Source organism: Streptomyces sp. NPDC055815 (assembly GCF_053616475.1).
The window spans coordinates 1-56,244 of sequence record NZ_JBSHDU010000015.1 but is presented as its reverse complement, the minus strand read 5'-3'; the positions used below and the strand labels follow the sequence as shown (position 1 = coordinate 56,244).

50 protein-coding genes (1 of these 50 only partly in view) are annotated in these 56,244 nt (G+C 73.5%); 30 read left to right on the top strand and 20 right to left on the bottom strand.

Annotated elements, in window-relative coordinates; translation table 11 throughout:
• Positions 1–314 carry the 5' end (the start) of a PaaX family transcriptional regulator gene (locus ACWGN5_RS12875; RefSeq protein ID WP_453514057.1) on the bottom strand. It extends 616 nt beyond the left edge of the window, so the window shows 314 of its 930 coding nt (coding positions 1–314); its start codon is at positions 312–314; its stop codon lies off the left edge, out of view.
• A 157-nt stretch (positions 315–471) separates the two neighbouring features.
• Here ACWGN5_RS12875 and ACWGN5_RS12870 point away from each other — a divergent pair, with 157 nt between their 5' ends.
• The 4 genes from ACWGN5_RS12870 to ACWGN5_RS12855 are packed head-to-tail and all read left to right on the top strand — an operon-like array spanning position 472 to position 4,283.
• A complete protein-coding gene (locus tag ACWGN5_RS12870) occupies positions 472–1,383 on the top strand; it encodes an SDR family NAD(P)-dependent oxidoreductase (RefSeq protein ID WP_453514055.1) in 912 nt (303 codons plus the stop codon).
• Between the two features lie 14 nt (positions 1,384–1,397).
• Positions 1,398–2,267: an amidohydrolase family protein gene (locus ACWGN5_RS12865; protein WP_453514195.1), complete on the top strand. Its 870-nt coding sequence runs from the start codon at positions 1,398–1,400 to the stop codon at positions 2,265–2,267.
• An 11-nt stretch (positions 2,268–2,278) separates the two neighbouring features.
• A complete protein-coding gene (locus tag ACWGN5_RS12860) occupies positions 2,279–3,799 on the top strand; it encodes an acyl-CoA synthetase (RefSeq protein WP_453514053.1) in 1,521 nt (506 codons plus the stop codon).
• Between the two features lie 28 nt (positions 3,800–3,827).
• Positions 3,828–4,283 (top strand): MaoC family dehydratase, encoded by a 456-nt coding sequence (locus tag ACWGN5_RS12855; RefSeq protein WP_453514050.1) that lies wholly within the window; start codon positions 3,828–3,830, stop codon positions 4,281–4,283.
• A 67-nt stretch (positions 4,284–4,350) separates the two neighbouring features.
• On the opposite strand, the gene ACWGN5_RS12850 is transcribed toward ACWGN5_RS12855, so the two are convergent.
• The 7 genes from ACWGN5_RS12850 to ACWGN5_RS12820 form a co-directional block, all read right to left on the bottom strand.
• Positions 4,351–5,532 (bottom strand): 4-hydroxybenzoate 3-monooxygenase, encoded by a 1,182-nt coding sequence (locus ACWGN5_RS12850; RefSeq protein WP_453514047.1) that lies wholly within the window; start codon positions 5,530–5,532, stop codon positions 4,351–4,353.
• 68 nt (positions 5,533–5,600) lie between these two features.
• Positions 5,601–6,818 carry a bifunctional 3-oxoadipate enol-lactonase/4-carboxymuconolactone decarboxylase PcaDC gene (gene pcaDC, locus ACWGN5_RS12845; protein ID WP_453514044.1) on the bottom strand — a complete coding sequence of 406 codons (1,218 nt, stop codon included), beginning with the start codon at positions 6,816–6,818 and terminating at the stop codon, positions 5,601–5,603.
• Positions 6,815–8,206, bottom strand: a complete 1,392-nt coding sequence (gene pcaB / locus ACWGN5_RS12840; RefSeq protein ID WP_453514039.1) for a 3-carboxy-cis,cis-muconate cycloisomerase — start codon at positions 8,204–8,206, stop codon at positions 6,815–6,817. Before pcaB ends, pcaDC begins: the two co-directional genes overlap by 4 nt.
• Positions 8,193–8,759, bottom strand: a complete 567-nt coding sequence (gene pcaG / locus ACWGN5_RS12835) for a protocatechuate 3,4-dioxygenase subunit alpha (protein ID WP_453514036.1) — start codon at positions 8,757–8,759, stop codon at positions 8,193–8,195. Before pcaG ends, pcaB begins: the two co-directional genes overlap by 14 nt.
• Positions 8,756–9,508, bottom strand: coding sequence for a protocatechuate 3,4-dioxygenase subunit beta (gene pcaH, locus ACWGN5_RS12830; RefSeq protein ID WP_453514034.1), 753 nt, complete (start codon positions 9,506–9,508; stop codon positions 8,756–8,758). Before pcaH ends, pcaG begins: the two co-directional genes overlap by 4 nt.
• A complete protein-coding gene (locus ACWGN5_RS12825; protein WP_453514033.1) occupies positions 9,505–10,146 on the bottom strand; it encodes a CoA transferase subunit B in 642 nt (213 codons plus the stop codon). Before ACWGN5_RS12825 ends, pcaH begins: the two co-directional genes overlap by 4 nt.
• On the bottom strand, positions 10,143–10,901 hold the full coding sequence (locus ACWGN5_RS12820) for a CoA transferase subunit A (RefSeq protein WP_453514032.1): 759 nt from the start codon (positions 10,899–10,901) through the stop codon (positions 10,143–10,145). Before ACWGN5_RS12820 ends, ACWGN5_RS12825 begins: the two co-directional genes overlap by 4 nt.
• Positions 10,902–11,082: 181 nt before the next feature.
• Here ACWGN5_RS12820 and ACWGN5_RS12815 point away from each other — a divergent pair, with 181 nt between their 5' ends.
• Positions 11,083–12,873, top strand: coding sequence for an IclR family transcriptional regulator domain-containing protein (locus ACWGN5_RS12815; RefSeq protein ID WP_453514029.1), 1,791 nt, complete (start codon positions 11,083–11,085; stop codon positions 12,871–12,873).
• Between the two features lie 30 nt (positions 12,874–12,903).
• On the opposite strand, the gene ACWGN5_RS12810 is transcribed toward ACWGN5_RS12815, so the two are convergent.
• On the bottom strand, positions 12,904–14,163 hold the full coding sequence (locus ACWGN5_RS12810; RefSeq protein WP_453514027.1) for a pyroglutamyl peptidase: 1,260 nt from the start codon (positions 14,161–14,163) through the stop codon (positions 12,904–12,906).
• A gap of 142 nt (positions 14,164–14,305) precedes the next feature.
• Positions 14,306–15,010, bottom strand: a complete 705-nt coding sequence (locus ACWGN5_RS12805; protein WP_453514025.1) for a helix-turn-helix domain-containing protein — start codon at positions 15,008–15,010, stop codon at positions 14,306–14,308.
• A 92-nt stretch (positions 15,011–15,102) separates the two neighbouring features.
• On the opposite strand from ACWGN5_RS12805, the gene ACWGN5_RS12800 reads away from it, so the two are divergent.
• Positions 15,103–16,737 (top strand): amidohydrolase, encoded by a 1,635-nt coding sequence (locus ACWGN5_RS12800; protein WP_453514022.1) that lies wholly within the window; start codon positions 15,103–15,105, stop codon positions 16,735–16,737.
• 7 nt (positions 16,738–16,744) lie between these two features.
• Here ACWGN5_RS12800 and ACWGN5_RS12795 read toward each other — a convergent pair whose 3' ends face one another.
• Positions 16,745–17,794 (bottom strand): LacI family DNA-binding transcriptional regulator, encoded by a 1,050-nt coding sequence (locus tag ACWGN5_RS12795; RefSeq protein ID WP_453514020.1) that lies wholly within the window; start codon positions 17,792–17,794, stop codon positions 16,745–16,747.
• A gap of 145 nt (positions 17,795–17,939) precedes the next feature.
• Between ACWGN5_RS12795 and ACWGN5_RS12790 the strand changes: the two genes are divergently transcribed.
• Genes ACWGN5_RS12790 through ACWGN5_RS12770 form a run of 5 tightly spaced genes read left to right on the top strand, consistent with a single transcriptional unit; the run spans position 17,940 to position 23,179 of the window.
• A complete protein-coding gene (locus tag ACWGN5_RS12790; RefSeq protein ID WP_453514018.1) occupies positions 17,940–19,574 on the top strand; it encodes an ABC transporter substrate-binding protein in 1,635 nt (544 codons plus the stop codon).
• Positions 19,571–20,524, top strand: coding sequence for an ABC transporter permease (locus tag ACWGN5_RS12785; RefSeq protein ID WP_453514015.1), 954 nt, complete (start codon positions 19,571–19,573; stop codon positions 20,522–20,524). Before ACWGN5_RS12790 ends, ACWGN5_RS12785 begins: the two co-directional genes overlap by 4 nt.
• A complete protein-coding gene (locus ACWGN5_RS12780; protein WP_453514013.1) occupies positions 20,521–21,390 on the top strand; it encodes an ABC transporter permease in 870 nt (289 codons plus the stop codon). The genes ACWGN5_RS12785 and ACWGN5_RS12780 overlap by 4 nt, the downstream gene beginning before the upstream one ends.
• A gap of 5 nt (positions 21,391–21,395) precedes the next feature.
• Positions 21,396–22,379, top strand: a complete 984-nt coding sequence (locus ACWGN5_RS12775; RefSeq protein WP_453514010.1) for an ABC transporter ATP-binding protein — start codon at positions 21,396–21,398, stop codon at positions 22,377–22,379.
• Complete coding sequence (locus ACWGN5_RS12770; RefSeq protein ID WP_453514008.1) at positions 22,376–23,179, top strand: ABC transporter ATP-binding protein; 804 nt, start codon at positions 22,376–22,378, stop codon at positions 23,177–23,179. The genes ACWGN5_RS12775 and ACWGN5_RS12770 overlap by 4 nt, the downstream gene beginning before the upstream one ends.
• Before the next feature lie 49 nt (positions 23,180–23,228).
• Here the strand turns inward: ACWGN5_RS12770 and ACWGN5_RS12765 are convergent, their stop codons facing one another.
• The gene (locus ACWGN5_RS12765; protein WP_453514005.1) at positions 23,229–24,731 is read right to left on the bottom strand and encodes a dienelactone hydrolase family protein; all 1,503 of its coding nucleotides are present in this window, start codon (positions 24,729–24,731) and stop codon (positions 23,229–23,231) included.
• Between the two features lie 145 nt (positions 24,732–24,876).
• Here ACWGN5_RS12765 and ACWGN5_RS12760 point away from each other — a divergent pair, with 145 nt between their 5' ends.
• The 9 genes from ACWGN5_RS12760 to ACWGN5_RS12720 all read left to right on the top strand — a co-directional run bounded on the left by ACWGN5_RS12760 (position 24,877) and on the right by ACWGN5_RS12720 (position 34,781).
• Complete coding sequence (locus ACWGN5_RS12760; RefSeq protein ID WP_453514002.1) at positions 24,877–25,809, top strand: MerR family transcriptional regulator; 933 nt, start codon at positions 24,877–24,879, stop codon at positions 25,807–25,809.
• A gap of 167 nt (positions 25,810–25,976) precedes the next feature.
• The gene (locus ACWGN5_RS12755; RefSeq protein ID WP_453514000.1) at positions 25,977–26,744 is read left to right on the top strand and encodes a GntR family transcriptional regulator; all 768 of its coding nucleotides are present in this window, start codon (positions 25,977–25,979) and stop codon (positions 26,742–26,744) included.
• Positions 26,745–26,786: 42 nt separating this feature from the next.
• The gene (locus tag ACWGN5_RS12750) at positions 26,787–27,014 is read left to right on the top strand and encodes a 4Fe-4S dicluster domain-containing protein (protein ID WP_041132702.1); all 228 of its coding nucleotides are present in this window, start codon (positions 26,787–26,789) and stop codon (positions 27,012–27,014) included.
• Between the two features lie 14 nt (positions 27,015–27,028).
• Positions 27,029–28,372 carry an ABC transporter substrate-binding protein gene (locus ACWGN5_RS12745; RefSeq protein WP_453513997.1) on the top strand — a complete coding sequence of 448 codons (1,344 nt, stop codon included), beginning with the start codon at positions 27,029–27,031 and terminating at the stop codon, positions 28,370–28,372.
• Entirely contained in the window at positions 28,369–29,304 is a 936-nt protein-coding gene (locus ACWGN5_RS12740; protein WP_453513995.1) for an ABC transporter permease, read from the top strand. Before ACWGN5_RS12745 ends, ACWGN5_RS12740 begins: the two co-directional genes overlap by 4 nt.
• Complete coding sequence (locus ACWGN5_RS12735) at positions 29,301–30,059, top strand: ABC transporter ATP-binding protein (protein ID WP_453513992.1); 759 nt, start codon at positions 29,301–29,303, stop codon at positions 30,057–30,059. The genes ACWGN5_RS12740 and ACWGN5_RS12735 overlap by 4 nt, the downstream gene beginning before the upstream one ends.
• Positions 30,060–30,069: 10 nt before the next feature.
• A complete protein-coding gene (locus ACWGN5_RS12730) occupies positions 30,070–32,802 on the top strand; it encodes a fumarate reductase/succinate dehydrogenase flavoprotein subunit (protein WP_453513990.1) in 2,733 nt (910 codons plus the stop codon).
• A 73-nt stretch (positions 32,803–32,875) separates the two neighbouring features.
• Entirely contained in the window at positions 32,876–33,697 is an 822-nt protein-coding gene (locus tag ACWGN5_RS12725; protein ID WP_453513988.1) for a VOC family protein, read from the top strand.
• Between the two features lie 127 nt (positions 33,698–33,824).
• On the top strand, positions 33,825–34,781 hold the full coding sequence (locus ACWGN5_RS12720; RefSeq protein ID WP_453513986.1) for an SMP-30/gluconolactonase/LRE family protein: 957 nt from the start codon (positions 33,825–33,827) through the stop codon (positions 34,779–34,781).
• A 7-nt stretch (positions 34,782–34,788) separates the two neighbouring features.
• On the opposite strand, the gene ACWGN5_RS12715 is transcribed toward ACWGN5_RS12720, so the two are convergent.
• Both ACWGN5_RS12715 and ACWGN5_RS12710 read right to left on the bottom strand, forming a co-directional pair.
• The gene (locus ACWGN5_RS12715; protein ID WP_453513983.1) at positions 34,789–35,973 is read right to left on the bottom strand and encodes an amidohydrolase; all 1,185 of its coding nucleotides are present in this window, start codon (positions 35,971–35,973) and stop codon (positions 34,789–34,791) included.
• The gene (locus ACWGN5_RS12710) at positions 35,970–37,418 is read right to left on the bottom strand and encodes an MFS transporter (RefSeq protein WP_453513981.1); all 1,449 of its coding nucleotides are present in this window, start codon (positions 37,416–37,418) and stop codon (positions 35,970–35,972) included. The genes ACWGN5_RS12715 and ACWGN5_RS12710 overlap by 4 nt, the downstream gene beginning before the upstream one ends.
• Before the next feature lie 241 nt (positions 37,419–37,659).
• Here ACWGN5_RS12710 and ACWGN5_RS12705 point away from each other — a divergent pair, with 241 nt between their 5' ends.
• Complete coding sequence (locus tag ACWGN5_RS12705) at positions 37,660–38,736, top strand: Lrp/AsnC family transcriptional regulator (RefSeq protein ID WP_453513978.1); 1,077 nt, start codon at positions 37,660–37,662, stop codon at positions 38,734–38,736.
• A 125-nt stretch (positions 38,737–38,861) separates the two neighbouring features.
• On the opposite strand, the gene ACWGN5_RS12700 is transcribed toward ACWGN5_RS12705, so the two are convergent.
• Positions 38,862–40,331, bottom strand: a complete 1,470-nt coding sequence (locus tag ACWGN5_RS12700) for an MFS transporter (RefSeq protein ID WP_453513976.1) — start codon at positions 40,329–40,331, stop codon at positions 38,862–38,864.
• A 116-nt stretch (positions 40,332–40,447) separates the two neighbouring features.
• On the opposite strand from ACWGN5_RS12700, the gene ACWGN5_RS12695 reads away from it, so the two are divergent.
• Positions 40,448–40,903, top strand: coding sequence for a MarR family winged helix-turn-helix transcriptional regulator (locus tag ACWGN5_RS12695; protein ID WP_453513973.1), 456 nt, complete (start codon positions 40,448–40,450; stop codon positions 40,901–40,903).
• 140 nt (positions 40,904–41,043) lie between these two features.
• Here ACWGN5_RS12695 and ACWGN5_RS12690 read toward each other — a convergent pair whose 3' ends face one another.
• The 3 genes from ACWGN5_RS12690 to ACWGN5_RS12680 all read right to left on the bottom strand — a co-directional run bounded on the left by ACWGN5_RS12690 (position 41,044) and on the right by ACWGN5_RS12680 (position 43,475).
• Positions 41,044–42,387, bottom strand: coding sequence for an FAD-dependent oxidoreductase (locus tag ACWGN5_RS12690; protein WP_453513970.1), 1,344 nt, complete (start codon positions 42,385–42,387; stop codon positions 41,044–41,046).
• Entirely contained in the window at positions 42,384–42,956 is a 573-nt protein-coding gene (locus ACWGN5_RS12685) for a TetR/AcrR family transcriptional regulator (RefSeq protein WP_453513968.1), read from the bottom strand. Before ACWGN5_RS12685 ends, ACWGN5_RS12690 begins: the two co-directional genes overlap by 4 nt.
• A gap of 126 nt (positions 42,957–43,082) precedes the next feature.
• The gene (locus ACWGN5_RS12680; RefSeq protein WP_453513966.1) at positions 43,083–43,475 is read right to left on the bottom strand and encodes a YrdB family protein; all 393 of its coding nucleotides are present in this window, start codon (positions 43,473–43,475) and stop codon (positions 43,083–43,085) included.
• Between the two features lie 191 nt (positions 43,476–43,666).
• Between ACWGN5_RS12680 and ACWGN5_RS12675 the strand changes: the two genes are divergently transcribed.
• From ACWGN5_RS12675 to ACWGN5_RS12660, 4 genes are all read left to right on the top strand, one after another.
• Positions 43,667–46,645 carry a carbohydrate binding domain-containing protein gene (locus ACWGN5_RS12675; protein ID WP_453513964.1) on the top strand — a complete coding sequence of 993 codons (2,979 nt, stop codon included), beginning with the start codon at positions 43,667–43,669 and terminating at the stop codon, positions 46,643–46,645.
• A gap of 221 nt (positions 46,646–46,866) precedes the next feature.
• Positions 46,867–48,636, top strand: coding sequence for a S8 family serine peptidase (locus ACWGN5_RS12670; RefSeq protein ID WP_453513962.1), 1,770 nt, complete (start codon positions 46,867–46,869; stop codon positions 48,634–48,636).
• Positions 48,637–48,836: 200 nt separating this feature from the next.
• Positions 48,837–49,739, top strand: a complete 903-nt coding sequence (locus ACWGN5_RS12665) for an AurF N-oxygenase family protein (RefSeq protein ID WP_453513959.1) — start codon at positions 48,837–48,839, stop codon at positions 49,737–49,739.
• A gap of 33 nt (positions 49,740–49,772) precedes the next feature.
• Positions 49,773–51,434, top strand: a complete 1,662-nt coding sequence (locus tag ACWGN5_RS12660; RefSeq protein ID WP_453513956.1) for an FAD-dependent oxidoreductase — start codon at positions 49,773–49,775, stop codon at positions 51,432–51,434.
• Between the two features lie 60 nt (positions 51,435–51,494).
• On the opposite strand, the gene ACWGN5_RS12655 is transcribed toward ACWGN5_RS12660, so the two are convergent.
• Together ACWGN5_RS12655 and ACWGN5_RS12650 are read right to left on the bottom strand one after the other, a co-directional pair.
• The gene (locus ACWGN5_RS12655) at positions 51,495–52,073 is read right to left on the bottom strand and encodes a Type-2Aa cytolytic delta-endotoxin (protein ID WP_453513953.1); all 579 of its coding nucleotides are present in this window, start codon (positions 52,071–52,073) and stop codon (positions 51,495–51,497) included.
• 89 nt (positions 52,074–52,162) lie between these two features.
• The gene (locus ACWGN5_RS12650; RefSeq protein ID WP_453513950.1) at positions 52,163–52,978 is read right to left on the bottom strand and encodes a LysR substrate-binding domain-containing protein; all 816 of its coding nucleotides are present in this window, start codon (positions 52,976–52,978) and stop codon (positions 52,163–52,165) included.
• Between the two features lie 64 nt (positions 52,979–53,042).
• Between ACWGN5_RS12650 and ACWGN5_RS12645 the strand changes: the two genes are divergently transcribed.
• From ACWGN5_RS12645 to ACWGN5_RS12630, 4 genes are all read left to right on the top strand, one after another.
• Entirely contained in the window at positions 53,043–53,444 is a 402-nt protein-coding gene (locus ACWGN5_RS12645) for a DUF5997 family protein (protein ID WP_453513947.1), read from the top strand.
• Positions 53,445–53,529: 85 nt separating this feature from the next.
• Positions 53,530–54,480, top strand: coding sequence for a universal stress protein (locus tag ACWGN5_RS12640; RefSeq protein ID WP_453513945.1), 951 nt, complete (start codon positions 53,530–53,532; stop codon positions 54,478–54,480).
• A gap of 271 nt (positions 54,481–54,751) precedes the next feature.
• The gene (locus ACWGN5_RS12635) at positions 54,752–55,252 is read left to right on the top strand and encodes a nucleotide triphosphate diphosphatase NUDT15 (RefSeq protein WP_453513943.1); all 501 of its coding nucleotides are present in this window, start codon (positions 54,752–54,754) and stop codon (positions 55,250–55,252) included.
• Positions 55,253–55,349: 97 nt separating this feature from the next.
• Positions 55,350–56,150, top strand: a complete 801-nt coding sequence (locus ACWGN5_RS12630) for a VOC family protein (RefSeq protein ID WP_453513940.1) — start codon at positions 55,350–55,352, stop codon at positions 56,148–56,150.
• The last annotated feature ends 94 nt before the right edge of the window (positions 56,151–56,244 follow it).

Sequence of the window (56,244 nt, the reverse complement as noted above, 5' to 3'; positions counted from 1 at the left end):
CCGGTGCGGTGGACCCGCTCCTGGCCGTCGGCGAGGACCTCGGCGGCGCGGGGCGTGAGCGAGAAGTACATCCTGCGCCCGCGCCGGTGCCGTTCGAGCAGTCCGCGGGCGACCATGCGGGTCAGCGTGGAGCGGACCGCGTCCTCGCCGACGTCGACCCGCGCGAAGGCGTCGATCACGCTCGCCGAGGACAGGGCGGTTCCGGTGCCGAGGACGTGGATGCCGAAGAAGGTCAGCATCAGGGACTGCGGGCGGGGCGGAGAGCCGGGTTCGGCGGCGGGTCCGGTCTCTGCGGTCGGGGCGGGCTGTGTCACGGGGACAGCGTAGGGCGGCTTCCGGGAATCCACCCCCAACATTCGGCAATTCATTGACGGCCGACACCAGAGTGCCTAACTTGTTCGCTCGACGGTGCGTGACCGGTCGCGATCCCCCGCGCCCCGCACCGCACTTCACGGGAAAGGACCCCCGTTCATGACTCATGTGGATCTCTCCGGCAAGGTCGCCGTCGTCACCGGCAGCGGCCGCGGACTCGGCCTCGCCTACGCCCGCTCACTGGCCGCCGCCGGCGCCTCGGTGGTGGTCAACGACGTCGCCACCGAGGCCGCCGTCGAGGCCGTGCGCCTGATCACCGCCGACGGCGGACGGGCCGTCGCCGAGGTGGTGCCCGTCGGCTCCACGGAGGCCGCCGAGGCCCTCGTCGCCCGTGCCGTCGACACGTACGGCCGGCTCGACGTCATGGTCACCAACGCCGGCGTCCTGCGGGACCGGGTGCTGTGGAAGATGACGGACGAGGACTTCGACACCGTCGTCGAGGTGCATCTGCGCGGCACGTTCACCTGTGTCCGCGCCGCCGTCGAGCGGATGCGCGCCCAGGGCGAGGGCGGCCGGATCGTCGTCGCCGGCTCCCCCGCCGGACAGCGGGGCAACTTCGGGCAGACCAACTACGCCGCCGCCAAGGCCGGGATCGCCGCCATGGTCCGCACCTGGGGCATGGAGCTGGCGAAGGCCGGCATCACCGCGAACGCCGTCATCCCCGTCGCCGCGACCGCGATGACGAAGACCATCCCCGTCTTCGCCCCGCACGTCGAGGCCCTGGAGCGGGACGGCGTCGCGTTCCCCGACAGCCTGCGCAAGGGCGAGGGCTTCGGCACGCCCGAGGACGTCGCCGGTCTGGTGACCTTCCTCGCCTCGGACGCGGCCGCCGGGGTGACCGGACAGTGCGTCGGCATCGGCGGAGACAAGCTCTCCCTGTGGTCGCACCCGCAGGAGGTGTCGGTGGCGTACGCCGACGGGGGCTGGAGCGCCGAGGCGATCGCGGCCGCCTGGCCGGTGACCGTCGGCCGCACCCCCGAGACCTTCGGCATCCCGGCGCCGCAGCTGTGAGCGGCCATGGTCCCCTGGACGTGGACGCGCTCGTCGCCATCGACATGCACACCCACGCCGAGGTGTCGGAGAAGGGCGGGGCCTCGCTCTCCGCCGAGCTCGACGCCGCCGCGGGCGCGTACTTCAAGGCGGAGCACCGCCACCCCACCCTGCCGGAGATCGCCACGTACTACCGCGAGCGGCGGATGGCCTGCGTGGTGTTCACGGTGGACGCGGAGTCCGCGACCGGCACCCCGCCGGTGCCGAACGAGGAGATCGCCGAGGCGGCGCTGAAGAACCCGGACGTGATCATCCCGTTCGCCGGCGTCGACCCGTACAAGGGAAAGGCGGCGGTCCGTCAGATCCGGCGTCTCGTCGAGGAGTTCGGGGTCAGGGGCTTCAAGTTCCACCCGAACATCCAGGCCTTCCACCCCAACGACCGGATGGCCTACCCGCTGTACGAGGCGATCGAGGAGTCCGGCGCGATCGCGGTCTTCCACACCGGGCAGACGGGCATCGGCGCGGGCGCCCCCGGCGGCGGGGGCATCCGGCTGAAGTACTCGAACCCGATGGACGTGGACGACGTCGCCGCCGACTTCCCCGGCATGAGGATCGTCCTCGCCCACCCGTCCTTCCCCTGGCAGGACGAGGCGCTCGCGGTGGCCACCCACAAGCCGCAGGTGTACATCGACCTGTCGGGCTGGTCGCCGAAGTACTTTCCGCCGCAGCTGGTCCGGTACGCCAACAGCCTCCTGAAGGACAAGGTGCTGTTCGGCTCCGACTTCCCGCTGCTCGCCCCGGACCGCTGGCTGGCGGACTTCGCGGAGCTCCCGATCAAGGACGAGGTCCGTCCGAAGATCCTCAAGGAGAACGCGGCCGCGCTGCTCGGTCTCACCGGACGCTGAGGGGATACCCCATGCGCAACCAGGGCACCGGCTCCTGGCCCGCCCGCCGCAACCGCAGATCGCCCCGGCGCACCGCCCTCCTGCACGAGGGCCGGGCGATCGACTACGCCGAACTCCACGACCGCTGCACCCGGTTGGCCCACGCCCTGCGGGGCGCCGGGGTCGGGCGCGGCGACCGGGTGGCGTATCTCGGCCCCAACCATCCCGCGTATCTGGAGACGCTCTTCGCGACCGGTCTCCTCGGGGCGGTGTTCGTCCCGCTCAACACCCGGCTCGCCGTACCGGAGTTGCTGCACCAGCTCACGGACTCCGGCAGCCAGGTCCTCGTGCATGCCGGGCAGTCGGCCGGGCGGGTGACGGAGCTCGCGGAAGGCGCAGCCCTCGGCACCCTCCTCGCCGTGGACGGCGGGCCGGGGGCTTCGTACGAGGAGCTGCTCGCCGCCGCGACGACGGAGCCGGTCGACGAGGAGGTGGGGCACGAGGACGTCTGCCTCATCATGTACACCTCGGGCACCACGGGCCGCTCCAAGGGCGCCGTCCTCACCCACGGCAACATCGTCTGGAACAGCCTCAACGTCCTCGTGGACACCGACCTCGCCGGCGACGAGGTGGCGCTGGTCTCCGCGCCGCTCTTCCACACGGCGGCGCTCAACATGAGCTGCCTGCCGACCCTGCTCAAGGGCGGCACGGTCCTCCTGGAGTCCTCCTTCGACCCGGACCGCACCCTCCGTCTGATCGAACACCACCGGGTGACCTGCATGTTCGGCGTGCCGACGATGTACGACGCGATGGCGGCGGCCCCCGGCTGGGCGGGTGCGGACCTGACCAGTCTGCGCACCCTGCTGTGCGGCGGCGCCCCGGTGCCGAGCCGCACCGCCTCCGCCTATCTCGACCGGGGCCTCGCCTTCGTCCAGGGGTACGGCATGACGGAGACCGCGCCGGGCGCCCTCATCCTGGACCGGGCGGACTCGCTGAGCCGGGCCGGCTCGGCCGGCGTCCCGCACTTCTTCACCGACGTACGGGTGCTGCTGCCGTCCGGCGAGGAGGCGGCGCCCGGCGAGAAGGGCGAGGTCGTCGTCGCGGGCCCGAACGTCACCCCGGGCTACTGGAACCTGCCGGAAGCGACCGCCGCGGCCTTCCGCGACGGGGGGCGCTTCCGGTCGGGCGACGTGGCCACGGTCGACGAGGACGGCTACGTGCGGCTCGTCGACCGCCTCAAGGACATGATCATCTCGGGCGGGGAGAACATCTACCCGGCCGAGGTCGAGGACGCCCTGCTCGGCCACCCGGACGTCGCCGAGGCGGCCGTCATCGGCGTGCCCGACGCCCGCTGGGGCGAGGTCGGCCGAGCCGTCGTCGTGACGCGCGCCGGGTCGACCGTCACCGAGGGCGAGCTGATCGCCCATCTGGAGGGCCGGCTCGCCCGCTACAAGATCCCGCGGAGCGTCGTCCTCGCTCCCGAACTCCCCCGCAACGCCGCCGGAAAGCTGCTCAAGGCCCCGATCCGGGCCCGCTACGGCACCGAAGCCTGACACCTCTACATTCCAAGGAGTACGCAGCATGTCCCTCACCGTCCACGGCATCGACGAGATCAAGGCCCAGGCCGGAGCCGACCTCGGCCACAGCTCCTGGGTCGAGATCGCCCAGCCCCGCGTCGACACCTTCGCCGACGCCACCGACGACCACCAGTGGATCCACGTCGACACCGAGCGCGCCGCCGCGGGCCCCTTCGGGGGCACCATCGCCCACGGCTACCTCACGCTCGCGCTGCTCATCCCGATGTGGAGCGAGCTGCTCCAGGTCGAGGGCGTGTCGATGGCCGTCAACTACGGCCTGAACAAGGTCCGTTTCCCCTCCCCCGTGCGCGTCGGCTCGAAGATCCGCACGCACGGCCGCGTGGTGTCCGTGGAGGACGTCAAGGGCGGGGTCGAGGTCGTCGTGGACCTGACCGTGGAGATCGACGGCGCCGCCAAGCCGGCGTGCGTCGCGCAGGCGGTGTACCGCTTCTTCGCCTGATCGGCTCGTACGCGGAAGGGGGCGGCTGCTCGATGCAGCCGCCCCCTTGTGGCGTGTCGACAGACCGTCAGTCGGTCCTGAATCCCACGTAGTTCTCGGCGAGAGAGGCCGAGGCGGCCTCGGAGCCGGCGAGGTAGCGCAGGTGCGACAGGCGCAGTGCGCGGTCGAAGGCGGACTCGGTCGGGTCGGCGTGGAGCAGGGTGGTCATCGTGTACGAGAAGTGCTCGGCCCGCCAGATGCGGCGCAGCGCCGTCTCCGAGTAGGCGTCGATCGCCGACTCGTCGCCCTGCGTGTGGTGGCGGGTGAGGGCCTGGGCGAGCAGGGTGACGTCGGCGACGGCCAGGTTGAGGCCCTTGGCGCCGGTGGGCGGCACGATGTGGGCGGCGTCGCCGGCGAGGAACAGGCGGCCGTGGCGCAGGGGTTCGGCGACGAAGCTGCGCATCGGGGTGATGCTCTTCTCGGTGATCGGTCCGCGCCGGAGCGTCCAGTCGCCGTCGACGGCGAAGCGGGCGCCCAGTTCGTCCCAGATCCGCTCGTCGGACCAGTTGTCGACGCTGTCGTCCGGGTCCACCTGGAGGTAGAGGCGGCTGACCTGCGGCGAGCGCATGCTGTGCAGGGCGAAGCCGCGCTCGTGGTGGGCGTAGATCAGCTCGTCGCAGGAGGGCGGGACGTCGGCGAGGATGCCGAGCCAGGAGAACGGGTACGTCCGCTCGACGACGGTGAGGAGGTCCTCGGGGAGGGAGCGGCGGCCGATGCCGTGGAAGCCGTCGCAGGCGACGACGTACGCGCACTCCAGGGTGTCCTCCGCGCCCTCGTGGCGGTAGCGGACGGTGGGCCGGTCGGTGTCGGCGCCGTCCACGGAGAGGGCCTCGGCCTCGAAGAGGACGGTTCCGCCGTCCTTGAGCCGCAGTTCGATGAGGTCCTTCACGACCTCGGTCTGGGCGTAGACCATGACGGAGCGGCCGCCGGTCAGGGACGGGAAGTCGATCCGGTGGGAACGGCGGTCGAAGCGGAGCTCGATGCCGTGGTGCTCCAGGCCCTGACGGTCCATCCGGGCGCCGGCGCCGGAGGCGCGCAGCACGTCGACGGTGTCCTGTTCGAGGATGCCGGCGCGCTGGCGGCGCTCGACGTACGCGCGGTCGCGGAGTTCGAGGACGACGCTGTCGATGCCCTGCCGGTGGAGCAGGTGGGAGAGGAGGAGTCCGGCGGGGCCGGCGCCGATGATGCCGACGGTGGTGGTGCGGGGCATGGGTGGCTCCAGGGGTGGTGGTCGGAGGGGGCGGCGGTCGTGTCCTCGGGGAGGCGGTCGGAGAGGGGTCAGCCGGCCTCGTCCTCGGCGAGGACGCGCTGGGCCGTGGCGAAGGCGGCGTTGGCGGCGGGGACGCCGCAGTAGACGGCGGAGTGCAGCAGGACCTCCCCGATGTCCTCGGGGGTGAGTCCGTTGCGCAGCGCGGCCCGGACGTGCAGGGCGAGCTCCTCCAGGTGGCCGTGGGCGACCAGGGCGGTGAGGGTGATGCAGCTGCGGGTCCGGCGGTCGAGTCCCGGGCGGGTCCAGATCTCTCCCCAGGCGCAGCGGGTGATGTAGTCCTGGAAGTCCGCGGTGAGGGCGGTCGTCCGGGCGACGGCCCGGTCGACGTGCGCGTCGCCGAGGACCGCGCGGCGGACGGCCATGCCCTGGGCGTGCCGGCTGCCGTCGTCGGCGGGGGCGCCGAAGTGGCCGAGGAGCGCGGTGAGGACGGCCTGCGGGCGTTCGGCGGGGGCCAGGTGGGAGGCCCCGGCGAGCTCCAGGAGGCCCGCGTCGGGGATGGCGTCGGCGAGCTCGCGGGCGTGGGCGGGCGGGGTGGCCGGGTCGGCGCGTCCGGCGACGACGAGCGTCGGGGCGGTGATCCGGTCGAGGGCCTCGCGCAGGTCGTACGTGGCGAGGGCGTCGCAGCAGGCGGCGTAGCCGTCCGGGTCGGCGGCGCGAAGGTCGGCGAGGAGCCGGTCGGCGGTGCGGGTGGAGGCGAAGCCGGGCGTGAACCAGCGGGACGCCATCGTCTCGGCGAGCGGTGCGGTGCCCCGGGCGCGGACGAGCGCGGCGCGCTCGCGCCAGCCTTCCGGCGCGCCGAAGCGGGCCGAGGAGCAGACGACGGCGAGGGCGGTGACCCGCTCGGGGTGGTGGACGGCGAGGTGGGTGCCGACGGCGCCGCCGAGGGAGATGCCGGCGTAGCCGAAGCGCTCGGCGCCGAGGTGGTCGGCGAGTTCGAGGACGAGGGCGGCGAGGGCGGCGACGGTGGCGGCCCCGGGGGCGGTGTCGGGCAGGGCGGCGGCCGGGGTGCCGCCGTGCCCGGGGAGGTCCCAGCGGACGACGCGGTGGTGCCGGGCGAGGGCGGCGGTCTGCGCGTCCCAGACGGCGAGGGAGGTACCGAGGGAGGGCCCGAGGATGAGGACGGGGGCGCCGGAGGGCCCGTCGACGCGGTGGTGGAGGGCGGGGGTGGTCACTCCGTTCGGGGCGTCGGGTGGCTGTGTCGTGGTGGGGCGTGGGGTGGGGGTCATGCCGGGCCTTTTCGATTGGTGGAGGGGGTTCTCCGGAGGGCTTCGTCGACGAGTTGGGGGGCTGCGCCCGTCGCGGTGGTCGGGTCCGTGAGGGTTCTGAGGTGGTCCGGCGTCACGAGGCCGGTGAGTTCCGGGGCCTCGGCGAGGACGTCCGCCAGGTGTCGGCGTTCCGTCAGAGCGCGGTGGGCCGCCGTGTCGAGGAGGCGTCGGGCGGCGGCGCGGCCCAGGAGGCCGGAGAGCTCCGCGGCCAGGCGTTCGCTCGCCACCAGGCCCCGGGTCCGGTGCAGGTTCTCCCTCATCCGGGCGGGGCGGACCTGGAGGCCCTCGGCCAGCGCGGCGAGGTGGTGGGCGGCGCCGCCGGCGAGGCGCAGGAGTTCGCGGAGGGTCTGCCATTCGGCGTGCCAGGCACCGGCCGGGCGTTCGTCCTCGGCCGCGAGCGAGCCCAGGAGGACCGCGGCGAGCGGGGGTGCCTGGCGGGCGGCCGCGGCGACGAGGGTCGCGTGGACGGGGTTGTTCTTGTGGGGCATCGCGGAGGACCCGCCGCCTTCGCCCTCGGCGAGTTCGCCGGTCTCGGTGCGGCTGAGCAGCAGCACGTCGGCGGCGGGTTTCCCGAGCGCGGCCGCGGTGAAGGCGAGGGCCGTGCCGAGGTCGGCGACCGGGGTGCGCAGGGTGTGCCAGGGCAGCGCCGGCGCCGCGAGGCCCAGCTCCCGCGCGTACGCCTCGGCGAGGGCCGGCCCGCTGCCGGGCGCGCCGGCCAGCTGCTCGAACGCCGCCAAGGTGCCCGCCGCGCCACCGAGTTGGGCCGGGAGGGTGAGCGCGGTGAGCCGGTCAGCCGCGTCGAGGGCGAGGCTGCGCCAGCCCGCCGCCTTGAGCCCGAAGGTGGTGGGGACGGCGTGCTGGGTGAGCGTCCGGCCGGCCATGGGCGTGTCGCGGTGGGCGGCGGCGAGCCGCCCGAGCGCGGCCGCGGCGCGGTGCAGCGGGGCGGTGATCAGCGGCAGGGCGCGGGCCGCGACGAGCATCGCGGCCGTGTCCATGATGTCCTGGCTCGTCGCACCCCGGTGGACGTAGGGGGCGGCGTCTTCCGGTACCACGGCGGTCAGTTCGGCTACCAGGGGGATGACCGGGTTGCCGCCGCTCCGGGCCCGGAGGGCCAGCTCGCGCGGGTCGAACCTGTCGGTGCGGCCCGCGGCCTCCGTGACGGCCGCGGCCGCCTCGGCGGGTGCGTGGCCGAGGGCCGCCTGGGCCCGGGTCAGGGCGGCCTCGGCGTCGAGCATCGCCCGGAGGAAGGCGCGGTCGCCGGTGGCCGCCTCGATGTCGGTGCCGGCGCGGACGGGGGCCAGGAGCCCGACGTCGTACGGTTCGCCGTCCTCGTACTCAGCGGAAGTCAAGGAACACCGTCTCCTCCGGCCCCTGGAGGCGGACGTCGAAGCGCAGGGTGCGGGGTCCCGACTCGGCCGCGAGCAGGGTGGCGCGCCGCTCCGGCGGCAGCGAGGCGAGCAGCGGGTCGGTCTCGGCGGCCGGGCCCGGCAGATAGATCCGGGTGAATAGGTGGTGCAGCAGCCCGCGGGCGAAGACGCAGACGGAGAGGTACGGCGCTCCGGCGGGCGGCAGGGTACGGATCGCCCACCGGCCGTCGGCGTCGGTGGCGACCCGGCCGAAGCCGGTGAAGGTGACGCCGTCCCGTCCGGCGTGGACGCCGGTGACGGGGTCCTTGCGGAGGGAGCCGGGGGCGCCGGTCCGGTCGCCGTCGGGGCCGGGCTGCCAGATCTCCAGGAGCGCGTCGGGGACGGGCGCCCCGGCTCCGTCGTACACGTGGCCGTGGACGGTGAGCGTCTCCGGGTGCCCGGCGGGGGCGATGTCGGGGCCACCGGGGAACGGCAGCGCGTACCCGTAGAAGGGGCCGACGGTCTGGGCGGGCGTGGGCTTCCTGGTCGTCGTCATCGGCCTTCCTCGATCCAGGTCGCGGCGGGTCCGTCGAGGACGATGTCCCAGCGGTAGCCGAGGGCGTGTTCGGGGGTGGTGAGGTCGTGGTCGTAGGTGGCGACGAGCCGGGCGCGGGCGGCGTCGTCGGTGACCGACTGGAGGATGGGGTCGTAGGCGAAGAGCGGGTCGCCGGGGAAGTACATCTGGGTGACGAGCCGCTGGGTGAAGGCGCTGCCGAAGAGCGAGAAGTGGATGTGCGCGGGGCGCCAGGCGTTGGTGTGGTTGCGCCAGGGGTAGGCGCCGGGGCGGATCGTGGTGAAGCGGTACGTGCCGTCGTCGTCGGTCAGGCAGCGGCCGGCGCCGGTGAAGTGGGGGTCGAGCGGGGCCGGATGCTGGTCGAGCTGGTGGGCGTAGCGTCCGGCGGCGTTGGCCTGCCAGACCTCGACGAGCTGGCCGCGGACGGGGCGGCCGGCGCGGTCGAGGATCCGTCCGGTGACGGTCATCCGCTCGCCGAGGGGTTCGCCGGCGGCGCCGCGGGTGAGGTCGGCGTCGAGCGCGGTCACGTCGGTCGCGCCGAAGACGGGTCCGGAGAGTTCGACGGCGTCGGGGTCGCGGACCGTGATCAGGGGCTGCCGGGGGTGGCGCAGGGCGCTGCTGCGGTAGGGCGGGTAGTCGCGGGCGGGGTGGTGCCGGGTCTCGCCGGAGCCGCGGTACTCCGCGCGCCGGACGTCGATCTCCTGGGAGATGTCCTTCTGGGTGGGGATCATGCTGCCGTTTCCACCTTCACGGGAGCCGCCGTCAGGCGGGTGAGGTCCTCGGGGGTGACGCCGGGGGCGGTCTCGACGAGCCGGAGTCCGTCCTCGGTGACGTCGAGGACGCCGAGGTCGGTGATGATGCGGTCGACGCAGCCGCGGCCGGTGAGCGGCAGGGAGCACTCCTCGACGATCTTGGGGGTGCCGTCCTTGGCGGTGTGCTCCATGAGGACGACGACCCGGCGGGCCCCGTGGACGAGGTCCATGGCGCCGCCCATGCCCTTGACCATGCGGCCGGGGATCATCCAGTTGGCGAGGTCGCCGCGGGCGGAGACCTGCATGGCGCCCAGGATCGCGGTGTCGATGTGGCCGCCGCGGATCATGCCGAAGGAGAGGGCGGAGTCGAAGAAAGCGGCGCCGGGCAGCACGGTGACCGTCTCCTTGCCCGCGTTGATGAGGTCGGGGTCGACCTCGTCCTCGTACGGGTAGGGGCCGACGCCGAGGAGTCCGTTCTCGGAGTGGAGGACGACGTCGACGCCGTCGGGGAGGAAGTTCGGTACGCGGGTGGGCAGTCCGATGCCGAGGTTGACGTACGAACCGTCGGTCAGCTCGCGGGCGGCGCGCGCCGCCATCTCGTCCCTGGTCCAGCTCATCGGGTGCGTACCGTCCTTCGTTCGATGCCCTTGTCGGCGGCCTGTGCGGGGGTGAGCGCGAGGACCCGCTGGACGAACACGCCCGGCAGGTGGACCTGGTCGGGGTCGAGTTCGCCGGGTTCGACGAGCTCCTCCACCTCGGCGACGGTGATCCGTCCCGCCATGGCGGCGAGCGGGTTGAAGTTGCGGGCGGCGCGGGCGAAGACGAGGTTGCCGTGGCGGTCGCCGCGGGCCGCGCGGACGAGCGCGAAGTCGGTGGTGATGCCGTGTTCGAGGACGTACGGGCGCCCGTCGTACTCCCGGGTCTCCTTGGGCGGGGAGGCGACGGCGACGGTGCCGTCCTCGGCGTACCGCCAGGGCAGTCCGCCGTCGGCGGCCTGGGTGCCGACGCCCGCGGGGGTGAAGAAGGCGGGGATGCCGCAGCCGCCGGCGCGGAGCCGTTCGGCGAGGGTGCCCTGGGGGGTGAGCTCCAGTTCGAGTTCGCCGCCGAGGTAACGGCGGGCGAACTCCTTGTTGTCGCCGATGTAGGAGCCGGTGACGCGGCTGATCCGGCCGGCCGCGAGGAGGATGCCCAGGCCTCCGCCGTCGACGCCGCAGTTGTTGGAGACGACGGAGAGGTCTCCGGGGCCGTGGGCGTGCAGGGCGCGGATGAGCACGTCCGGTACGCCGCTCAGGCCGAAGCCTCCGACGGCGAGTGAGGCGCCGTCCTCGATGTCCGCCACCGCTTCGGCGGCACTGGCGACCACTTTGTCCATGTAACGACCCGTTTCACTCGGGATTGACGCTGCGGGTGTTCGCCTGCTGAACTTGAGTTCAGTATTTTGGCGGGGGTGAGTGTCCATCCGCGCCACGGGCCGTGTCAACGGCGCGGGTACGGTTTTCCCGCGCGGCTCCCCGTGCCCGTTCCGCCCATCACCGCACCGAGGAGTCCGGACGATGCCGCAGCCCACCGCCGACCGGGGCGCACCCGAGCCCGAAGGCGCACCCGAGGTCGCGGGGGCACCCGAGGTCGCGGGGGCGCCCGAGCCCGAAGGCGCACCCGGGCCCGAAGGCGCACCCGACGTCGCGGGCGCGCCCGACGAGTTGGTCGGACCGCTCGAACGCGGGCTCGCCGTGCTCCGCGTCATGGCCGCGGGCCCCGAGCTCCGGCACCGGCCCGGCGACCTCGCCCGGACGACCGGACTCGCCCGCTCCACCATCGACCGGGTCGCGACGACCCTCGTCCGCCTCGGCGTGCTGCGGACCGAGGGCCGCGACCTGCTGCTCGCGCCCGGCGCCGCCGAACTCGGCAACGCGTACCTGGCCTCCTGCGGGCTGCCGGAGCTCCTCGCGCCGCACGCCGTCGCCCTCGCCGACGCGCTCGACGAGTCGGTGTCCGTGGCCGTCCCGGACGGCGACGGCGTCCGCTTCCTCGCCCAGGCCACCCGCCGCCGGGCGATGGCGATCTCCTTCCGCACCGGAGACCTGCTCCCGGCCGAACGGTGCGCTCCCGGCGCGCTGTTCGCCGCGCGGTGGGACGCGGCGGACCTGGAACGGTGGCGGGCCCGGCGCGCGAAGGACCCCCTGGACACCGGCTTCCCCTCGGTACCGCCCCGGTCGGCGTCCCCCGCCGACGAGGTCGAGACCGAGTTCCTCGCGCGGGTACGGGAGGCCCGCGAGACCGGCCTCGCGGTGGACGACCAGCTGATCGAGCCGGGGCTGCTCGCCGTCGCCCTGCCGGTGCGGGGCCCGGACGGCACGGTGGTCTGCGCGGTCAGCGTCGTCAGCCACACGAGCCGGCACAGCGCCCGGTCCCTCCGGGAGACCGCCCTGCCGCCGCTGCGGCGGGCGGTGGCGGCGATGGAGGGCGCGCTGACGGCGGAAGTCCCCGGCGCCGAGCCGGAAACCACGCCGACCGTCCCGCCCGCGCCCGGTGCTTCCGGCCCCGCCCTCAAGGAGGAGCTCGGCTCCGGGTTCCTGCAGTCGCTCGCGCGCGGCCTCGACGTCCTGCGGGCCTTCGGTCGCGCCCGCGGGCCCGTCCGGCTCGCCGAGCTCGCCCGGCTGACCGGACTGCCGCGCGCGACCGCCCGCCGGTCCCTGATCACCCTGCGCCACCTGGGGTACGTACGGGAGGAGCCCGACGGTTTCCTCGTACTCCCCCGGGTCCTGGAGCTCGGCTACGCCCGCCTCTCCGGGCTGAGCCTGCCGGAGATCGCCACCCCGCACCTCGTCGCGCTGGTGCTGCGCGTCCACGAGTCGGCGTCCGTCGCCGTGCTCGACGGGGACGACATCCGGTACGTCGCCCGGGTCGCCTCGACCCGCATCATGCACATCGACATCACCGTGGGCACCCGGCTGCCCGCGTACGCGACCTCCATGGGGCGCGTCCTGCTCGGGTCCCTGCCGGAGGCCGAGCGGGCGGCGCGGCTCGGCCGGATCACGCCCGAGGCGCTCACCCCGCGCACGGTGACGACCCCCGAGGGGCTCGACGAGGCCGTGGCGGCGACCGCCGCGCGGGGTTACGGATGGGTGGAGCAGGAGCTGGAGGAGGGGCTGCGCTCGCTCGCGGTGGCGGTCACGGACGGCGCGGGGCGGGTGGTCGCGGCGGTCAACGTGGCGCTGCACGCGGGCCGGGCCGCCCCGGAGGAGAGCCTCGCGGCCCTGCTGCCGCCGCTGCGCGAGACGGCCGCGCTGATCAGTGCGGACCTCGCCGCCGTGGGCCGCTTCTCCCCCGTCACGACGGGCTGATCCCCGACGCGCGGGAGCCGGCGGCCACGGTCATGAAGGGCTGCCTCCCGACGGTTGGGAGCCGGCGGCCACGGCGACGATCGCCCGTACCTGGGCGATGATGTCGAGCCGGTTCCGTACGAACTCGGCGTCGGTGACCGCGCCCGTCGCCGGGTCGGTGTTGCCCGGGCCGAACTGGAGGACCGGCGTGTGCACATGCCCGCCGGGCAGGTCCCTCAGGCCGAGGCGGTCGCGCAGCAGGGTGGCCCGGTAGGCGATCTCGTTGGACAGGTAGTTCCCGCCGCCGCCCGCCCGGGCGGCGGAGCCGGGCGTCGGCCCGGCGGGGCGGACGACGGGCGTGTCGGACCCGGCCGGCAGCTCGGTCACCGAGGTGTTGTCGTAGACCGGGAAGCGGCCGGTGGACGCCGCCGTGATCGCCGTGTACGGAAGGGTCGTCGACGTCCACTGGGGCTGCGTGGCCGGATCGGCGACGGGCACGGTCTCGGTGCGCGACAGGTTCTCGTTGTCGGGGAAGCCGCCGCGCCAGGCGCCGTTGGTCCGCTCGATGTCGAAGCGGCCGGGCCGGCCCTGGCTCACCGTGGTGAAGAGGTCCACCTCCGGCAGGTGCGGACGCAGGGTCCGCTCGACCGTGCCGTCGGCGAAGTCCTGCCAGCGGACGGGGAAGACGGCCGTCTCGACCCGGGCGAGGGAGCCGTCGGAGGTCCGCAGCCAGGTGCCGTCCAGGGCGAGGGCGGTGGCCCCGGACGGGTTGCTGATCCGGGTGTCCCGGTCGAGCGTGAAGGGGTCGAAGCCGGTCAGCAGGATCCGCTTCACGCCCTTCCCCGCCGGGTAGCGGATCGAGTCCTGGCCGCGCGAGGACCGTTCGAGCCGGTCGAGCAGCCGGGTCCGGCCCTCCTCGGTGATCGTGAACCCCGGCTGCCAGGAGCGGAGTTCGCGGGTGAGTGCGAGTCGCGACCAGTACAGCGGGCGGTCGTCGTCCCGGCTCAGGTCGCCGCCCGCGTTCCCCCGGCCCTGGGCCCGGTCCACGGCCCGTCGCCAGAGCCCCGATCCGTACCGGCCGACGGTCCGCTCGGCCTCGGCGAAGGAGTCGGCCTCGGCGAGGGCGTCGGCGAACTCCGGTGCCAGGGAGGCGAATCCGCTGCGCCGCAGGATCTCCTGGGGCGCGGCCCGGTCGAGCCGGGCCTCCTCGGTGGTGACGGCGGCCGCCTCGGCCGCCGGGGCGGGCGGGGTCGCCAGGGCCAGGGAGGCGGCGGCGAGGGGGAGGGCGAGTGCGCTGCGTATGGAGTTCACGGGGGTCCTTTCGCGCGTACATGTCGCTTCGTCAGAAGTGCTCCGCACCACGCGAGTCATGCTACGACGCCCCACAAGACCCTCCCTGGCCCTGGGGCCACGCGACCCCCGCCCCTCAGGTCACGCTTCTCCCGCCCTCCGTTCACGCGTCCTTCGGCCTCAGCGCCGCCACCGCGCTCAGCATCAGTTCCAGGGCGAACGGGTAGCCGCTGTCGCGCATGTCGGCGGCCAGGAGGGGGAAGGTCGCGGCGATGTTCGGGTGGGTGTCGGAGGACAGATGGCCGTAGACCGCGTGCCAGACCTCCGCCTCCTTCTCCTGCGCGGCGGGCGGCAGGGCCAGTGCCGCCGCGTCCTGGGCCGCGAAGGCGAGGGCCTGGTCCACGAAGGCGTGGTAGATCCGGACCGCGAGGTCGTCCGGGAAGCCGGCGGAGCGCAGGACGCCGAGGATCCGCTCGACGGCCCGGGTCTCGTACGGCCGCCCGGTGGTCCGGTGGGCCGCGAGCGCCGCCGCCTGCGGATAGGCCTGGTAGCACCCGTGGATGCGGAGCCCGAGGTCCCGGAGGTCGACCCGCCAGTCCCCGGTGGCCGTCCAGCCCTCCTGCGCGCGGCCGATCATCTCGTCGGCGACGGCGAGGAGCAGGGCGTCGGTGTTCCGGAAGTAGCGGTAGAGGGCCGTGGGGTCGGCGCCGAGGGCCGCGCCCAGCCTCCGTACCGAGAGGGCTTCCGCGCCGTGTTGCGCGATCAGGCGCAGCGCGGTCTCGACGATGAGCCGTTCCGAGAGGACGGCGCCCTGCTTGGTGGGGCGGCGGCGCCGGCGGCTGCCTTCGGGGACCACGCGTTCGGACATGGCCGGAACCTTACGTCAACACCATTGACGTGTAAACGGCCCGCCCGCTTGCATGGCGCCCACCAACCGACACGACATGTTCTGGAGCGCCCATGGCCACGGCCGATCTGGTCTTCACCCGCGGTCCCGTCTTCACGGCCGACCCGGCCCGCACCCGGGCGACCTCGCTCGCCGTCGTCGGCGAGCGGATCGCGGCCGTCGGCCACGACGAGGTACGGGACCTCATCGGGCCCGGCACGGAGGTCGTCGACCTGACGGGCAAACTGCTGCTCCCCGGTTTCCAGGACGCCCACATCCACGCCGTGTCCGGCGGCAAGGAGCTGGCGGAGTGCGATCTGACCGGCACGGTCGGCGTCTCCGACTACCTGGAGCGGATCCGGGAGTACGCGGACACCCACCCGGAGCACCCCTGGATCACCGGCGGCGGCTGGTCCATGGAGAGCTTCGAGGGCGGCCTTCCCACCCGGCAGCTGCTCGACTCCGTCGTCCCGGACCGGCCGGTGCTGCTGTCGAACCGTGACCACCACGGCGCCTGGGCCAACTCCCGCGCCCTTGAGCTGGCCGGGCTGACCGCCGCCACCCCGGATCCCGCCGACGGGCGGATCGAGCGGGAGGCGGACGGCTCCCCCAGCGGCATGCTCCAGGAGGGCGCGATCGGTCTCGTCGCCCGGCTCGTGCCGCCGACGACCGCCGAGGACCGGCTCGCCGGTCTGCTGCGGGCCCAGAAGCTGCTGCACTCGCTGGGCATCACGGCCTGGCAGGACGCGCTGCTCGGTTCCTTCGGCGGCATGGCCGACCCTTCGGAGGCGTATCTGAGCGCGGCCGGCGACGGTTCGCTGACGGCCCGGGTGACCGGGGCGCTCTGGTGGGACCGGGAGCGGGGGGCCGAGCAGATCCCCGAACTGGTGGCCCGGCGCGAGAAGTTGAGCGTCGGCCGGTTCCGCGCGGGCTCGGTGAAGATCATGCAGGACGGCATCGCGGAGAACTTCACCGCCGCCATGACGACCCCGTACCTGGACGGCTGCGGCTGCGCCACCGCCAACAGCGGGCTGAGCTTCGTCGATCCGGAGGCGCTGCGCGGGTACGTGACCGAGCTGGACGCCCTGGACTTCCAGGTCCACTTCCACGCCCTGGGCGACCGGGCCGTCCGTGAGGCCCTGGACGCCCTGGAGGCGGCGATCGCCGCCAACGGGCGCCGCGGCAACCGTCACCACCTCGCCCACCTCCAGGTCGTCCACCCCGACGACCTGGCCCGGTTCGCGGCGCTCGGCGCCCTCGCGAACATCCAGCCGCTGTGGGCCGCGCACGAGCCGCAGATGGACGAGCTGACCATCCCGTTCCTCGGTCCCGAACGCGCCGCCTGGCAGTACCCGTTCGGCGATCTCGTACGGGCCGGGGCCACCCTCGCGGCCGGCAGCGACTGGCCGGTCAGCAGCCCGAACCCGATCGAGGGCATCCACGTCGCCGTGAACCGCCGCGACCCGGAGGCCACCGACGAGCGGGTCTTCTACGCCGAGCAGCGCCTCGACCTGACCACGGCGCTCGCCGCCTACACCGCGGGCTCCGCGCATGTGAACGGTCTCGACGACACCGGCAGTCTGCGCGCCGGCCACCTCGCCGACCTGGTCGTCCTGGACCGCGACATCCTCACCGGCCCGCCGGAGGAGATCGCCGAGGCCCGGGTGGAGCGGACGTACGTCGGCGGGCGGCTGGTGCACGCGGTCTGACCGCGCCTCAGCGCCGCAGCGACGATCCCCGTACGTCGAGACGCGTCGGTACGAGCGTCCCCGCGGGTTCGCGGCGGCCGTGTTCCAGGACCGCGACGAGGTGCTCGACGCCGGCCTCCGCGACCGCTTCCGGCCGCAGGCTCAGCGTGGTCACCGGCGGCTCCGTGTGCAGGGCCGTGGCGTCCTCGCTCACCAGGACGACCAGCAGGTCGTCCGGGACCTCGTACCCCTGGCGGCGCACCGCCTCCAGGACGAGGGGCGGGCTCGCCTCGGCCACGACGAGGAGGGCGTCGGGCCGCTCGGGACCGTCGCCGGCCAGGGCGGTCTCGACGGCCCGCACGACGGGCCCGTTGCCGGGCTCCCCGACGCGTACCACCCGTTCCGGCAGGCCGTGGGCGGCGCACCACTCCCGGTGGGCGGCGTACACCTCGGTGTGGAAGCGGGTGGTGCTGTCCGGCACCACGACGACGGGCCTGCGGGCCCCCTGCTCACGGAGGTGGTCGAGGGCCTCACCGACGGCGCCGCCCGCGTCGACGTCCACCCAGTACGCGCCGGGCAGCCCCTCGACGGAACGGTCCGTGAAGACGGGGATGCCGGCGGCGAGGAGGTCCTCGACGACCGGGTCGTCGGCGACGGGATCGGCGACGACCACCGCGTCGAGGGACAGGTCGGCCCACTCGCTCTGCAGGGAGCCGGCGGGCAGCAGCACCACGGCGTAGCCGCGGCGCAGCGCGGTGGCCGCGGTCGCGCCGGTCAGCCGGGCGAAGTACGGCGACTCGAGAAAGGTCCAGGGAGCGTCGGCGAACTCGCCGACCACGTATCCGATCAGCCGGGCCCGTCCCGCGCGCAGCCCGCGTGCGGCGGCGTTGGGCCGGTAGCCCATTCTGCGCGCGGTCGCGCGGGCCCTCTCCCGTACCTCGGGGGAGAGTCTGCCGGTGCCGTTGAGCGCCGCCGAGACGGTCGTCTTGGACAGGCCCGCCTCGCGGGCCACGTCGACCAGGCGGACGCGCGGGATGGGCGACGAGGGCTGCCCGCCGTGCCGTGAAGCTTCGGTCATGGGGTGATGGTGCCACCCTCGTGACCTCTGCAAAACCGTTCCCGCAAAGTCGGACGCAGGCCTTGTGCGGGAACGTTCCCGCACCAATACTCGCTCCATCCCCCCGAGCCCGTCACTACACCTGTAAAGGGGTGGGTCCCTCCCCATGCGCATGCCCAGAGCCCTCGCGCTTCTCGTCTGTACCGCCGCCCTCGCGGCCACCACGTCCGCCTGCTCCGGCGCCACGAAGCCCGCCGCCGGCGGCGGCACCGACTTCAAGGTCAGCCCGACCTCCCCGCCCGCGCAGGGCCCGCTGGACTCCTTCACCTGGTCCCTGTACGCCGAGCCGTACACGCTGGACTACGCCCTCGCGTACGACTACCCGCCGAACACGGTCCTCGCCAACGTGTGCGAACAGCTGCTGCGGGTCACGCCCGACATGAAGATCGTGCCCGGCCTCGCCGTGAAGTGGGCGCAGCCCGACCCGCGCACCCTCGTCTACACCCTGCGGCCCGGGGTGAGGTTCCACGACGGCACCACCATGACCGCCGACGACGTGGTCGCCTCCCTCAAGCGCCAGATGGACCCGAAGACCGGCTCGCCCTGGGGCTCCGCCTTCAAGAGCGTCGACGCCGTCGAGAAGACCGGCCCCCTGGAGGTGACGATCCGCCTCGGCAAGGAGGACGTCCTCTTCCACGAACTGATGGCCGCCTCCCCCGGCACGATCGTGAGCGCCGCCTCCCTCGCCAAGGAGGGCAAGGACTACGGCACGCCGAAGGGCCGGCTGAACTGCACCGGCCCGTACGCCCTCGACTCCTGGGCGCAGGGCGACAGCATCACCCTCAAGAAGAACGCCGCCTACTGGGACACGTCCCTCACGCCCAAGTCCGAGAAGGTGAAGTTCACCTTCATCGAGGACGCCACGGCCCGCTCCAACGCCTTCCTGTCCGGCACGGCGGACGGCGGCTACCTGGTCCCGTCCTCCTCCTTCGCCCAGCTGAAGGCCGGCACCAAGGGTGCGCTCCTCTTCGGCCCGAACACCGCCGCCGCCAACCTCGCGGTGCTCGACTTCCACGGCCCGCTCGGCAACCTCAAGGTCCGCAAGGCCCTGTCGATGGCCCTCGACCGGAAGAACATCATCAAGGCCGCGGCGGGCGGCGTCGGCGTCCCCGCCAAGGCCCCCGCCGCGCGCGGCGCCTGGGCGCTGGCCCCGGAGAAGACGGCCGAGCTGTACGACACGCTGCCCGAGCCCGCGTACGACGTCGAGGCGGCCAGGAAGCTCGTCAAGGAGGCCCACGCGAACGGCCGGACGATCACCCTCGTCACCAGCACGCTGGCGCCCGAGATCAGCGTCGTCGCCAACGCCGTCCAGGCCGCGGGCCGCCAGATCGGCCTCGACGTCCGGCTGAAGCCGGTCTCGCCCGACGCGTACAGCAGCATCTTCGTCGACCCCGACGCGCGCGAGGGACTCGACCTGGTCATCACCAACGGCTACGACAACACGCCCGACCCGCTGGAGTTCTACCAGTACCTGCGCACCGGCGACTTCGGGAACTACGGCCGCTGGTCGAACGCCGAGTTCGACGTCGCCTTCGACAAGGCCAACTCCGAGCCCGACCCGGTCAAGCGCGCGGAACTCACCGCGAAGCTCCAGAAGATCGCGATGGACGAGCTGCCCGTCATCCCCGTGTACGAGGCGCCGTACTCGGTCTTCCTCGGCAAGCGGATCACCGGCGCGCCGACCGGCATCGCCCAGCTCTACTTCCCGTGGGCCGCGACGATCGGGGCCTCCCAGCGATGACGCGCTACCTCGTCGGACGGCTCCTCGGCCTGGCGGCGGTGCTGTTCGTGACCTCCCTGGTGGTCTTCGGCTCCGTCCACCTGGCCCCCGGCGACCCGGTGTCGTTCCTCCTGCACGGCCGCCCCGCGACCCCCGAGGCCGTGGCGGCCCTGCGGGCGGAGCACCACCTGGACGACCCGCTGGTCACGCAGTACGCGAAGTGGCTCGGCTCCGTCCTGAGCGGCGACTTCGGCCGCTCGGCCCAGTACCACCAGGACGTGGCCTCGCTCATCGGCTCCCGGCTGCCCGGCACCGCCCTGCTCGTCGGCTACGCCGCCGTGCTGGTGACGGTGCTCGGCGTCGCGGCCGGCATCCTCGGGGCGCTGCGCCCCGGCCTGCCGGACCGGGTGGTGCTCATCGGCACCGGTGTCGCCACCGCCACGCCCTCGTTCGTGACGGCCATCGCGCTCGTCTCGCTCTTCTCCGTACAGCTCGGCTGGTTCCCGGGACCGGGCGGCGGCACCCCCGCGGGCCTCTCCGAGCGGCTCTTCCAGCTGACCCTGCCGGCCTTCGCCCTGGCGCTGTCCTTCGCGGGACTCCTCGCCCGGGTGACCCGCTCGGCGATGCTCGACGAACTCGGGCGCGAGCACGTCGAGGTGGCGCGGGCCCGGGGCGTCGCGGGCCGGTCCGTGGTCCGCCGGCACGTGCTGCGCAACGCGCTGGGTCCCGTCGTGACCGTCGGCGGCACGATGCTCGCCGGCCTCCTCATCTCCACCTCGATCGTCGAGACCGCCTTCGACGTGCCGGGCCTCGGCTCGCTGCTCGTGCAGTCGGTCACCTCCAAGGACTTCGCCGTCGTGCAGGCGATCACCCTGCTCAGCGTGGCGGCCTTCGTCCTCGTCAACCTCGTCGTCGACCTGCTCGCCCCGCTCATCGACCCCCGTCTCTCCCTCGGGGAAGGCTCCTCATGACCTCCACCACCTCCGCGGTGCCGTACCGCAGGCCGGGGCTGCGCGCCCTGCGCCCGTTCGGCCAGGGCCCGCTCTTCGCGGTCTCGGTCGCGGTGCTCGCGCTGCTCGTCCTGGTCGCCCTGCTCGCGCCCGCCCTCGCCCCGTACGACCCGGAGGCGCTCGACCTGGCGGCGAGTCTCGTCGGCACCACCGGCGACCATCTGCTCGGCACCGACCAGTCGGGCCGGGACATCCTGTCCCGGCTGCTCCACGGCGCCCGCACCGGGCTGCTCGGGCCGCTGCTCGTCGTCGGCGTCTCCACTCTGCTCGGCACCCTCCTCGGTGTGGTGGCGGCCTGGCGGGGCGGCTGGGTGGACACGATGCTCTCCCGGTCCATGGACCTCGTCTTCGCGATCCCCGGACTGCTGCTCGCGATCCTGCTCGTGTCGGTCGTCGGCGAGGGGCTCACCGCGCCCGTGATCGCCATGTCCGTCGCCTACACCCCGTACGTGGGACGGCTCGTCCGGGGCATCGCCCGGCAGGAGAAGGCCCGGCCGTACATCGAGGCGTACCGGGTGCAGGGCTGGTCCGGCTGGACCGTCTGCGTACGACATCTGCTGCCCAACATCGCGCCGACGGTCTTCGCGCAGTCCGCGATGAACTTCGGGTACGCGCTGATGGACCTGGCGGCGCTCTCCTTCCTCGGCTTCGGGGTGCAGCCGCCGGCCGCCGACTGGGGCGCCATGATCAACGAGGGGCAGGCGGCCGTCCTGCAGGGGGCGATGCTGCCGGCCCTCGCGCCCTCCGCGTGCATCGTGCTCGCCGTGGTGGCGTTCGGCATCGTCGGCGAGGGGCTCGCCGACCGGATCGCGAAGCGGGAACGGTGAACACGATGAGCACGGTGGCGAAAGCGCCGGTCCTGGAGATCGAGGGCCTCGGCGTCCGGCTCGCCGGCGACCGGGCCGCCCGGCCGATCCTGGACGGGGTCGGTCTGACCGTACGGCCCGGGGAGACGGTCGGCCTGGTCGGCGAGTCCGGCTCCGGCAAGTCCGTGGCCTGCCGCAGCGTCCTCGGGCTGCTGCCCGGGGGCGCCCGCACCGAGGGGCAGGTCCGGGTCGCAGGGCGGGACGTCCTCGCGATGAACCGCGCCGAGCTCACCGCGCTGCGGGCCCGGCAGGTCTCGATGGTCTTCCAGGACCCCCGCGCCTCCGTCAACCCGCTGCGGCGGGTGGGCGACTTCCTCACCGAGGGGCTGCGCGCGGCCGGGACGCCCGCCGCCGAGGCGACCGCCCGCGCCGAGGAACTCCTCGACGCGGTCGGCATCCGCGACCCGCGCGGCGCCCTGCGCCGCCATCCGCACCAGTTCTCCGGCGGCATGCTCCAGCGGGTCGTCATCGCGGCGGCCCTCGCGAGCGAGCCGGCCCTCCTCCTCGCCGACGAGCCGACGACCGCGCTCGACGTCACCACGCAGGCCGAGGTCATCTCGATCCTGGCCCGGCTGCGGGCCGAGCGGGGCACGGGCATGCTGTTCGTCACCCACGACCTCGAACTGGCCGCCGCGATCTGCGACCGGGTGTACGTCATGTACGCGGGCCGGATCGTGGAGACCCGGTCCACGGACGAACTGTTCGACCGGCCCCGGCACCCGTACACGGCGGGCCTGCTCGCCTGCACCCCGCGCCTCGAACCGGACGCGCCGGCCCCGCGGCCCATCCCGGGCCGCCCCGTCTCCCTCGCGGAGGCGCCGCCCGGCTGCTCCTTCGCCGCGCGCTGCGCCCACGCGCTGCCGCGCTGCGCCGAGGAGCCGCCCGCGCTCGTACGCCACGGCGACGGGCTCGCCGCCTGCCACCGTGCCGAAGAAGGGATCACGCTGTGACCGTCACGCCTGTCACGCCTGTCGCGTTCAAGGAGGGCCTCGTCGTCGAGGGCCTGCGCAAGCGGTACGGGGACCACACGGCCGTCGACGGCGTGTCGTTCGCCCTCGCGCCCGGGTCCTCCCTCGCCCTCGTCGGGGAGTCCGGCAGCGGCAAGACCACCACGGTCCGGATGCTCGTCGGTCTGGAACGCCCGGACGGCGGCACGGTCCGCCTCGACGGCAAGGACCGTTCGGCCCGGCCACGGGGCCGGGCCGAACGGCTCGCCAGGGCCCGGGACATCCAGATGGTCTTCCAGGACCCGTATCTGTCGCTCGATCCCCGGGTGACTGTCTCGGGCTGCCTCGACGAGGTCCTGCGGCTGCACACCGACCTCGACCCGGCCAGCCGTAAGGCCCGGGTCGGCGAGCTCCTCGACCAGGTCGGTCTCGGCACCCGCGAGGCCTCCGCCCTGCCCCGGGGCCTCTCCGGCGGGCAGCGGCAGCGCGTGGCGATCGCCCGCGCCCTCGCCGTCGAGCCCCGGGTGCTCGTCCTCGACGAGGCGGTCGCCGCGCTCGACGTGTCGATCCAGGCGCAGATCCTCGAACTCCTCGGCTCGATCCGCCGGGAGTCGGGCATCGGCTATCTGTTCGTCACCCACGACCTGGCGGTGGTCCGGCACATCGCGGACGAGGTCCTGGTGCTGAAATCCGGACAGGTCGTGGAGACGGGGCCGACCACGCAGGTCCTGGACGCGCCGGTACACCCGTACACCCGGCTCCTCCTGGACTCCGTGCCCCGCCGCCGGCGACCGGCGGCATGACGGGCGGGCCGGGAAGGGAGCGACGCTCCCTCCCCGGCCCGCGTGTGCGTCACTCCCCCAGGCGTGCGAGGACCGCGCGCATCGACCGTTCCACGACCGCCCGGGACTCGTCGGTGGGATCGACGAGTTCGAAGGCGTGGTGGCCGTGGGGCGCGTCGACGACCTCGACGTCGGCCCCGCGCTCCTTCGCGGCGGTGAGGAACGCCTCGACGGTCGCCGTGAACACCGGGTGCTCAAGACCGGCGCGGGTCAGGACGACCGGCGGCCCGTCCGCCGTGCCCACTGTGTCGACGGGGCGGAAGCGGGGTTCGACCGACTCCCAGCCGGGCAGCGGCGCCAGGGCGGGATAGGTCGCCGCGACACAGCGCAGCCACGGCGGGGGCGCGGCGAGCCAGTCCGCGGCGAGCGGCCCGCCGGTGGAGAAGAACCACAGCGCGATCCGCTCCCCGTCGACCCGCGGGTCGGCGCGGACCAGTTCGACGGCCTCGGCGAGGTCGTCGGCGGCGCGGGCGTAGTCGGCGAGGCCGTGGAGCCGGTGGTCCAGGGTGACGCCGACGGCGCCCAGGCTCGCCGCGTAGCGGCCGTATCCCAGGAAGAACGGCGTGTCCCGCGGGGTGGGCCGCCGGTCGGGCTCGATGGGGCCGCCGTGGACGAAGACGATCGCCGGCCGGGGCCCTTCGGCGTCCGGGAGGTGGAGGTCGACCCGTCCGACGCGCTCGCGCGGCCGCTCGGGCACGTCGAGGAGGAAGGGCAGCAGGTGGGAGGGCTGCTCGTGGCCGTCGCCCTCGGGCGCGGCCACCCGGTGGCCCTCGCCGGCCGCCGCGCGCAGCAGCACCTCGGCCAGCTCCCCGGGGGCCGAGAGCATCGGCCAGTGCCCGGTGGCGAGTTCGAAGAAGCGGAACCGGTCCTCGGTGAGCACCCGGAACTGGGGCGGGCCCGAGGCCACCGCCATCTCGACCATGGCGATGCTCTGCCCGTTGGCGGCGCACAGGACGCCCGTGGTCGGCAGGGCGGCCGCGGCGCCGGTCAGGCGGAGCGGCTCGGTGAGGGTGCCGGCCGGCTGGGGCGCGGCCTCGCGCTCCAGGCGTACGAGGGCGTCGGCGGGGATCCCCTCGACGCTGCCCCACCGGGACCAGGCGCCGGGCGCCGGCGGCGGGACGGGTGCGTCGGGCCGTGCGGCGAGCAGCTCGCGGACCTCCGGGTCGGGTACGGAGCGGACGGCGGCCTCGCCGTCCCCCGGGGGGCCCGTGTCCACGGAGACGATCCGGGCGACGCGCCCGGCCCGCCGGTCGGCGGCGCCGAACACCGGGTACAGGCCGTATCCGTGGCCCACGAGGACCACCTCGGCGGCCGTGATCCCGTCGACGAGCGCGACGAGCTCCTCGATGTGCGTCTCCAGGCCGGTCCCGGGTCCGGCCTCGGCGCGCCGGTCCCCCGTCCCGGTCAGGGTCACGGGGTACGCCTCCGCTCCCGCCGCCCGCAGCCGGGCGGCGGTCTCCTCCCACACCCAGCCACCGGTGAAGGTGTCCGACACCAGCACGAAAGCCGTCATGGCCGTCTCCTCTGTCTTTTCCGGGGAACGTCTCGCGGTCACGCTAGGAACTCCCCTTGCGGGAGATTCAAGTCCGCCGGTCGTGAGCCACGGCAGAATGGACGGGCCCGGAGATCATCGGCTCCCGCTGAAGGAGGTTCGCCTGGTGTCGTCGGACGGTCTGTGGAGCATCGGGGAGCTGGCCGCGCGGGCGGGGGTCACGGTCAAGACCGTGCGGTTCTACTCCGATCGCGGTCTGCTGCCGGAGGCGGTCCGCAGTTCCGGGGGCCATCGCAGATACGGGGCCGAGGCCCTCGACCGGCTGCGGTTCATCCGGTCCCTGCGCGCCCTCGACCTGCCGGTTCCCGAGGTGGAGCGGGTGCTGGAGAGGGACGGCGCCGACGACGTCCTGGAGGAGGCCGTGGCGGGGCAACTGAAGGACGTGGGCTCCCAGTTGGTGGAGCTGCGCTGGAAGGAGGCCTCCCTGCGGCTGCTCCAGGAGTGCGCCGCCGGGGAGCGCGCGGAGCGGTTGCGGCTGCTCGGCGCGCTGCCCGCCCCGCCGGACACGGACGCCCTGGTCCGGTTCTGGCGGCGGGCCCTGCCGGCGCGGCTGCCGGGGCGGGTGGTGTCCATGGTCCTCGACGCGGTGGTGCCGCGGCCGCCGGACGAGCCCGGCACCGACGACGTCCTCGCGTTCGCCCGGCTGCACGCGCTCGTCACCGACCCGCGGCTCGAACGGCCGGAGTTCCGGCCTTCGCCCCCGCTCCCGGACGGTGAGTACCGTCCGGTCGTGCTGTACGAGGGGCTCGCGGAGGCGTACGGGCTCGCCTCGGCCGCGATGCTGGCGGGGCGGGCGCCGCAGGACGGCGGGGCCCTGGACAGTTTCGTCTCCGCCTACGCCCACGCGCGCGGGGAGCCGGACACCCCGGACTTCCGTCGCCGGCTCCTGGAGTTGCTCGCCCTGGACGACAGCCCGGTGCTCCCCCGGTACTGGAAGCTGGCCGCCGGCCTGTTCGCCCCGGACGAGCCGGTCCTCGGCCTGCTGCACCACCACCTCTCGACGGCCCTCAGGGAGCAGGTGCACGGTCCGGCCGTCTGACGCTTCCCACATGGTGGGCGGACGGTTGTCCACGTGCTGGGCGCCCGGGTGGCGGATCTCGCAGCCCTCCCATCGTCGCCGCAGGTCAGAGGCGTACGAAGGGGGTGTCAGGTGGCGCAATACTGCGGCAACACCACCGGGGCCGGTGCGCCGCTACGTTCCGTGCCATGCCCGCCGAACCCGCTCCCGCCGCCCGCCCCGTCGCCGCCGCCCGCCGTCGGCGGCTGCGCGCCGACCGGGCGCGGCAGCTCGCCGATCTGCTGCGCCACCAGATCCTGGCGGGCGGCTTCCCCGGCGGGGTCCTCCCCCTGGAGGACCTGATCGCGGCCGACTACCGGGCCAGTCGCAACACCGTCCGGCAGGCCCTGGACCTGCTGCGCGGTGAGCAGCTGGTCGACCGGCAGCCGGGGGTCGGGACGGTGGTGGTCTGCGAGAAGTACCCGCACGGCCTGGACCGGCTCCAGGGGCTCGCCGAGACCCTGCACGAGCACGGCCGGGTCACCAACGAGGTGCGGACGGTGGGCCCGGTCGGCGCGCCCGGTCCGGTGGCCCACCGGCTCGGCCTGCCCGAGCACACGGACGTGCTCTGCATCGAGCGGCTGCGGCGCCTGAACGGGCTGCCGCTCTCGCTCGACCTGTCGTACCTGCCGATGGACGTCGGGGGTGAACTCCTCGGCTGCGACCTGGAGAACACGGATGTGTTCCGGCTCCTGGAGCAGCTGACCGGCGGCCCGCTCGGGCACGCGGAGATCACCCTGGAGGCCGTCAACGCCGACGCGCACTCCGCCGCCGTCCTCCAGGCGCCGCGCGGCGCCGCCGTCCTGATGCTGGAGCGGCTGACCTGTCTGCCCGACGGGCGGCCGGTGGACCTGGAGTTCATCCGGTTCCGCGGTGACCGCATCACCATGAGCGGCGTCCTCCGCCGCTCCCTCTGACCTCGCTCCGCTCCCCCTCACACCCCTTTCCTGGAGACAGCCATGCCCGTGGTCCCCCAGCGCGGCGACGTGCCCGTGACCGTCGACGAGTCGAAGTGCATCGACGGCTGCACGCTCTGCGTCGACATGTGTCCGCTCGACTCGCTGGCCATCCGCGAGGAGGACGGCAAGGCGTACATGCACGTGGACGAGTGCTGGTACTGCGGCCCGTGCGCCGCCCGCTGTCCCACCGGCGCGGTGACCGTCAACATGCCCTATCTGCTCCGGTGAAAGGCCGAACTCCCATGCAGTCACGAAGACTCGCCCTGACCCTCCCCCTGGCCCTGCTGCTCCCCCTCGCCACCGCCTGCGGCGGAGGGGGGACCGACGACGCCTCGGGCGGGAAGGCGGTCACGGTGACCGTCGGCTACCAGTCGAAGACCATCAACACCGTCACCGCCGGCACCCTGCTGCGCTCCCTCGGCTACTTCGAGGAGGAGCTCGCGGCAGCCGGCAGGAAGAACGGCGTCACCTACAAGGTCGTCTGGCAGGACTACGCCACCGGTGCTCCGATCACCGCCCAGATGACGGCGGGGAAGATCGACATCGGCTCGATGGGCGACTTCCCGCTGCTGATCAACGCGGCGCGCGGGAAGCAGCTCAAGGAGCCGACGCGACTGGTCGCGGTGACCGGCTACAACCTGCGCGGCGGCCTCAACACCGTGGTCACCGCGCCGGGTTCGCCGCTGCGGACGCTGAAGGACCTCAAGGGCCGCAAGGTGTCCACGAGTGTCGGTTCGGCCGCCGACGGGACGCTCGTCCGGGCGCTGCGGCGGGCCGGGATCGACCCGGCGAAGGACGTCCACAAGGTCAACCAGCAGCCGAGCGTGGGTGCTTCGGCCCTGACGGCGGGCACCGCCGACGCGCTCTCCCAGTTCGTCGCCTGGCCCGGTCTGCTCGCCTTCCAGGGCCGGGCGACCGCGTTGTACGACGGGGCCGAGCTGAACCTGCCGACCTTCCACGGGGTCACCGTCCGCGAGCGGTTCGCGAAGCAACGCCCCGAGGCCCTCGACGCGTTCCTGCGCGCGCAGCGCCGGGCCACGGACGAGCTGCGCAGCCGGCCGGTGGCATGGGCCGAGTCGGTGGCGAAGGCGACGGGGCTGCCCGCCGAGGTGGTCTACCTGTACAACGGCGCCCACGGCATCGCCACCTTCGACCCGGCGCTCCGGCCCGAGCTGGTCGCCGCGCTCAAGGAGGACGTGCCGGTCCTCAAGGAGGCCGGTCTGGTGAAGGACGTCGACGTGGACGCCTTCGTCGACACGGCTCCGCTGCGACGGGCGGTCCCGGGCGCCGCGTACCCGAAGGCGGTCCCGGCGAAGGCCGAACTCTGGCCGAAGGGGCAGGAGTCGACCCGTACCTTCGACAGCCCCGGGGCGCTCCTCAAGGCCGTCGAGGGGGCGGCGGTCCGGGCCGCGTACGTGCCGGACGCGGTGACCGGGACGCTCTGGTTCGCGGACCGGGCGGTCTGGGTCCAGGACGGCGGCGAGTGGCGCGCCTTCGTCACCCGGGAGGGCGCGGAGCGGTACGTCGCCGGGCACCCCGGCTCGCGGATCGTGGCGTACGCGGACGCCGTGCGGCTCGCGTCATGAGCGCCGTCGGCCTCGGCCGCCGGCTGGTCCGGGTGGCCTCCCCGCTCGCGGCGCTCGGCGTCTGGCAGCTGCTGACCTCCCTGGACGTCCGTCTGTGGCTGCGGTTCGAGCAGTTCCCGACGGTCGTCGAGGTGGCTTCCGCGCTCGCCGACCGGATCGGCACCGAGGCGTACTGGCAGGACCTCGGCCACAGCCTGCGCCGGATCGCTCTCGGCTTCCTGCTCGCGGCCGTCCTCGGGGTGGCGGCCGGGACGGCCGTCGCCCGGTCCCGGTGGGCGGCGGACCTCCTGGGCCCGCTGGTGGAGGTGGTCCGGCCGATCCCCGCCATCGCCCTGGTGCCGGTCGCGATCCTGCTGCTGCCCACCAACGAGCAGGGCATCGTCTTCATCACCTGTGCCGCCGCCCTCTTCCCCGTCCTGGTCTCGACCCGGCACGCGGTGCGCGCCCTGGACCCGGCATGGGAGGAGGCGGTGCTCACCATGGGCGGGGGCAGGGCCCGGGTGCTGTTCTCGGTGGTCCTCCCGGGCGCCCTGCCGGGCGTCTTCGGCGGTCTGTCGGTGGGCATCGGCGTCGCGTGGATCTGTGTGATCTCGGCGGAGATGATCTCCGGCGAGTACGGGGTGGGCTACCGCACCTGGCAGGACTACACGGTCGTCGACTACCCGGGGGTCTTCGTCGGCATGGCCACCATCGGCGTCCTGGGCCGGCTCACCTCCACGGCGGTGGAGGCCCTCGGCCGCCGGCTCACGGCCTGGCTGCCGCGCCCCGCGGAGGGCGGCGCGGCAGGACCGGACCGTTCGGCGGACTCCTGTCCTTCGCCCACGCGCCGCACGCAGGCGACGCCGGCGCCGGGCGCCGCGGCCCCGGCGGACCCCGCCGCCGCGCGTACCCCCGTCGCCCTTCCCGTACCCGACAAGGAGCCGGTCACATGACCACCGTGAGTCCGCCCGCCACCACCCCCGTGCCGGCCGGTGCCGAACTCGCCCTGCACGGCGCCCGGCTCGGTCACCGGGACGGCGGAGCCGTGTCCGGCCCGGTCGGGCTGCGGATCGCACCCGGTGAACTCCTCACCGTCGTCGGCCCGTCCGGCTGCGGGAAGACGACCCTGCTGCGGACGCTCGCCGGGCTCCTGCCCCCGCTGGAGGGGCGGGTCACCCAGGACGGGGTGCCGGTCCACCGGCCCGGCGCCGACCGGGCGCTGGTCTTCCAGCACGACGCCCTGCTGCCCTGGCGCACGGTCCGCGCCAATGTGGAACTGCCGCTCGCGATCCGCCGTGTCCCCCGCGCCGAGCGGCGGCGCACGGCGGAGGAGTGGCTGGAGCGGGTCGGGCTCGCCGGGCACGCCCACAAGCTGCCGCACCGGCTGTCCGGCGGGCAGCGGCAGCGCGTGCAGTTGGCCCGGGCGCTCGCCGGGCGGCCCCGGGCGGTCCTGATGGACGAGCCGTTCGGGGCGCTCGACGCGGCGACCCGTGCCGGGATGCAGGACCTGCTCGTGGAGATCCTGCGCGGCACGGGCGCGACGGTCGTCTTCGTGACGCACGACGTGGACGAGGCCCTCCATCTCGGCGACCGGGTCGTCCTGTTCGCGACCGGCGAGGTCCTGGACGTGCCGCACCCGCGGGTGCGGGACGCCCGGGACGCCCCGGCCACGGAGGCGCTGCGCCGCCGTGTTCTCGACTCCCTCTGAAAGGCATCCTGTGGACACCCCCCTGAGCGTCCCCGACCTCGCCGACGCGACCGAGCTCTCCTGCGACGTGCTCGTCATCGGCGGCGGCACCGCCGGCACGATGGCGGCGCTGACCGCCGCCGAGCGCGGGGCGGACGTCCTGCTCCTGGAGAAGGCGCACGTCCGCCACTCCGGCGCCCTGGCCATGGGCATGGACGGCGTCAACAACGCGGTCGTGCCCGGCCGGGCCGAGCCCGACGACTACGTCGCCGAGATCACCCGCGCGAACGACGGCCTCGTCGACCAGTCCACCGTCCGGCAGACGGCGACCCGCGGCTTCGCGATGGTCCGGCGCCTTGAGTCGTACGGGGTGAAGTTCGAGAAGGACGAGCACGGGGAGTACGCGGTCCGGCAGGTCCACCGGTCCGGCTCGTACGTGCTGCCGATGCCCGAGGGCAAGGACGTGAAGAAGGTCCTCTACCGGCAGCTGCGGCGGCGCGAGATGCGGGAGCGGATCCGGATCGAGAACCGGGTCATGCCGGTCCGGGTGCTCACCCACCCGGAGGACGGCCGGGCCGTCGGCGCGGCCGGGTTCCACACCCGCACCGGGGAGTTCGTCGTGGTCCGCGCGGGGGCCGTGATCCTGGCGACCGGCCCCTGCGGCCGGCTCGGCCTGCCCGCCTCCGGCTATCTGTACGGGACGTACGAGAACCCGACGAACGCGGGCGACGGCTACGCGATGGCGTACCACGCGGGCGCGGCGCTCACGGGGATCGAGTGCTTCCAGATCAACCCCCTGATCAAGGACTACAACGGCCCGGCCTGCGCCTATGTCGCCAACCCCTTCGGCGGGTACCAGGTGAACCGGCACGGAGAGCGGTTCGTGGAGTCGGACTACTGGTCGGGGCAGATGATGGCCGAGTTCGCGGCCGAACTCGCCTCGGACCGGGGGCCGGTGTACCTGAAGCTGAGCCATCTTCCCGAGGAGACGATCGGCGCCGTCGAGTCGATCCTGCACACCACGGAGCGGCCCACCCGGGGCACGTTCCACGCGAACCGGGGGCACGACTACCGGACCCACGACATCGAGATGCACATCTCGGAGATCGGCCTGTGCGGCGGCCATTCGGCCTCCGGGGTGAGGGTCGACGACCGTGCCCGTACGACCGTGCCCCGGCTGTACGCGGCCGGCGACCTGGCCTCCGTACCGCACAACTACATGATCGGCGCGTTCGTCTTCGGCGATCTGGCGGGGGAGGACGCGTCCCGGTACCGCGCGTACGGAGGAGAGTTGGACGCCGGTCAGCTCGCGGCCGCCCACGAGCTCGTCTACCGGCCGCTGCGGAACCCCGACGGGCCGCCGCAGCCCCAGGTCGAGTACAAGCTGCGGCGCTTCGTCAACGACTACGTGGCACCGCCGAAGACCGGTGCGAAGCTCTCCCTGGCCGTGGAGGCGTTCGACCGGATGGCGACGGAGATCGCCGGGATGGGGGCGCGCACGGCGCACGAGCTGATGCGGTGCGCGGAGGTGTCGTTCATCCGGGACTGCGCCGAGATGGCGGCGCGTGCCTCGCTCGCGCGGACGGAGTCGCGGTGGGGGCTCTACCACGAGCGGCTCGACCACCCCGAGCGGGACGACACGGGCTGGCTGCACCATCTGGATCTGCGCAAGTCCCCTTCCGGGGCGATGGAGTTCACGGCGCGCCCGGTGGAGCCCTATGTCGTTCCGGTGCCGGAGTTCTCGCCGCCCGGCGGTCCGGAGCGGCTCCTGGGCGAGGTGGCGCTCGTGCCGGTGGCCACGGCCGGGGCGCGGGAGACCGTCCCCGCGGCCCCGGGGCCCGGTCCGGTCGCCGCCGGGGCGCCGGCCGAGACGCCCGTGCCCGCGGGGCCGCACCCCCGGCTGCTCGGGCTGCTCGCGCTCGTCGAGGACTCCCCCGATCTGGCGGCGTTCGGCCCGTATCTGGACGACGCCGATCCGACGGTGCGGGCGGCCGCCGTGACCGCGCTCGGGGAGACCGCGCCGGCCGGGGCCGGTCCGGCGCTCGCGGCCCGGCTGCGGGACGGAGCGGCGCCGGTCCGGGCCGCGGCCTCGGCGGCCCTGCGGGAGCTGGTCGAGGTGCTGCCCGCCGAGCCGGCGCTCGGGGACGGCCTCCGGGAGGCCCTCGGCGTGCCCGATCCGGCCGTGCGCGGCGCCGCGCTCGACGTCCTGCGGGCGCTGCGGCTCGGGGACGCCCCGCTGTACGCGGGCGCGCTCGGCGACGCCTCGGTGGAGGTGCGCGTCCAGGCCGTGCGGGCGCTGGTCTCGGTGGACGCGGTCGCGGAGCTCGCGCGGGCCGCCGCCGATCCGGCGCGCGAGGTCCGGGTCGCGGTGGCCCGTGGTCTCGCGGCCGTACGGGCTCCCGCGCCGGAGCCGCTCGCGCCGCTGCTCGACGACGTCGACCCGCTGGTCAGGGGCGCCGCCCTGGCCGCGCTCGCGGGCACCGGCTGCCCTCCGGCCTACGCGGCGGGGGCGGGGGCCGCGCTCGGGGACGGAGCCTGGCAGGTGCGGTCCGGCGCGGCGACCGCGCTGCGGGCGGCGGCTGCGGGCCTGGCCGTCCCGGCGCTCGCGGGGGCGCTCGCCGATCCGAACGCGGACGTGCGCAAGGCGGCCGTCCTGTCGCTCCTGGCCCACCGGGCCGAACCGGCCGCGCGTGCCGCGCTCGCCGGGGCGGCGGACGACCCGGACGCGGACGTGCGCGCCTACGCCTCCCGCGCGGCCCGCTGAGCCGTTCGGCGTACCCGGGGTGTGGTCGCCGACGGGGCGGGGAAGGGGCGCACGGACTCAGGACGACGAGGAGGTGGTGCCGGTGTCGGGGCCGACGACCGGGGACGCGGTGGGAGCACCGTGCTGGCTGAATCTGTCCGCGCACGATCTGGAGGCGGCGCAGCGCTTCTACGGGGCGGTGCTCGGGTGGACGTTCCGGCGGGGCGCCTTCGGCGACGCGTACATGGTGGGTGAGCGGGACGGGGTGCCGGTGGCGGGGATCGCGGCACTGGACGCGGAGCCGGCCGGGCCGGTGGCCTGGACGGTGTTCTTCGCCGTGGAGGACGCCGACGCGGCGGTGGCGCGGATCCGGGAGCGCGGCGGCACGGTCGGGGTCGGCCCGCTGGCGTATCCGCCCCGGGGGCGGGCGGCGCTCGCGACGGATCTGGAGGGTGCGCTGTTCGGCGTGTGGGAGGGGCGTCTGGTCTCGCGCTGGCACGTCGGCGAGCGGCGGGCGCCGGCCTGGGTGGAGCTGCACACCCGCGACGCGTTCGACGCGGCCGTGTTCTACGGCGGGGTGCTCGGCTGGGCGGACGGGGCCGAGGGTGGCACCGAGGTGTCGTACGAGCACGAGGGGGTGGTGCTGCGGCGGGGCGGCGAGGCCGTCGCTCGCCTCGACAGCGGTCCGGTCGAATCCGAGTCCCCCCGCCCGCAGTTGCGGCCGCGGTGGCTGGTCCGTTTCCGGGTGCGGGATCTGGCGGCGGCGCGGGAGGCGGTCCTGGCGCACGGCGGGTCGGTGGTGCCGGGCGGCGAGTGGGCCGGGGTGCGGCCGCCGGGCGGCGACGACGAGCGGAGGCTGGTGGTCCGTGATCCGGAGGGGGCGCTGTTCGCCGTGGAAGCGGAGGACGAGGGCTGAGGCGGGCCATGTGATCCACAGCTCTCCGTTCGAAAGCTCCTTGTGTCGACCGTAGATGATCCTGCAATCTTCGTCTTGCGCAGGATCAGGTTCGGCACAGGTGATGGCTTCACGAAGGGAAGGGCCCATGAGCGGCGAGCGCCCCGAGCTGTACGAGATGTTCGACGAGCGGTTCCTCACGGGACGGTGCGTGTACGGCGACGACTCGCTGGAGGTCCTTTACACGGGCTGCCGTTGGGCCGAGGGGCCGATCTATCTGCCCGCCTGGCGGCAGCTGATCTGGAGCGACATCCCGAACGACCGGCTGCTGCGCTGGGACGAGGAGACGGGCGCCGTCTCGGTCTTCCGCCGCACGGCCGGGCACACCAACGGCAACACGCTCGACCGTGAGGGCCGGTTGATCTCCTGCGAGCAGGGCAACCGGCGCGTGACCCGCACCGAGCACGACGGCACCGTCACCGTGCTCGCGGACCGCTGGCAGGGCAAGCGCCTGAACAGCCCGAACGACGCGGCGGTGAAGTCCGACGGCTCGATCTGGTTCTCCGATCCGGACTTCGGCATCACCAGCGACTACGAGGGTCACCTCGCGGAGAGCGAGATCGGCTCCAACAACGTCTACCGGATCGATCCGGACACCGGCGAAGTGCGCCTGGTGTCCGACGAGTTCGCCGCCCCGAACGGTCTCGTCTTCTCCCACGACGAGACGCTGCTCTTCGTCTCCGACACCCGGGCCGGCCTCATCCGGGTCTTCGACGTCCGCGAGGACGGCACGCTCTCCCCCGGCAAGGTCTTCGCCGACGCCTCGGCCCGCGCGGAGGCCCGCTTCGACAACCTGCGCTTCGACGCCGACGGCCGCCTCTGGGCCGCCGCGATGAGCGACGGGGTGCACTGCTACGACCCCGACGGCACCCTGATCGGGCGGCTGAACGTCCCGGAACCGGTCGCCAACATCTCCTGGGGCGGCGCCAAGCGCAACCGGCTCTTCATCGCCGCCCAGACCAGCCTGTACTCGGTCGTCATGAGCGCCACCGGCACCCACCCGACCGGCCCCGGCCGCCGTCCCTGGCTGGGCACGGCGGCCTGAGGGTTCTTCAGTTCGCGGCGGCGCGGGCGGCGACGCGGGCGAGGAGCCGCTCGCGCTGGGCCGGGTCGGTCGCCAGGTCGATCGCGGTCCACGCCATGGCCAGGCCGCCGTCGAGGACGGCACGGTCGGCGGCGGCCGTGGTGCCGTACCGGGTGAAGTCCGGGTGGTGCATGATCGTGTCGCCGCAGTCGTACCCGATGGACGGGTGGATCGTCGGGACGAGGTGCGAGACGTTCCCCATGTCGGTCGAACCGCCGCGCAGGCCGGGGTCGTTGGGCAGGACGGTGCGGCCGAGCGCCTCGGCGGCGGCCTGGTAGCTCCGGCCCATCGCGAGGTCCTGGCGGAGGTCGGCGTAGTCGTTGCCGACGGTCTCCAGGAGGAGCTCGGCGCCGGTGGCGAGGGCGCCGGCCTCGAAGCAGGCCCGGACCCGCGCCTGGAGTTCGGCGAGTTCCTCGCTGGTGCCGGCGCGGACGTCGTACGTCGCGGTGGCCCGGTCCGGGATGACGTTCGCCGCGTCGCCGGCCGAGGTGACGACGCCGGAGACGACGGCGCCGGGGACCATCTGCTGGCGGTGGGCGGCGATCGCGACCTGCGCGATCATCATCGCGTCGGCGGCGTTGACGCCCCGGTGCGGCATCGCGGCGGCGTGCGCCGGGACCCCGCCGTACGTGACGGAGAGGCTGCTGATGGCCAGGGTGGAGAGGCCCACGGCGTCCTGCGGCGCGGCGTGCACCATCATGGCGGCGGCCACGTCGTCGAAGGCCCCGGCGCGGAGCATGTCGACCTTGCCGCCGCCCGACTCCTCGGCGGGGGTGCCGAGGAGCGCCACGGTGAGGCCGAGGTCGTCGGCGAGCGGCGCGAGCGCGAGGGCGGCGGCCACGGAGGCCGAGCCGTTGACGTTGTGCCCGCAGGCGTGGCCGATGCCCGGGAGCGCGTCGTACTCCGCGCAGATCGCGACGACCAGGTCGCCGGTGCCGGCGGTGGCGCGGAACGCGGTGGGCAGTCCGTACGCCTCGCGGGTCACGTCGAATCCGGCGCGCTCGACGAGGTCGGTGATGCGGCGGGCCGCGCGGTGCTCCTCGTAGGCGAGTTCGGGGTCGGCGTGCAGGGCGTGGCTGAGCCCGACGACCGCTTCCTGGTGGCGGGTGAGGACGGCCCGGCTGTGGTGGCGGGCCGTGGCGGTCGTCGTCATCGGAGGTCCTTCGACGGGGTGCGGTAGAGGAGGGAGGCGGCGCCGCCGGCGACGGAGATCACGGCGCACAGCACCCAGGAGGTGGTGTAGGCGCCGAGGTCCGGCAGGGTGTGGCCGGCGGGGGTGCGCCCGGCGAAGACGGTGAGGACCGCGGCGGCGCCGAGCGAGCCGCCGACGTTGATGATCAGCTCGTTGATGCCGGAGCCGACGGACGTCCGGTCGTGGGGGACGGACTCGACGGCGAGGGTGCGCGTGGAGTGCTGGAGGAAGCCGTTGCCGAGTCCGGCGAACGCCGTGCCGAGGAGGAAGACCGGCGCCGAGGAGTGGACGGCGAGGACGACGCCGTATCCGAGGGCCATCAGGGCGGAGCCCGTGACGAGGGTGAGCCGGTCGGTGATGCGGGCGGCGACGGCGGGGGCGGCTAGCGCGCCGAGGGCCATGGCGAGCAGGTTGGGGAGCATGGCCAGGCCGATGACGACGGGGCTGTAGCCGAAGCCGTACCCGGTCTCCTCGGGGCTCGTGCCCAGGAAGACCGGGTGGGCGATCTGGAGTCCGAGCATGCAGAAGCTGAAGGTGAGCGTCACGACGGAGACGACGACCACGTTGCGCCGGGCGAACATCCGGACGTCGATCATGGGCTCGGCGGTACGGAGCTCCACGAGCACCCACAGGGCGGTGACGACCACGCCGCCGACCAGGGTGGCGAGGGTACGGGGGGAGGTCCACTCCCAGCCGGGGGTGCCGCCGAGACCCAGCGCGAGCATCAGGGCGACGAGGCCGACGGAGAGCAGCACCGCCCCGGCCCAGTCGACGGAGCCGCCGGGGCGGGCGTCCGACTCGGGCAGCAGGGGCCAGGTCACGGCCAGCGCGACGCTGGCGCCGATGGCGGGCACCCAGAGGGCGGCGGTGGGGCTGTCGACGGTCGCGGCGATGAAGCCGCTGGACAGCAGGCCGAGGGTGAGGCCGCCGATCAGCGCGGCGACCATGAGGCTGATGCCGCGGCGGCTCTCCGCGTCGCCGCCGTCGGGGCGGTTGCGGAGGATGCCGACGAGGAGCGGGAAGAAGCCCGCGATGGCGCCCTGCAGGATCTGGCCGGCGAGCAGCACCGGGAAGGAGCGGCTCAGACCGACGAGGACGGAGCCGGCGACGACGATCGCGAGGTTCCAGCGCAGCAGACGGCGATGGCCGTACAGGTCGCCCATGCGGGCGAGGACCGGCGTGAACGCGACGCTCGCGAGCAGGTTCGCGATGCTGATCCAGTTCAGGTCCGCCGCCGTGACCTTCAGGGTGTCGGTCAGGCCCTTGAGCAGCGGGGAGAGGAAGCCCTGGGTCATGCCGCTGGAGAGCTCGACGAGCGCGACCGAGGCGATGACCGCGCCGGCGGGCACGGGACGTACGGCTCTTCTTCGTCCGGGGGCGGTGCGGGTACCGGCGTCCGTCGTCATACGTACTACCTCTTCGGGAGGGCCGCGGGGGCTCGATGGGGAAGGGGGGCCGCCCGGCGGGTGGGGTACGGGGGCGGAAGATGCACCACAATGTGGCGAGCGAACCCCACTTCGGGCAAGAGTTGACCCCTAAGACGGCCGAATGCGGCAGAGGGCGGGGCGTCTCCGGCGGATTCGGGCACGAGGGGGATGTCTGGAGCGCCTTCGGGCGGGGCCCGGGGCCGGGAGGAGAGGAGGCGGCATGACGGAGGAGCGGGTGGTGCGGCGCGGCGACGGAGCGGGGGCCGGGCGCGGGACCGGGCTTGGGTCCGGCGCCGGGGCCGGGACCGGCCCGGGTGCGGGTGCTCCCGGGCCCGGCGGCGGACTCGACGCGCTGGACCACGGGATCCTGAAGGTCCTGCACCGCGATCCCCGCGCGCCCTTCGCGGAGGTCGCCGCGGCCGTCGGGGCGCACGAGCGGACCGTCGCGCGCCGCCTGGAGCGGATGACCGCCGACGGGCGGGTCGCGTTCGTGGCGGCGCTCATCCCCGAGTACCAGTACGAGGGGGTGACCGCGGAGATAGCCGTACGGTGCGCGCCGGGCCGCGTCCACGAGGTGGCGCTGACGCTCGCCGCCCTGGACGAGACGCGGTCCGTGGAGGTCGCCACCGGGGCGCTCGACGTGTTCGTCGAGCTCCACGCGCCCGGCCACGACGCGCTGCTCACCCTCGTGGACACGGTGATCGGCCGGCTCGACGGGGTCGTGGACATCCACTCGGCGGTGGTGCTCCGGCTGCTGCTCACTGCCAGCGACTGGGCGCCGTACGACGACGAGCCCACGGACGTACGGCGGCATGCCATCGAGGGGACCGCGCTCCCGGAGCCGCCCGTCGTGGACGAGCTCGACCGCCGGCTCGTCGAGCTGCTCCGGCGCGACGCCCGCATGTCGACGACCCGCCTCGCGCGGGAGCTGAGCGTCGGCGAGACGACGGCCCGGCGACGGCTGGCCCGGCTCACGGCCTCGCACGTGCTGCATCTGCGGCTGCACGCCGACCCGGCGGTCCTCGGCTATCCGGTGGAGGCGCGGTTCCGGCTCGGGGTGCCGCACCGGGGGCTCGATCCCGCGATCCGGCTGCTCGCGCGGGAACCGGCCCTGCGGCATCTGGTGGTGACGAGCGGCGGGACGAGCCTGCTCGGGTACTCGAGCCATCGCGACACCCGGGACTTCCAGGAGTTCACGGCCCGGGTCTTCGCGCGCCTGGAGGACGTGACGTCGACGGAGACGGCCCTGCTGATGCGGACGTACAAGAGGGCGGGCTTCACGGCGGTGCAGGACTGAGGACGGGCCGGGACCGGCGGGACGGCCGGCGGGGGTGACGGCCGAGGGGGCGGCACCGGACAGAGCGGCACCGGAGAGGGCGGCAACCGGCCGCGGGGCCGGGCGCCACCCCGTCGTCGGCGCCGTCAGGCCGTCGTGGCCTCCGAGGCCGCGCGCGGGCCCGCCCCGGGCCCGGCGCCCCGGGCGTCGGCGGGAGCCGGTGCCGGGGCCTTCGCCGGGATGAGCGCGGCAACGACCGCGGCCACGAGGCCGACACCGCAGCCGATGAGCATCGCCACGCGGAAGCCGTCCTCGGAGGGCAGCGCGTGCCCGCCGAGGGTGGTGGTCATCTGGGCGAGGACGACGCCGATGACGGCCGCGGAGACGGAGGTGCCGATGGAGCGCATCAGGGTGTTGAAGCTGTTGGCCGAGGCGGTCTCCTCCTGCGGCACCGCGCCCATGATGAGCGCCGGCATCGCCCCGTACGCGAGTCCGACACCGGTGTTGCAGATGAGGGTCACGGTGAGCAGGCCCCAGGTGGAGCCCATCAGGGCGAGGGAGGAGCCGTAACCGGCGGAGATGACGAGCGCGCCGACGGAGAGCGTGACCTTGGGGCCGCGGGCGGCCGACAGCTTGGCGCCGAGGGGCGCGAGGATCATCATCATGAGGCCGGCCGGGGCCATCCAGAGGCCCATGGCCATCATCGACTGGCCGAGTCCGTACCCGGTCGCCTCGGGCAGCTGGAACAGCTGGGGGACGACCAGGGACTGCGCGTACATGGCGAAGCCGACGAGGACCGAGGCCGCGTTCGTCATCAGGACGACCGGGCGGGCGGTGACCCGCAGGTCGACGAGCGGCTCGGCGATGCGCAGCTCCCAGGCGCCCCAGGCGAGCAGGACGACGGCGGCGACGGCGAAGAGGCCGAGGGTGGTGGCGCTGCCCCAGCCCCAGGTCGCGCCCTTGGAGACGGCGAGGAGCAGGGCGACGAGCCCGGTGCCGAGGCCGAGGGCGCCCGGCACGTCGAAGCGGCCGGGGGCGTCGGTGCGGCGGCCCGCGGGGACGACGCGCCAGATCAGGAGGCCGACCAGGAGGCTGAGTCCGGCGGCGACCCAGAAGAGCACGCGCCAGCTGGCGTTCTCGGCGACGGCGGCGGAGAAGGGCAGGCCGAGGGCGCCGCCGACGCCCATGGAGGCGCTCATCAGGGCGATGGACCCGCCGAGCTTCTCGGGCGGGGAGACGTCGCGGAGCAGGCTGATGCCGAGCGGTACGACGCCCATGCCGAGGCCCTGGAGTCCGCGTCCGACGATCATCGGGACGACGGAGGAGGCGAGCGCGCAGACGACCGAGCCGGCGACGAGCGGGATCACGGAGGCGAGCAGGACGCGCCGCTTGCCGAGGGTGTCGCCGAGCCGGCCGGCGACGGGGGTGGCGACGGCTCCGGCGAGGAGGGTGGCGGTGATCACCCAGGAGGCGTCGGATGCGGTGGTGTCGAGCAGCTTGGGGAGGTCGCCGATGAGCGGCACCACCAGGGTCTGCATGAGCGCGGCCACGATGCCGGCCATGGCGAGGACGCCGACGACGCCGCCGGGGCGGGCGTCGGGCTTGGAGCCGTCCACGGGTTCTCCCTCGGTACTTCTTCGATGGGTCGATGCTTGTGCATCATGCACATCGATTGCAGCATGCACAAGCTGTGCATGCTGCACACGACCGTGCGACAGGAGAGAATGCCCTCATGGACAAGCCCACCCACCTGGTCGAGTTCGAGAGCATGCTCATCGGACGGCACGCCCTCCTGTACGGGCCCCGCTCCCGGGCGGCCGGCGGTCAGCTCGACCGCAGCGCGTACGTGCTCCTCACCCGCATCCGCATGCACGGGCCGATGTCCATCGGGCAGCTCAGCGAGGCGTTCGGACTCGACGCCTCCACCCTCAACCGGCAGACCGCCTCGATGCTGCGCGCCGGGGTCGTGGAGCGCATCCCGGATCCCGACGGCGGCATCGCCCGCAAGTTCCGCATCACGGAGGAGGGCGAGCGCCGCCTGGAGGCCGACCGCACCTCGAACGTCGAGGGTCTGGAGCGCGTGATGGAGCACTGGTCACCCGAGGACGTGACCCGCTTCGCCGCCTACCTCGAACGCTTCAACCGGGACATCGAGAGGCTCGAAGGCCGCCCCTGGCCCCGGCCGTGACCGGACTGCCCGGTGGGACAGGGCCGGTCGAGCGGCGGGCGCGGCGGTGGCGCCGCCGATGTCGCGGTTGACCCTCCAGGAACAGTCGGTCGCGCGGCTCGTCGCCTTCAGGGTCGACAAGGGGAACTCCCGGTGGGCGGTCAGTCCGAGAAGATCGCGCGGCGCAGTGGGGGGATGACGCCGCACAGCCGGAAGAACGTCCGTGCGATGGTTCGGACCGCGCTGCTGGGCAGGGCCGCCAGGCGCAGGTACATGGTTGCGGCTCGCACGGCGGCGAAGCCGTTCTTCAACATCGCGCGCTCGTACTCGGCGATGGCGGGGAGCAGTTCAGCCTCCCCCCGGTCGACCGCGATCAGCGCACGGCGCAGCACGTCGGCGTCGTACAGCGCGGCGTTGCCGCCGAGACCACCGACCGGCGGCATGGAGTGGGCGGCATCGCCCAGTACGGTCACGTTGCTGGTCGGCCAGGGCTTCATCCGCTCGGCAGTGGCGAAGTCGAACTGCTCGATGGTGTCCGCAGGCGTCTCGGCGATCAGCTTGCGCAGGTCGGGATGCCAGTTCGTCAGGCGGGAGACGACCAGCTCGCGCATCCGTCGTCCGCGCCCGCCCGCTGAGGCGTCAGGCGGGACGGCGGGCAGCGCGCGCCGGTGGGCGACGTAGGCCCACATGACGTAATCGTCGTCCCTGGCGTCCTTGACGAGGAGATCCGGGTCCAGGCCTGCGGCCCGCATCTGGTCGCCGACGCGTTCGGCGGTGGTCCCGTCCGTCTCCCGGCGGCGGAATACCGCCGTGAACAGGAAGTCCCGCTTCGGCAGGAACATGTTCTTGCTGCTGATCAGCTCTTCGGGCAGCCATGCCGACCCGTCGCCCAGCGGAAGTTTGCCGCCGATCCCGACGCCGGGTGCGGGGGTCCGCCGCGCGTGCGGCAGAAGCTGCCGCCGCACGCGCGAGTTGGCTCCGTCCGCGCCGACCAGCACGTCGCCGGTGGCGGAGGTCCCGTCGGCGAAAAGGGCGGTGGCGGTGCCGTCGGCGTTCTGCCGGTAGCCGGTGATCTCCTTGCCGAAGTGGACGATGTCGTCCAGTCCGGCGAGCAGTAGCCTCCGCAGCGTGACCCGGCTGACCGCGTGCGTCAGTTCGGACGGGTCAAGCCCTGCGGGCGGGACGTCTTCCCGCATCAACAGCCGTAGCTTCTCGGTGAACACCCCCATGCCGGGCCCGGGATCACCGGCGGTGGCCACCAGGATGTGCCAGAGGTGCGCAGGCAGGCAGTCGTGCAGCGCCCGGCTGCCGACCGGTTCGATGTTGAGCCGGTATCCCTGCGTCCGTGCATCGGAGTCGGCGTCTCGTTCGTACACTGCGACGTCGATCCCGGCGGTATGCAGGCCCTGCGCCAGGCACAGGCCGCCGATGCCTCCGCCGATGATGACGACCTGGAGTCGACGTGTGGACATGAGATGTTCCTCCTGGGGGCCGGCTGGAATCAAGCGCGGATCAGCAGCTGTTCGAGGAGTTCGAGGACGTCTCCGGCGCGGCCGGAAGCCAGGCTCGCCCCCTTGACGGTGGCGATGACCAGCTCCGCTCCCGTCGCCGGATCGACACCGGGGGCCAGCGCTCCGACAGCCGCGGCCTCGGTCAGCAGAGCGTGCAGTGAGTTCCGCCAGCCCTCTTCCTGGCCGGCGATGATCTCCCGCAGGTCGGGGTCGCGCCGGGCCCGCAGATCCAGTTCGCGCAGGACGATGTGGAGTTCGGGCTCGTCGACGATCTTCTGGCCGAGCGTGGCCAGGTGGTGCCGCAGGCGCTCGACGGGGCTGCCGTCCGGCGGTGTGGTCGACCGGAACTGCTGGGTGGCGTGGTCGACGACCGCCACCACCAGGTCCTGTTTGGTGGGGAAGTGGTGGTGGATCGACGAGTGGTCGATGCCCAGCTGGGCGGCCACGTCCCGCATCCGCAACCGTTCGAACCCGCCTTCGGCCAGACATCGGTACGCCGCCTGCACCAGAGCGTTCCGACGCTCCGGACCGGCCGGTGGCCTACCTCGTCGCGTCGCCGCCATGCCCACCTCCATTAATCCACCAACCACTTGGTGGATTAAAATCGGCGCGCTGACGCGAAGTCAATCCCCCTGGTGAGGCAACCCGCGGCGGACGCCTGGGGGACGGGGCCCCGTTCGCGGAGGCGGTCAGGCGCCGCGATGCATCGCGGCCTGCCGGTCCGCCGTCGCCAGGGCGGTGTTGACCAGGGTCACGGCGGCGAAGACGACGGCCCACACCGGCCGGTCGACAGCGAGGAGCGCGAGCGCCGCCGCGCCGAACACCAGGGCCTTCACCAGCAGAACACCCGCGAGCGGCACCCGGAACCGCGCCCTGGGCGCGGCGAACAGGCCCCAGACGACGGCCGCGACGGCCGGTGCGGCGATCGCGAGCAGCAGCCGGAGCACCACGTTCTCCGCGCTGTCCCATCCCCACCAGGCCAGTACGGCCAGGGCGGCGAGTTCGAGCAGGAACGCCAGGCCTTCGTTGAGTACGTGCAGCGGCGCGGGCAGTTTCACCGGAAACCTCTCGACGTCGATCACGCGTGCGACCGCCCGCGACCGCCCGAGTATAGAAACCGCTTCCGTCAGAAGTCTTTACCTCCGGCCCCGGCGGCGGTAACTTCCGCCCGACGCAAGATGTTTCAGAAACTTTCCGACAGCGTTTCCAACGGTGCCGATCCCCCGTCCCCCCACCGGCCCGTTCGGAACGCACCTCCGCCTGGAGACATCAGATGAGCCGCACCCCCCTCCGCCTGCCCGGACGCCCGGTGGCCGTCCTGGCCATGGCCGCCGGCCTCCTGGGCCTGCTCGCCGCGCCACCCGACGACCCGTCGCCCCGGACCGCCCCGGTCGCGGCGGCCGCCGAGAGCACGGCGACGGTCTTCTACTGGACGAAGACGAAGAACTGGGCCGCCTATAACCTGCATTACGCCCCCGACGGCGGCTCCTGGACCACGGTCCCCGGCGTCGCCATGGAGCCCGCCTGCACGGACTGGGTGAAGAAGACCGTCAGCCTCGGCACGGCCGCCGGTCTCCAGGCCACCTTCAACAACGGCAGCGGCACCTGGGACAACAACGGCGGCCGCAACTACGCCCTGGGGACGGGGAACATCACCGTCAAGGACGGCGTCGTCGCCCACTCCGACCCCTGCGGGAACACCACGCCCGCCCCCGCGGCGAAGGCGACCGTCTACTACTCCACCGAGGCGCTCGGCTGGTCCACCGCCAACATCCACTACCAGCCCGCGGGCGGCGCCTGGACCGCCGTCCCGGGCGTCGGCATGCAGGCCGCCTGCGCGGGCTGGTGGAAGCGGGAGATCGACCTCGGGCCGGCCTCCTCCCTCAAGGCCGCCTTCAACAACGGCAACGGCACCTGGGACAACAACGGCGGCTCCGACTACACGATCGGCACGGGCGTCTCCACCGTGCGGAACCGGGTGGTGACGGCGAACGCCGCCGACCCGTGCGCCGCGACCCCGCCCGACACCCAGGCTCCCACCGCCCCGGCCCGGCTCACCGCGACCGCCGACGGCGTCTCGGTGCTGCTCGCCTGGGACCCCGCCACCGACGACCGGGGCGTCACGAAGTACCAGGTCACCCGGGTCGGAGGCAGCGGCGGCACGGTCGTGACCGACGTCGGCTCCACGGTGTACTCCGACACCGGCCTCGCCGAACGGACCGCGTACACCTACACGGTGAGGGCCGTGGACGCCGCCGGGAACGTCTCCGCGGCCTCGGCCGCCGCGAGCGCCACCACCGGCGACCGGCCGGCCACACCCGCGACCGGGAAGCCGCTCGGCACCGACCCGCGCAAGGACCCGATCTACTTCGTCCTCACCGCCCGCTTCAACGACGGCGACCCTTCGAACGACCGGGGCGGCAGCCAGCACGTCAAGTCCGGCAACGCGGCGAACGACGACCCCATGTTCCGGGGCGACTTCAAGGGCCTCATCCAGAAGCTCGACTACGTCAAGGGCCTCGGGTTCTCGGCGATCTGGGTCACCCCGGTGGTCCTCAACCGCTCGGACTACGACTACCACGGCTACCACGGCTGGGACTTCTACAAGGTCGACCCGCGCCTGGAGTCGGCCGGCGCCTCCTACCAGGACCTGATCGACGCCGCCCACGCCAAGGGCATGAAGATCTACCAGGACGTCGTCTACAACCACTCCTCCCGCTGGGGCGCCAAGGGCCTCTTCGTCCCGACCGTGTACGGCGTGCGGGACAGCCAGTGGAGCTGGTACTACGACGAGAAGCAGCCCGGCTTCGAGTACGACGGCCTGACCGTCGACGCGAAGAGCGGCAAGGCGTACTACAACGGCGACCTGTGGTCGACGGCCGAGCCCACCGGCAACACCTGCGTGAACTGGGGGAAGCCGACCGGCGGGAAGAGCGCCGAGGGCTACACGGTCTACAACTGCCAGTGGCCGAGCCCCACTTCGGGGATGTTCCCGAAGGACCTCTACCACCAGTGCTGGATCGGCAACTGGGAGGGTGAGGACGCGCGTTCCTGCTGGCTGCACGAGGACCTGGCGGACTTCGACACCGAGAACGCGACCGTCCAGAACTACCTGATCGGCGCCTACAACAAGTACATCGACATGGGCGTCGACGGATTCCGCGTCGACACGGCCGTGCACATCCCGCGCACCACCTGGAACCGCCGCTTCCTGCCCGCCATCCAGGAGCGGGTCACCCAGCGCCACGGCGCCGAGGCCGCGAAGAACTTCTTCGTCTTCGGGGAGGTCGCCGCCTTCGTCAACGACAAGTGGAACCGCGGCTCCGTGAACCACTCGGCGCAGTTCTACACCTGGAAGGAGCGCAAGGAGTACGACGCCGACGACGCCAGGGCCGCCCTGGAGATGTACGACTACGAGCAGCAGCAGGGCACCGGCAACCAGCCCACCTCCACCAACGCGTTCCTCGCCGGGAACAGCTACCACACGCCCGACCACAGCCGGTTCTCCGGCATGAACGTCATCGACATGCGCATGCACATGAACTTCGGTGACGCTCAGAACGCCTTCTCCAACGGCAAGGACTCCGACGACAGTTACAACGACGCCACCTACAACGTCGTCTACGTCGACAGCCACGACTACGGGCCGAACAAGTCGAGCGAGCGGTACGCCGGCGGCACCGACGCCTGGGCCGAGAACATGTCCCTGATGTGGACCTTCCGCGGCATCCCGACGCTGTACTACGGCTCCGAGATCGAGTTCCAGAAGGGCCGGAAGATCGACTGCGGGCCGACCTGCCCGCTCGCGACCACCGGCCGCGCCTACTTCGGCGAGCACCTCGCCGGCTCCGTCACGGCCTCCGACTTCTCCCAGGTCTCCTCGGCGAGCGGCCAGGTCGCGACCACCCTCGCACAGCCCCTGGTCAAGCACGTCCAGCGGCTCAACCAGATCCGCCGGGCGATCCCCGCGCTCCAGACGGGCCAGTACTCCACCGAGGGCGTCTCGGGCGGCATGGCGTTCAAGCGCCGCTACACCAGCGGCGCGACGGACAGCTTCGCCCTCGTCACCGTCTCGGGCGGCGCCACGTTCACGGGCGTCCCGAACGGCACGTACACCGACGCCGTCACCGGCGACGTCCGCACGGTCGCCGACGGCACCCTCTCGATCGCCGCCCCCGGCAAGGGAAACCTCCGGGTGTACGTCCTGAACGGCCCCGGCAGGATCGGCACGGCCGGCCCATACCTCAAATAGGAGCAACTGCCGACGAGGGGGCGAAGGAACGGAAATCGCCCTCTCGTCGCCATGTTCAAGTCAAGATTTTGTTACGCGAACGGGCTTGTCGGACAGAAGGCTTCCTTCCGCCCCGTTTGTCTGCGATCTTGCGTCCACCCCACACAACACACGGCCCGGCCGGCGCCACCCGCGCCACCGGGTCATCGGAGGACGCATTGTTTTCCCAGATATCCGGCCGCATGAGACTCGCGGCGACGGCCCTCGGTACGACCCTGGCGCTCGCGGGACCCGTCTCCCTCGCCCAGGCCGCCCCGCTCGACAACGAGCCGCTCGCGGCGTTCACCGCGACCGCCCCGTCGAACGCCACCGCGGCCGCGGCCGCCTGGGCCGCCGGCACCCGCGCCTACCTGGTCATCACGACCCCGGGCGACACCAGCGCCGTCCGCACCGCCGTCGCCAACAACGGCGGCTCGGTCTTCGCCTCGTACGACGCGATCGGTGTGATCGTCGCGCACTCGACCTCCGCCTCCTTCGCCGCCACGATGCGCGGCGTCTCCGGCGTCCAGAAGGTCGGCGCGACCCGTACCTCCGACGTCCCCGCCGACGCCTACAACCCGGCGCTCCCGGCCAACCCCTCGCAGGCCACCGCGCCGACGACGGAGCCCGTCCGCTCGGACATGACCCAGATCAAGGCCGACCAGGCCTGGGCCGTCAACCCGGGCTCCGCCTCGGTCAAGGTCGGCATCCTGGACACCGGCGTCGACGACCAGCACCAGGACCTGGCGCCGAACTTCAACGCCGCCGACTCGGTCTCCTGCGCCTACGGCAAGACGGACACCCGCGCCGGGGCCTGGCGTGACGTCGACCAGCACGGCACCCACGTCGCCGGCACGGTCGCGGCCGCCAAGAACGGCAAGGGCGCCATCGGTGTCGCGCCGGGCGTGAAGATCTCCTCGGTGCGCATCGCCGAGCCGGGCACCACGCTGTTCTTCGCGGAGAACACCATCTGCGGCCTCGTGTGGGCCGGTGACCACGGCTTCAAGGTCACCAACAACAGCTACTACACGGACCCGTGGCAGTTCAACTGCCCGAACGACCTCGACCAGGCGGCCATCCTGGAGGGCGTGGGCCGCGCCCAGGCGTACGCCGAGGGCAAGGGCTCGCTCCAGGTCGCGGCGGCCGGCAACTCCAATGTCGACCTGGCCAACAAGACGACCGACTCGTCGAGCCCGAACGACTCGACGCCGGTCACCCGGACCCTCACCAACGACTGCCTCGACATCCCGGCCGAGCTGCCGGGCGTCGTCACGGTCGCGGCGAACGGCACCAGCGGCACCTCCAAGGCGTCCTTCTCCAACTACGGCAGCAACGTCATCGAGGTCTCGGCCCCCGGTGAGTCCGTCTACAGCACCGTCCCGGGCGGCAAGTACTCCTCGCTGAGCGGCACCTCGATGGCCTCCCCGCACGTGGCGGGCGTCGCCGCGCTGCTCGCCAGCGCCAACCCGGCGTACACCCCGGCGGACATCCGGGCGAAGCTCGGCGAGCAGGCCACCGACCTGGCCTGCCCCTCGGACGCCCGCTGCACCGGCACCACGGCGAAGAACAGCTTCTTCGGCGAGGGCCGCGTCGACGCCCTGAAGGCCGTCGGCGGCTCCACCCCGCCGGCCGGGGCGTACTTCGAGAACCTCACGGACGTCGCGATCGCGGACAACTCCACGGTCGAGAGCCCGATCACGGTCAGCGGTGTCACGGGCAACGCGCCGGCCACCCTCAAGGTGGGCGTCGACATCAAGCACACCTACATCGGTGACCTGAAGGTCGACCTGGTGGCCCCGGACGGCACCGTGTACACCCTGCACAACCACACGGGCAGCGGCACGGACAACATCCTCCAGACGTACACGGTCAACGCCTCCTCGGAGGTCGCGAACGGCGTCTGGAAGCTCCGCGTGAACGACAACGCGGCCCAGGACACGGGCCGGATCGACGCCTGGAACCTGACCTTCTGACCTCGCGCACCCCGGGACGGGGCCGGAGCCGCCACGGCTCCGGCCCCGTTCGCGTACCCGGGGTAACTCCTGCGGAAGAAAGTCCGTACCGAGGGGTAGGCCTCCCGGGGACCCTTGCTATACGTTCCGTCTAACAAGCTTGCTAGACGCGATGTCTAACAAGCCTCCGAGCCGCCCGCGCGACCCCGAGGAGCCGCACCATGGCCAGCAGCACCGTCCGCCCCGACAACGAAGACCACGACGTCGCCGCGCGCCTGCTCCTGTCGGCCGCGAAGCTCTCGTACGACCCCGCCGCCGAGGTCGACTGGGACACCCCCCTCGACAAGGACTTCCACGGCCAGAGCCCGGAGTGGAACAGCCTCTACGGGACCGCCTACTGGAACGAGATGACCGAGGAGCAGCGCAAGGAGCTGACCCGGCAGGAGTCGGCCTCGGTGGCCAGTACGGGCATCTGGTTCGAGATGATCCTCCAGCAGATGGTGCTGCGCGACATGTACGCCAAGGACCCCACCGACCCCCGGTTCCAGTGGGCCCTCACCGAGATCGCCGACGAGTGCCGGCACTCCATCATGTTCGCCCGGGGCGCCCAGAAGCTCGGCGCCCCCGCCTACCGGCCCAGGCGGGCCGTGCTCGAACTCGGCCGCGCCTTCAAGACCATCGGCTTCGGCGAGGCCGCCTACGCCGGGATCCTCGTCGCCGAGGAGGTCCTCGACGTCATGCAGCGCGACTGGATGCGCGACGAGCGGGTCGTCCCCTTCGTCCGCACCATCAACAACATCCATGTCGTCGAGGAGTCCCGGCACATGAAGTTCGCCCGGGACGAGACGCGCCGCCGGCTGGAGCACGCCGGCCGGGCCCGCCGGAACTTCCACGCGCTGGTCGTGGCCATCGCGGCGTACTACATCGTCACCAGCCTGGTCAGCCCCGACGTGTACGCGAAGGCCGGCCTCGACCCGGTGCGCGCACGGCGCGAGGCCGCCGCCAACGAGCACTACAAGGCGCAGATGCGGGCCAGCTGCGCCGGACTCATGGAGTTCCTGGCCTCGGCCCGCCTGCTGACCCGGCCCGCGCTCTTCTTCTACCAGCGCGCGAACCTCATCTGACCCCCTCCCCCGGATCCGAGCTGAGCCGACGACATGACCTACGCCATCACCCAGACCTGCTGCAACGACGCCACCTGCGTCGCCGTGTGCCCGGTCAACTGCATCCACCCGACGCCGGACGATCCCGACTTCGGCACCACCGAGATGCTGTACATCGACCCGAAGAGCTGCATCGACTGCGGGGCCTGCGCCGACGCCTGCCCGGTCGACGCGATCTTCCCGGCCGACCGGCTCACCGCGCGGCTGCGGGAGTACGAGGGGATCAACGCCGCCTACTACGCGGACCGCGAGCCCGCGCCGGTCCTCGCCTCGCCGACCTTCCACCCCTGGGGCGAGCCGGTCTTCGACCGCTCGATCCCCGCCGACTTCGCCCCGATCCGCGTCGCGATCGTCGGCACGGGACCGGCCGGCATGTACACCGCCGAGGACCTCCTGCTGCACACCAACGCCGAGGTGACGCTGATCGACCGGCTGCCGGTCGCCGGCGGTCTCGTCCGGTACGGCGTGGCGCCGGACCACCCGGCGACCAAGGGCGCCGGGGAGACCTTCGCCCGCTTCCACGCCCACCCCCGGGTCCGCATGCGGCTCGGCGTCGAGATCGGCCGGGACGTCACCCCCGAGGAACTCGCCGCGCACCACGACGCGGTGGTCTACGCGGTGGGCGCGCCCTCCGACCGGCGCCTCGGCATCCCCGGCGAGGACCTGCCGGGCAGCGTCTCGGCGACCTCCGTCGTCTCCTGGTACAACGCGCACCCGGAGACCGGCGCGGACGCCGTGCGGCCCTCCGCCGAGCGGGTCGTCGTGGTCGGCAACGGCAACGTGGCCCTCGACGTCGCCCGCGTCCTCGTCTCGGACCCCGAGGCCCTGGCCCGTACGGACATCGCCGACCACGCGCTCGCCGCGCTGCGCGACGCCCGGGTCCGCGAGGTGGTGCTGCTCGGCCGCCGGGGCCCCGAGGACGCCGCGTACACCACCTCCGAACTGCTCGCCCTGAAGCATCTGCCCGGGGTCGACCTGGTCGTCGACGACGCGGATCCGCGCACCGGCGCGGCCATCGACGAGGCGCAGGCGGGGGCGAAGGCCGCGCTCCTGCGGGGCGTGGCCCGGGAGGCGGTGGACTGGACGCGGGCGCCCGCGACGGAGGGGCGCCGGATCGTGCTGCGCTTCCACTCCGCCCCCGTCGAGGCGCTGGGCACCGACGCCGTGCGGGCGGTCCGGGTGACCCAGGACGGTTCGGCGGCCGGTACGGAGATCGGGGCGGGGCTGCTCGTCCGGGCCGTCGGTTACCGCGGAGTGCCGCTCGCGGGGCTGCCGTTCGACGAGGCCAGCGGCACCGTGCCGCACGAGGCGGGCCGGGTGGCGGGGCTGCCGGGCAGCTATGTCGTGGGCTGGGTCAAGCGGGGGCCGTCCGGGGGCATCGGGGCCAACCGGGCGTGCGCGGAGGAGACGGTCGGGACGCTGCTCGCGGACGCGGTCGCCGGGGCGCTGCCGAAGCCGACGGGCACGTCCCAGGAGTTCCGGCGGCTCGTGCGGAGCCGCAGCGGACGGGGTCTCGTCGACGCGCGCGGTCTCGCCTCCATCGACCGGGCGGAGCGGGCGCGTGGCCGGGACGCGGGGCGACCCCGGGTCAAGCTCGCCACGGTGCCGGAGCTCGTCGCGGCGGCGCGGGGCAGGCGGCTTGGCCTGCCGGGCTGAGCTGTTCCTCCGTGGGGGATCCGGCCCGGGACGGCGGGCCGGTACGGGTCACCCGTACCTTCAGACGGAGACGCTCAGGGCCTGGCGGACCACGATCGCGTTGAGCCGCACCGCGAAGGGCACGATGTCGGTCAGTTCGAGCGCGAGGGTCCGGTCCTTCGGCAGCTCGACGGTCACGTCGACGCAGAAGGCCAGGGCGTACATGTGGTCCCCGGTCTCCTCGTCCTGGAGGGCGAAGAACAGGTCCCGGTAGAAGCGGGTGCGGTCCGCGGACTCCTCGTAGAAGGAGAGTCCGGGCTGCCCCTCCTGCGCGGCGAGGCCGGTGAAGGCCTGGACGAGCTCCCGCTCGACCGTGGCCCAGAAGCCGGCCTCCGCGCACTCCGGCGGCAGGGCCTGGCGGACGGCCTCCTTGAGGGAGAGCACCATCACGAGGACGGGGGCGTGCTCCTGGAGCCCCCAGCCCCGGACCATCTTCACCACGTCGCTGTCCGGGACGGCCGAGGCCGCCTGGTGGATCGCCTCGAAGTCGAAGTTGACGGTCGCCGGGGCGATCGCCTCCTGGAACACCCGGTCGATGGACCGGGCCTGGTCGAGGTGGTCCGGTGCCACCTCGACGACGGTCCTGAAACTGGCGGCCAAAGCTCCTCCTGGATGATCTCGGTGATCAGGAGGGGTCAGTATGCCGAGCCGCCGGGGGCCGGGCGCGGGGCGTCCGCCGTGCGGACGGTTCAGCCGCGGCCGCGCCGCGGCTTCCCGCTCCGGCCGGAGCCCGCGCCGCCCTTGCGGGAGGCGGCGGGCTTCCCGCCGGTACGGGACCCGGCGCCCGGCTTCCCCGCGGCACGGGGCTTCGCCGACCGCGCCGGCTTCTGCTCCCGGGGCTGCTTCTGGCCCTTCTTCTCCTCGGCGCGGCGGCCCCGGGTGCTGTTCACGGTGCGGCCGCGGACGATGCCGATGAACTCCTCCACCAGGTCGGGCGCCTCGTCCGCGGCGGGCCAGGACAGGGCCACCCGCGACTGCGGGACGCCGACGAGGGTCCGGTAGGTGAGGTCCTTGCGGTGGTGCAGCCGGGCCAGCGACTGCGGGACGGCGAGCACGCCGACGCCCGCGGCGACCAGTTCGATCGCGTCGGCGGTGGTCGCGGGGCGCTCCATGGCGGGGCGGCCGGGCGGCTGCTCCCAGCCGAGGGTGTCGTCGAGGGGGTGCAGGACGAGCTCCTCGGCGAGGTCCTCCGCCGAGACCTCCTCGACCGCCGCGAACAGGTGGTCCTTGGGGATGACGACGACCGTCGTCTCCGTGTAGAGCGGGATCGCGCTGAGGTCGTCCCGGTCGACCGGCAGCCGGACGAGGCCCGCGTCGGCGGCGCCCTCCCGGAGCGCGGCGAACGCCTCGGCCGGGGTCACGGCGTGGAGGGTCAGGGGCACGTCGGGCAGGCGCTCGTTCCAGATCCGCACCCACTTCGCGGGTGTCGCTCCCGGCACGTAGGCGAGCCGGAAGGAGGAGGGGGAAGTGGGGGTATCCGCGGGGGAAGCGTCCGAGCCTGTCACCCCGCCAGGTTACCGGTAGCTGCCGTGGTCGGAGCTCGGCCGCATGCTCGATACCCTTGACACCATGACGTCGCACCAGAACACCCAGACCATGAAGCCCGCGACCGCGGCGAAGAAGCTGGGTGTGTACCTCGAGGCCACCCCCGCAGAGTTCCAGGAGGGTGTCGTCTCGCGCGCCGAGCTGAACGAGCTCCAGGCCAACCCGCCCGCCTGGCTCCAGGAGCTGCGCAAGAACGGTCCGCACCCCCGCCCGGTGGTCGCGTCGCGGCTGGGCGTCTCCATCGCCGGTCTCGCGCGCGGTGGCATCACCGAGCCGCTGACCACCGAGCAGATCCAGGAGCTCCGCGAGGAGTCCCCCGAGTGGCTCCAGAAGGAGCGGGCCACCCAGGCGGAGGTCCGCAAGGAGACCGTCCGCATCATGGAGCGCAACGAGGAGCGGGCGCGCAAGCAGCAGCAGGGCGCCTGATCCTCCCCATCCCGCGCCGGTCCGGTCCGAAGCAGTTCGGGCCGGACCGGCGTGGCGTTTCTGCGGGTGCGGGAGTCATTCCCCCATGAGTGACACCAGCACCGCGTACGAGCCGCCGGTCGTCGTCGGCGTGGACGGCTCGGAGCACAGTCTCCGGGCCCTGGAATGGGCGCTGAGCGCCGCGGAGGGCCTGGGGGCGCCGCTGGTGGTGGCCCATGTGCGCTCGGAGGCGCTCCAGCTGGGCGCCGCCCGTATCGCCTCCCTGGGCAAGACGCCGGAGCTTCCCGACACGGTCACGCGGGCCGTACGGACGGTGGTCGAGGAGCGGGGGCACCGCGTTCCGGTGCGGTACGAGTCGCTGGACGGGTCCGTGACGGACGCGCTGCCGGAGGCGGCGCGGGGCGCGCGGCTCCTGGTGACCGGTTCCCGGGGGCACGGCGGCTTCGCGAGCCTGCTCCTCGGCTCGACCAGCCGGACGCTGGCGACGACGGCGCCCTGTCCGCTGGTCGTCGTGCCGCACGAGGCGCGGGCGGCCGCGCTCCAGGACGGGGCGGAGGCGGGCCGGGTGCTGCTCGGGCTGCACCCGGAGGAGACCTCGGACGAGGTCCTCGGCTTCGCCTTCGAGGCGGCCCACCACCGGGGCGTACCGCTGGAGGTGGTGACCTCGCTGCGGCTGCCGCCGCCGCAGGGTGCGCTCCTCGCGGCTCCTTCGCCGGCGCTCCAGGTGCCGCCGCCGCTGCCGCTCGCGGACGACGCGGAGGAGCTCGTGAAGGAGGCGGGGCGGGAGCAGGAGGAGCGGCTGCGGCCGTTCGCGGAGCGGTGGCCGGGGGTGGAGCTGGTGCCGGTGGTGGTGCCCGGGGACGCGGCGGGCCGGCTGGTGGAGGGTTCCCTGGAGGCGGGCCTGGTGGTGGTGGGGCGCCATCAACGGCACCACCTGGGGACGCTGCTCATCGGTTCCGTCGCCCACGCGGTGCTGCATCACGCGCACTGTCCGGTGGCGGTGGTGCCGCCTGCCGGGGCCGGGTCCCGGACATGACAGTCCCCGGCGGTCCGTGTCGGTTCGCGCGGTCGTCGGCCGTCGCCGACGGCTCCGTGCCCGACCGGCCCCGCCGGGGGCCTGGCCAGAGCCGAGATCAGGGTCACGCGGGCCTTCGGACGTCTCCGTCGGCGGGTGCGGCTCTCTCCGGTTGTCCGGTGTAAGAACGAGTGTCCTCCCTTTTTCGCCCGTTTCAAGAGGTTTCTCCTTTTTTGTTACGTCGGGGATCGCGCACGGCCCGACTGTCGGTGGCGCCTGGTACACAGGGCCCATGACGACCGCAGATCACGCCGCCACCGCCCGCCGCAACGTCCAGCCGCCGTCCGCCGGGGCCTCGCTCGGCGCGGGGGTCGTGGTGACCGACGAGGCCGGCCGGGTGCTCCTGGGCCTGGACCGCTCCGGGGTGTGGGAGCTGCCGGGCGGCAAGGTCGAGCCGGGCGAGTCGATCGAGGAGGCGGCGGTGCGCGAGCTGGCCGAGGAGACCACCCTCCTCGCGGACGCCGCCGACGTGGAGGTCCTCGGGCTGCTCATGGACACCGTGACCTCGGCGCGGCTGACCCGGATGACGGCCGCCACGGCCGTGCGCGGCTTCCGGGGCGTCCCCGCCGTGGCGGAGCCGGAGAAGATCGAGCGCTGGGAGTGGACGGACCCGGACCGGCTGCCGGAGGCCCTGTTCCTGCCGTCGGCGCAGGTGCTGCGGCTGTGGCGGCCCGACCTCCCGATCCCGGACGGACCGTTCCACCGCTATGCCCTGAGCCGGCTTCCCGGCTGAATCCCTGAGCTGTGGTGCGTCACCGCGCGGGCCCCGGCGAGCGTGGCTAGCGTGGCCAGAGGAACACGTCATCGAATCGGAAGTGGGAGTCACCGTCATGGCCGCACGACCTGAAGGCACGCCGGTCTGGACCGACGCGATGTTCACCGACGTCGAGGGCGCGAAGACGTTCTACGGCGATGTGCTCGGCTGGACCTTCGGCGAGTCCGCCTCGGAATACGGCAACTACACGCAGGCGTACAAGAACGACAAGGCGGTCGCGGCCGTCGTTCCACCGATGCCGGGGCAGGACGGGGAGCCGCAGTCGGCCTGGTGTCTGTACTTCGCCTCGCCGGACGTCGCGGCGACGGCGGAGAAGATCCGGGGCGCGGGCGGCACCGTCCTGATGGAGCCGATGCAGGTCGGCGACTTCGGCTCGATGTGCATCGCGCAGGATCCGTCGGGCGTCACCTTCGGCGTCTGGCAGGCCGGTGAACACGAGGGCTTCGAGCGGGAGGGCGAGCCCGGTTCGTACGCCTGGGCGGAGATCTTCACGCGGGAGCCGGCGAAGGCCGACGCCTTCTTCACCGAGGTCTTCGGCTTCGGTTCCCAGAAGCTCAAGGACGAGCACATGGACTACCGGGTCTTCGACCTGGGCGGTCCGCGGCCGGTGCTCGGGCGGATGGTGATGACGGCGGAGGACTTCCCGGCCGAGATCCCCTCGTACATCCAGATCTACTTCGCCGTCGACAACTGCGACAAGGCGGTCGAGCGGGCCGAGGCGCTCGGCGGTCGGAAGGTGTTCGGGCCGATGGACAGCCCCTTCGGCCGGTTCGCGGCGATCGTGGACCCGCAGGGCGCCGCCTTCGCGGTGATCGACGAGAAGACGACCGTCGGGGACATGCCCGAGTTCGAGTGAGCGGTGGGGGGGGGCGCCCCCGGGGGCCCCCCCCCCCGGGGGGCCGCGGGGTGGCGGGGGGCGGCCGAGGGCGGGTATAAGCCCACCGAAGCGG

Excerpts from the sequence above, each read along its gene's own strand:
- ACWGN5_RS12870 (WP_453514055.1), top strand. The coding sequence starts at position 472 with ATGACTCATGTGGATCTCTCCGGCAAGGTCGCCGTCGTCACCGGCAGC.
- ACWGN5_RS12860 (WP_453514053.1), top strand. The coding sequence starts at position 2,279 with ATGCGCAACCAGGGCACCGGCTCCTGGCCCGCCCGCCGCAACCGCAGA.
- ACWGN5_RS12855 (WP_453514050.1), top strand. The coding sequence starts at position 3,828 with ATGTCCCTCACCGTCCACGGCATCGACGAGATCAAGGCCCAGGCCGGA.
- ACWGN5_RS12850 (WP_453514047.1), bottom strand. The coding sequence starts at position 5,532 with ATGCCCCGCACCACCACCGTCGGCATCATCGGCGCCGGCCCCGCCGGA.
- pcaDC (WP_453514044.1), bottom strand. The coding sequence starts at position 6,818 with ATGACCCCCACCCCACGCCCCACCACGACACAGCCACCCGACGCCCCG.
- pcaG (WP_453514036.1), bottom strand. The coding sequence starts at position 8,759 with ATGACGACGACCAGGAAGCCCACGCCCGCCCAGACCGTCGGCCCCTTC.
- pcaH (WP_453514034.1), bottom strand. The coding sequence starts at position 9,508 with ATGATCCCCACCCAGAAGGACATCTCCCAGGAGATCGACGTCCGGCGC.
- ACWGN5_RS12825 (WP_453514033.1), bottom strand. The coding sequence starts at position 10,146 with ATGAGCTGGACCAGGGACGAGATGGCGGCGCGCGCCGCCCGCGAGCTG.
- ACWGN5_RS12820 (WP_453514032.1), bottom strand. The coding sequence starts at position 10,901 with ATGGACAAAGTGGTCGCCAGTGCCGCCGAAGCGGTGGCGGACATCGAG.
- ACWGN5_RS12815 (WP_453514029.1), top strand. The coding sequence starts at position 11,083 with ATGCCGCAGCCCACCGCCGACCGGGGCGCACCCGAGCCCGAAGGCGCA.
- ACWGN5_RS12805 (WP_453514025.1), bottom strand. The coding sequence starts at position 15,010 with ATGTCCGAACGCGTGGTCCCCGAAGGCAGCCGCCGGCGCCGCCGCCCC.
- ACWGN5_RS12800 (WP_453514022.1), top strand. The coding sequence starts at position 15,103 with ATGGCCACGGCCGATCTGGTCTTCACCCGCGGTCCCGTCTTCACGGCC.
- ACWGN5_RS12795 (WP_453514020.1), bottom strand. The coding sequence starts at position 17,794 with ATGACCGAAGCTTCACGGCACGGCGGGCAGCCCTCGTCGCCCATCCCG.
- ACWGN5_RS12790 (WP_453514018.1), top strand. The coding sequence starts at position 17,940 with ATGCGCATGCCCAGAGCCCTCGCGCTTCTCGTCTGTACCGCCGCCCTC.
- ACWGN5_RS12785 (WP_453514015.1), top strand. The coding sequence starts at position 19,571 with ATGACGCGCTACCTCGTCGGACGGCTCCTCGGCCTGGCGGCGGTGCTG.
- ACWGN5_RS12780 (WP_453514013.1), top strand. The coding sequence starts at position 20,521 with ATGACCTCCACCACCTCCGCGGTGCCGTACCGCAGGCCGGGGCTGCGC.
- ACWGN5_RS12775 (WP_453514010.1), top strand. The coding sequence starts at position 21,396 with ATGAGCACGGTGGCGAAAGCGCCGGTCCTGGAGATCGAGGGCCTCGGC.
- ACWGN5_RS12765 (WP_453514005.1), bottom strand. The coding sequence starts at position 24,731 with ATGACGGCTTTCGTGCTGGTGTCGGACACCTTCACCGGTGGCTGGGTG.
- ACWGN5_RS12755 (WP_453514000.1), top strand. The coding sequence starts at position 25,977 with ATGCCCGCCGAACCCGCTCCCGCCGCCCGCCCCGTCGCCGCCGCCCGC.
- ACWGN5_RS12750 (WP_041132702.1), top strand. The coding sequence starts at position 26,787 with ATGCCCGTGGTCCCCCAGCGCGGCGACGTGCCCGTGACCGTCGACGAG.
- ACWGN5_RS12745 (WP_453513997.1), top strand. The coding sequence starts at position 27,029 with ATGCAGTCACGAAGACTCGCCCTGACCCTCCCCCTGGCCCTGCTGCTC.
- ACWGN5_RS12740 (WP_453513995.1), top strand. The coding sequence starts at position 28,369 with ATGAGCGCCGTCGGCCTCGGCCGCCGGCTGGTCCGGGTGGCCTCCCCG.
- ACWGN5_RS12735 (WP_453513992.1), top strand. The coding sequence starts at position 29,301 with ATGACCACCGTGAGTCCGCCCGCCACCACCCCCGTGCCGGCCGGTGCC.
- ACWGN5_RS12720 (WP_453513986.1), top strand. The coding sequence starts at position 33,825 with ATGAGCGGCGAGCGCCCCGAGCTGTACGAGATGTTCGACGAGCGGTTC.
- ACWGN5_RS12715 (WP_453513983.1), bottom strand. The coding sequence starts at position 35,973 with ATGACGACGACCGCCACGGCCCGCCACCACAGCCGGGCCGTCCTCACC.
- ACWGN5_RS12710 (WP_453513981.1), bottom strand. The coding sequence starts at position 37,418 with ATGACGACGGACGCCGGTACCCGCACCGCCCCCGGACGAAGAAGAGCC.
- ACWGN5_RS12705 (WP_453513978.1), top strand. The coding sequence starts at position 37,660 with ATGACGGAGGAGCGGGTGGTGCGGCGCGGCGACGGAGCGGGGGCCGGG.
- ACWGN5_RS12695 (WP_453513973.1), top strand. The coding sequence starts at position 40,448 with ATGGACAAGCCCACCCACCTGGTCGAGTTCGAGAGCATGCTCATCGGA.
- ACWGN5_RS12685 (WP_453513968.1), bottom strand. The coding sequence starts at position 42,956 with ATGGCGGCGACGCGACGAGGTAGGCCACCGGCCGGTCCGGAGCGTCGG.
- ACWGN5_RS12675 (WP_453513964.1), top strand. The coding sequence starts at position 43,667 with ATGAGCCGCACCCCCCTCCGCCTGCCCGGACGCCCGGTGGCCGTCCTG.
- ACWGN5_RS12670 (WP_453513962.1), top strand. The coding sequence starts at position 46,867 with ATGAGACTCGCGGCGACGGCCCTCGGTACGACCCTGGCGCTCGCGGGA.
- ACWGN5_RS12665 (WP_453513959.1), top strand. The coding sequence starts at position 48,837 with ATGGCCAGCAGCACCGTCCGCCCCGACAACGAAGACCACGACGTCGCC.
- ACWGN5_RS12660 (WP_453513956.1), top strand. The coding sequence starts at position 49,773 with ATGACCTACGCCATCACCCAGACCTGCTGCAACGACGCCACCTGCGTC.
- ACWGN5_RS12645 (WP_453513947.1), top strand. The coding sequence starts at position 53,043 with ATGACGTCGCACCAGAACACCCAGACCATGAAGCCCGCGACCGCGGCG.
- ACWGN5_RS12640 (WP_453513945.1), top strand. The coding sequence starts at position 53,530 with ATGAGTGACACCAGCACCGCGTACGAGCCGCCGGTCGTCGTCGGCGTG.
- ACWGN5_RS12635 (WP_453513943.1), top strand. The coding sequence starts at position 54,752 with ATGACGACCGCAGATCACGCCGCCACCGCCCGCCGCAACGTCCAGCCG.
- ACWGN5_RS12630 (WP_453513940.1), top strand. The coding sequence starts at position 55,350 with ATGGCCGCACGACCTGAAGGCACGCCGGTCTGGACCGACGCGATGTTC.